Below are 57,254 nucleotides of genomic sequence, written 5' to 3' on the forward strand. Positions count from 1 at the left end.
CGATCTTCTCCAGGTTCTCCGACTCGTTGTACGTCGGGATGATCACCAGGACGCTGAGGTTCTTGTCTGTGGACGCAGATGTCACGTCGGCTTCGCTCTTTCTGGTCTGGTCGGGGACGGCGCCCGCGTCGGCGGCGGCGGCCGGCTCGGGACGGAGTCGGGCGGTCGCCACGGCGGTGACGACGGCCACCACCGACGCGAAGATGGAGAGGTTCAGGTGCTTGCTGGTGTCGATGCCGTCGAAGTACGCCCCAGCCCCGAACTGCAGGATCGCCACGGACGTCAGGAAGAGCGTGGTCCAGGCGAGCGCCTTGCGCTCGCCGGCGGCCCGTTCCCGGCGGCGGGCCAGCAGCCGGACCGCCACCGCCGCCGGCAGCAGCCAGAGCAGCAGCAGGGGGATCAGGCCGGTGTCGCGGAACAGGCCGAGCGTGCTGGTCACCGGAGTGAACCGCTTGTCGACCTGGTTGGGGTTGTTCTGGATCTTGCCGGCCTGGACGGCCTTCTGGTCGACCTGGGCGTAGTTGCCCAGCGGGATGGCTTGGTTGTCGTGCGTGACCCAGCAGGACCCGGTGTAGGTGGGGCGGACGTAGAAGAAGGCGTTGGCCGCGTCGTTGGCGACACGGATCGCCCGGTCCGGGTGCGTCAGCAGGAACTTGGACGTGTTCCCGGTCGACATCGCCTTCTCCAGCGCCGGCTCGGCCGCCTTGTCCCGGGCCACGTACTTGACGCTGTCCGGTTTCGAGTCGTACTGGCCGGTGCTCTGGACGCTGATGTAGAACGGCTGGCACCACGCGGTGCGTCCGACCTGCGCCTGGTAGTAGAACGGGACGCCGAGCGCCTTCATGTCCGCGGCCGGGTCCGGGCTCACGTACAGCAGCTCGTTGAACAGGAAGTCGGCCTTGGTCTGCAGCGTGAAGTGCGGGTCCTGCCTGGGCGTGAACGCGTAGGAGCCGGCCAGCAGCACCACCAGCGCTCCGACCGGGATCACCCGGGCCCCGATCCGGCCCCGCAGGAACGCCACCCGGATCGGGAAGGCGAGCATCAGCAGCGCCAGCGGTGCGATCAGCACCAGCATCTGGGCCTTGGACGTGGTCAGGAACAGGCCCGCGCCCAGGGCCAGTGCCAAGCCCGCCCAGCGGGACCGGCCCTCCCGGAACAGCAGCAGCAGGGCCGGCAGCAGGAACAGCAGGCCGATGACCGCCGAGATCTCGCTCAGCGGGGAGGCGGCGAAATCGATGAAGCTGGCGTCGGCCACCACCACGAGCAGCGCGCCGCACAGGAGGTAGCGGAACAGGCGGCGGGTGCGCAGCACCGCGAACAGCAGGCCGATCGCGATGCCGATGAGTACGCAGGCCACCGCGGCCATCACCCGGAGGTCGAGGGCGGTGTCGCCGAACTGGTTCTTCAGGCCCAGCCACCTGGTCAGCTGGTTCCCGACGTTCAGGAGCAGCAGCTGGCTGGAGGAGTACGCCGGGTGCGGCAGGTCCACCCCGAAATAGTTGTCGGTCGCGCAGTTGTAGCCCGACTTGTGGATGTACTGCCAGGTCACCCACATCCGCATGGAGTCGGTGTTGGCCACCGACTTCAGGCTCAGGTGGCACAGCAGCCGGCTGCCGTCGTAGTTGTCGGCCACGCCGACCGGGGCCGGGAACATCAGCCGCGCGAACAGCAGTACGGCCGCGCCGAACGCCACGGAAACCGGCTCCACGAAGCCCCGGGACAGCAGGGTTCGTATTCGACCTGTTCGACCGGACGGGCCGGCGGGCGCGACCGCGGTGGTCGCCGTGCCTGCCGTCTCCTGGCTCGCAGTGGACAAGGGAACCTCTTCGGGGCCTGCGCTGGTCAGCTTTCCGGGGCGAAAGGGGCGCGCCGTCATCGGCGGCGACGAGAGCGCGCCAGTAGACCATACCCGGTCGTCACCGTGGAGGATCCCACAGCCCAGATGGGCGGCGCGCCAGTCATGAGCACTCTGTCACCTACCGCTATACCCTGATCACGCATCGACAGCCCGAGTCTCCAGCAGTGTCGGGCCGGCGCCGGCGCCGGACGCCGTGGCTCCGGCGGTCGGGGCGGCGACGCCCCGCATGACGCCCAGACCCATCATCGCGGCCACCACCGCGGGTCCGGCCACCGATCCGGCGACGGCCGCCGACACCGCGCCCGCCGGCCACACCAGGACCACCGTCATCACGGCGGCCCCGGTGCCCCAGGCGAGCGGGACCAGGCGCTGCCGTCCCAGGCCGACCAGCGCCGGCTGCAACACGCTGACGGCCATGATGCCGCCGGTGCCCGCGCCCATCACGGCCAGTGACCACGCGGAGATGCCGTGCGCGTGGAAGAAGGTGGAAAGCACCCACGGTCCGAGCGCCGCCAGGCCGACCGCGGTGGCCAGGGACAGGCTCAGCATCGCCGCCACGCCGGCCAGCACCGTGGTGCGCACCTGGTGGGTGTCGCCCCGGGCGCCGGCCGAGGTCAGGCGGGGCAGCAGGAACGCGGTGACCGGGCCGGTCAGCAGCACCGGGATCCGGGTGAGGCTCGCGGCCTGCACGAACGCGGCGGCCGTGCCCGAGGCGTGGCTGAGCCGCGAGCTGGCGACCAGGGCCGGCAGGTTGGCCACGAGCTGCGTCAGCAGGCCCGCGCCGACCAGGAAGAGGAGGCTGGCCGAGACCCAGCGGGCGAGGCCGGCGGCGGGGGCGGCATCGGTGGAGTTTCCGCCTCCGGCACCGATACCGGCAGTGGCAGTGGCAGTGGCAGTGGCACCGGCAGAGCCTTCGGCACCGACGCGGCCGGACGCGACCGGAGCGCCACCGTCACCGAGCGCCTGCCGCAGGAACGGCCGCAGCCGCCAGAACCCGACCGAGGCGGCGAACAGCAGCCCCAGCGCGTAGACGTAGCTGTACGACAGCATCGAGCCCGCGCCGGCCGCGGCCAGCGCCAAGCACGGCAACAGCCGGGTCCCGCCCTCGGCGAGCAGCGTCAGCCCGTAGTTGCCGAACTGCTGGGTGCCGCCGAGCAGCCCCCGGGCGCAATACGACAGCGACGCCGTGCAGGTGCCCAGGAACACCGCGCCGATCAGCGGCCACTCGCCGTGCAGCGGACCGGCCACCAGCAGCGGCGAGAGCGCCGCGATCAGCAGCAGACAAGCCGCCAGCAGCAGCGCGGTCTGCCGGAACGCCCGGCGGACCACCGGCTGGAGCGGCGAGCCGGTGGCCGAGGCGTGGCTGACCGAGCGGCTCACCTCCTGCTCCAGGCCGATGAAGATGCCCTGGCCGACAGTGTTGACGACCACGTAGAAGGAGGCCGTGGCCGCTTTGTGGCGGTCCGGCAGCGTTCCGGCGAGCGACAGGAACTCGTAGCCGGCGACGGCGACCAGGACGAGCGAGCCGCTCATGGCCACGGTCGGGCTGGTCAGCAGCCGGCGTATCGCGGTGGGGTTCACGCGCCGGGCCGCCTCAGTCCGCCAGTCCGGCCTTGAGTGGCGCGCCCTCGGTGAAGTACGGCGTCAGCCGGTTGTCCACCAGGCTCAGCGCCGAGCCGATCGCCATGTGCATGTCCAGGTACTGGTACGTGCCCAGCCGGCCGCCGAACAGCACGTCGGCCTCCCGGTCCGCCAGCTCCCGGTAGGCCAGCAGCTTGCGCCGGTCCTCGGGGGTGTTGATCGGGTAGTACGGCTCGTCGCCGGGGCCGGCGAAGCGCGAGTACTCGCGGACGATCACCGTCTTGTCCGCCGGGCTCTCGCGCTCCGGGTGGAAGTGCTTGAACTCGTGGATCCGGGTGTAGGGCACGTCCTCGTCGGCGTAGTTCATCACCGAGGTGCCCTGGAAGTTGCCGACCGGCAGCACCTCCTGGACGAAGTCCAGGGTGCGCCAGCCCAGCTCGCCCTCGGAGTGGTCGAAGTACCGGTCCAGCGGCCCGGTGTAGACGATCGGGGTCCCGGCCGGGATCTGGTCGCGCACCTCGAAGAAGTCGGTGTCCAGCCGCACCTCGATGTTCGGGTGGTCGGCCATCTTCTCCAGCCACGCGGTGTAGCCGTCGACCGGCAGGCCCTCGTAGGTGTCGTTGAAGTACCGGTTGTCGAACGTGTACCGGACCGGCAACCGGGTGATCACCTCGGCCGGCAGCTCGGTCGGGTCGGTCTGCCACTGCTTCTTGGTGTAGCCGCGGATGAACGCCTCGTAGAGGGAGCGGCCGATCAGCGAGATCGCCTTCTCCTCCAGGTTCGCGGCGTGCGCCGAGTCGATCTCCTTGGCCTCGTCGGCGATCAGCTCGCGGGCCTCGTCCGGGGTCAGCGCGCGGCCGAAGTACTCGCTGATGGTGCCCAGGTTCACCGGCAGCGGGTAGACCCGGCCGGAGAAGATCGACCACACGGTGTGGCGGTAGCCGGTGAAGGCGGTGAACTGGTTCACGTAGTCCCACACCCGTTTGTTGGAGGTGTGGAACAGGTGCGCGCCGTAGCGGTGCACCTCGATGCCGGTCTGCGGCTCGCGCTCGGAGTAGGCGTTGCCGCCGAGGTGGTCGCGCCGGTCCAGCACCACGACCCGCCTGCCCAGCTGCGAGGCCACCCGCTCGGCCACGGTCAGGCCGAAGAACCCGGAGCCGACGACGACCAGGTCGGCTTCGAAGGCGGTGGTCACGAGTTCTCCTTGGAAGTCGAGGGCTTGGCCGGGCCGAAGGCGTGGCGGGCCAGGTTCTTGATGCCGGCGGTGTGCTTCTTCTTGATGGCGGCCGGCAGGAAGGTGGCGGCGTTCAGCCGCGAGGAGATGTGCCGGCGCCCGGCCTTGGCCGCCTTGTGCCAGCCCAGGGCCTCCATCTCGCCGGCCATCGTGAGGAAGTAGTCACGCTCCTCGACGAACCGGGTGCCCTCCAGGGCGCGCCAGGAGGAGTCGCTGGCGCTGTGCCGCCGGTACTCGAAGCACACCGTGGGGTCGACCACCATCGAGCCCCCGGACTTCACCAGGTCCAGCAGCAGCGCCAGGTCCTGCACCACGTTCAGGCCCTGGCGGAAGCCGATCTTCGTGACCCGCTCGCGGCTGAAGCACAGCGAGGGGAAGTAGGTCCAGTTGCTCGCCAGCAGGCTGGCGGCCAGCTCCTCGCCGGAGAGCCGGGTGGGCTCGGCCACCTTCGGCATGTAGATGCGCTGCTTGGCGGTGTCCACCAGCGGCCGCACCGGGGTGTTGTGCTCGTCGATGACCTGCACGCCGGGCTGTACCACGGCGGCGTCCGGGAAGGTCCGGTAGGCGGACAGGACCACGTCCACGTAGTTGGGCCGGTACAGGTCGTCGGCACCCATGATGGCGACCAGGTCGTACTCGGCCAGGCCCAGGCACTTGCGGAAGTTGCCGTTCGCCCCCAGGTTCTTCTCGTTGCGCTCGTAGCGCACCCGCTCGTCCTTCTCGGCGAGCTCGGCGAAGTACCCCGGAATCGTCTCGTCGGGGTATCCGTCGTCGACGACCGTGAGCCGCCAGTTCGGATTGTTCTGCTTCAACACACTCTGCACGGTCTGCTTCAGCAACCCGGGATCGCCGTAGAAGGGCACGAATATGTCGACTTCGTCTGCGGACATGGTGTCACTTTCGGTGGGGGGCTGCCGGTCTGTCCGGCCGGGCTGGAGGCGGGGGCCCGGAGCGGCGAACATATTACCCGTCAGGATCGGCGGCCCGGGGCGGATGCGTGTGCTTCTCCTCGCTCGGGAAGTGCCGAGCCGACGTGGATCCGGTTGCCGGTGATCGCGAGAGCTCACGCGGGGTGGCGGGAATCCGCCACCCCGGTGAAGGCTGGGTCGCTCCGGCGGTCTCAGCGGGTCCAGGAGGCCCAGGCCGACTCGACCATGTCCCGCACGTCCAGCCGCGCCGACCAGCCCAGCTCGGCCCGGATCAGGTCGGCGGCGGCCACCGAGCGTGCGGGGTCTCCGGGCCGCCGGGCCTCGACGACGCCGCGCAGTTCCGGGTCGCCGACCACCGCGCCGACGGTCGCGATGATCTCGCGGACCGACACGCCCACACCGCGCCCGGCGTTCACCACCAGCGCGGTGGCCGGGTCCGCCGCCAGGCGCCGGACCGCGGCCACGTGGGCCTCCGCGAGGTCGGAGACGTGGATGTAGTCGCGGATGCACGTGCCGTCGGGTGTCGGGTAGTCGTCACCGAACACGCGCGGGGGCAGGCCGGCGGCGATGCGCTCGAAGACCATCGGGATCAGGTTGGCCGCGCCGCGGTCGCCGAGCTCCGGCGTGGCGGCGCCCGCGACGTTGAAATAGCGGATGCTGACGTGCGCGAACCCGTGGGCGGCGGCGGCCGCGGCGATCATCTGTTCGCCGACCAGCTTGGTCAGGCCGTACGGGCTCAGCGGCACGCACGGTGTCCGCTCGGTCACCCGGTCCACGTCCGGCATGCCGTAGACGGCGGCGCTGGAGGAGAAGACCAGCGCACCGACGCCGTGGTCGGCGATCGCGGTCAGCAGGACCCGCAGCCCCTCGACGTTCTCGTGGAAGTAGCGCAGCGGCTCGGCGACCGACTCGTCGACCCGCTTCTTGCCGGCCAGGTGGACCACGCCGCGCACGCCGTGCTCGGCGATCGCGGCGTCCAGCACCGCGCGGTCCAGGACCGAGCCGACGACCAGCGGCACGCCGTCCGGGACCCGCTCCTTGAGGCCGGTGGACAGGTCGTCGAGCACGACGACGCTCCGGCCGTCGGCCCGCAGTGCCGCCACGACGTGGGCCCCGATGTAGCCCGCGCCGCCGGTGACGAGCCACGTCATCGGGGCAGACCCCCGGAGAGCACGGAGGGCTGCTCGGACGGGTCGGGCTTCCGGGGCTGCGGGGCGTGCCCGGCCGGCAGCGCCCGCTCGTCCGGAGTCTGCGCGTTGCTCAGCGCGATGCTCCGGGCCAGATCGGTGAACCGCCGCTCCAGGTTGCGGAAGCGCAGGAAGGTGTTGACGGAGAAGAACGCGAAGGCCACCACCAACAGATACAGCAACAAGTCCGCGCCACGGCCGACCCCGACCTTGTGCGCCAGCCATGTCGTGTCGTCCGGGCGCAGCACCGCGTCCAGGTTGACGAACAGGAAGACCACGAAGCCTATGCGCTTGAAGGCCTGCGTCCGCACCGAGTGCGAGCTGCGCACGAAGAAGGCGAACAGCACCAGCGCCGTGGCTATCAGGACGATCTGGATGACCATGTGTCTCACGCCCCCCGCTGCCGGATCGACAGGTCGAACAATATGTTGACGCCGTTGATCAGCGACTGGCCCTTGGACCGCGAGTACTCGGTGTACAGGATCGTCACCGGCACCTCCCTCACCTTCAGCCCGGAGCGGGCCAGGAAGCCCACGATCTCCGAGGCGTGCGCCATGCCGTTCATGGTGATCCGCAGCTTCGAGGCGGCCTCCCGGTTCAGCACCCGCAGGCCGTTGTGCGCGTCGCTGAGCTTCAGCTTGCGCGCGGTCGGACTCAGCGCCACCACGGTGCGCAGCACGACCCGCTTCAGCAGCGGTATCTGCTCGTTCTGCTGCAGGAACCGCGAACCGAGCACCACGTCGGCGCCCTCGGACCGGGCCACCGCGAGCATCGCCTCGGCGTCCTCCACCCGGTGCTGGCCGTCGGCGTCGAAGGTCACCAGGTACCGCATGCCCGGCTGGGCCAGCGCGTAGGAGATGCCGGTCTGCAGCGCCGCGCCCTGCCCCAGGTTCACCGGGTGCCGCACCAGGTGCGCCCCGGTCCCGGCGATGCGGGCGGCGGAGTCGTCGCGGCTGCCGTCGTCGACGCACACGATGTTCGGGAACGTCTCGCGCGTGCGCTCGACGACGTCGCCGATCACGGCTCCCTCGTTGTAGACCGGTATCACGATCCACACGTCGTCGTAGTCGGTCATCGCCGCGCACCTCCTTCAGGTTCTGGTCGGTTCGGTTCCCCGTGGCGTCGCCGTCCGGTACGGGGGCGACGGTCGACATGCTACTTAAGAGGACGGCCGCCCAACGGGCTCCGGTCGGCAGGCCTCCGGGTCGTCGCGGCGGCGACCGGGCGGTGTCCCCATCGCACGACGCGCCGCCCCCGGAGACCTGGCTCCGGGAGCGGCGCGCGGTGCGTCGCGGTGCGGACGGCTAGATCGTGCCGTTCTCCACCGCGGTCACGATCCACGGGATGACCTCGTCCAGCATGGTCTCCAGCGAGGTGGTGGCCTCGAAGCCGAGGATCTCCTTCGCCTTGTCGGTGGACGGCACGCGGCGCTGCACGTCGTACTCGAACGGGTCGTCGGAGACCAGGGTCATCGGGACGTCCGGGCCCTTGATCTTGGTCCAGATCGCCTGCGCCAGCTCGGCCACCGAGTGCCCGGCCGGGGTGGACAGGTTGAAGTCGTCGTTCAGCGCGTCCGGGTGCGACATCGCGGTCACGATGCCGCGCGCCAGGTCGCCGCCGTAGGTGTAGTGGCGGATCTGCTCGCCGGTGCCCAGGATGTGCAGCGGGTCCTGGCCCTTGACGATCTTCTGGACCAGGTCCGGCACCACGTGGCTCATCGCCAGCTTCACGTTGCCGGACAGGATCTCCTCGTCGCCCAGCGCGCGGGACTCGCCGATGCCGACGCAGTTGAACGGCCGCACGATGGTGTACGGCAGCTTGTACTGGTCCCACGCGGCCCGCGCGAAGTACTCCACGGCCAGCTTCTGGAAGCCGTAGGAGGACAGCGGCGGGGCCACCCGGCGCTCGGAGCCCTCCACCGAGGGCCACTCGGTCGCCGACTCGAACACCATCGAGGACGACATGTACGTGACCTTCTTCAGGCGGCCGGTGCCGCCGGCGTGCGCGGCGATGGCCGCGTCGCAGGAGGACGCCATGATCCGCTCGTTGGTCGCGAGCAGGTCGTACGCGTAGGTGTGGAAGTAGGAGATGCCGCCGATCAGCGCCGCGCCCGCGATGAAGTGGTCGCAGTCCGAGAGCAGCTCGGTCATCAGGGGCGTGTCGCGGACGTCACCCTCGTGGAAGGTGTAGTCCGGGTGGTCGTCGTACGACTTCACGATCTTGCCGTACTTCGAGTAGTTGTCGATGCCGACGACCTTGTAGCCGCGCGAGAGCAACTCCTCGACGACGTAGCCGCCGATGAAGCCGGCCGAGCCGGAGACGAGGACTTTCTCAGACATGGTTTCGCTTTCTGCAGGTCAGTGCTTGGTCTTGGAACGGAGCTGCTCGACGGTCAGCGGCTTGCCGAAGGCGAACCGGTACCAGCGCAGGTACTTCGGCAGCCACTTGCGCAGCTGGAAGTTGGAGTCGCCCTCGGTGCGGTCCAGCCAGATGGTCGGGATCTCGGCGACCGGGCGGCGCAGCCGGCGGGCCTTGGCGGCCAGCTCGATCCCGATCTCGAAGCCGTCCCGGGACTCGATGCCGACCTCCCGGACGAAGTCCGTGGAGTAGGCCTTGAAGGAGTTGGTCGCGTCCCGGGTGCCGACCCGGGCGAACCAGGCCAGCGAGCGGCCGGCGGTGCCGGACATCAGGCCCTTGAGCAGCGGGCCGCCCACCTGCTGGCCGCCGGCCATGTAGCGCGAGGCGGCCGCCACGGCGACCCCCCGCTCCACCAGCCGGGCCAGGTCGTCGATCTGCCGCGGGTCGTCGCAGCCGTCGGCCATGGTGACCACCGCCGCCGGGCTCTTGGCGTTGTCGATGCCGTACCGGATGGCGTTGGCCGGTCCCCGGCCGTAGGTGTTGACCAGGATCTTCAGCCGCGGCTCGGCCTCGGCGTAGCGCTCTATGACCGGCACCGTGAGGTCGTCGGCGCTGTCCACCACGACCAGGACTTCGCACGGCAGCGTGACCGCCTCGAAGAGCCGGTCCAGGACCGGCAGGATGTGCTCGCCTTCGTTGTAGGCGGGGATGACCACCGAGACCTTCGGGTTCGGTGCAGGTGTCATATCCGTACTCCGTTGCCGAGGATGTTCCAGATGTCGGCCACCGGAACCTCGGAGCGCAGGTCGCGGTACTCCGGGTGCGGGGCGCCGATGATCAGCAGGTCGGCCTTCTCGAGCACTTCCTCCAGGCTGACCAGCGAGGCGTCCGTGGTCACCAGCGGGTCGGTGCACAGCACCGCTCCGGCCTTGAACTTCAGGATCCGCTTGAGCTTGTAGGACAGCGAGGAGCGGATGTCGTCCGAGCCGCCCTTGAAGGCCATGCCGAGGATGCCCACGGTCATGTTCTTCAGGTCGTACTGCGAGTCCAGCCGGTCCACAACATACAGCGGCAGGCCCTCGTTCGTGGTCATCGCCGCGTAACCGAGCGTGAAGTTGTTGTTGTGGAACGCGGCCAGCTGCATCGCGTCCTTGAACAGGCACGGCCCGGCGGCGAACCCGGCACCGGGCATGTCGGCGGCCCGCGGGTAGTCCTGGGACAGGCCCTGCCGGATGCGCTCGAAGTCCAGGCCGCGGTCGTTGGCCATCATGTAGAACTGGTTCACCGCGGCGAACTTGATGTAGCGCCAGGTGTTGGTGAACAGCTTGGCCAGCTCGGCCTCTTCCGGGCTGAGCGGCACGATCTTGTCGGTCAGCGTGCCGAACAGCGTGGCGGCCCGCCGCTGCGAGCGCTCGGTGCGGCCGGAGACGATCTGCGGCAGCTCGAACAGCTCGGTCATGGCCTTGCCCTCGGCGATCCGCTCGGGGCAGAAGGCCACGTCCACGTCCACGCCCAGGCGGGCTATCATCCGCTCGACCAGCTCGGTGACCCCGGGGTACACGGTCGAGCGCAGGATCAGGATCTGGCCGTCGCGCAGGTACGGCGCGCAGGTCTCCAGCGCCCGCGGGATCGCGGTCTGGTCCGGGTTCAGGTGCTCGTCCACCGGCGTGCCGATGACGACGATCACATGTTCGGCGGCACCGACCGAGGCCGGGTCGGTGGAGGCGGTCAGCCGGCCGTCGGCGACCACGCGCTTGAGGACCGGCAGGGCGCCCGGCTCGTCGAACGGCAGACGGGCGTCGTTCACGGCGGCGACGGCGTCGGCGCTCACGTCGTAGACGTGCACCGCCGAACCGCGGTCCGCGAGGGCGATGGCCAGCGGGAGGCCGACGTGGCCACCCCCGCCGATGACGACGACGTCGCGCTCGAAAGCGCTCGAGGAAGTGGAATCAGGCATCGATGTCATTCCTGGAATGGCCAAGGGCAGGCTGGATGTTCGACTGCGGCACTCTACATGGCGCTAGACCGCAATGAGGCCACTGGTCGCGAAGCTGTGGCCCGGTGCCGTGCCGGTCGAAGGGCGGCATCGCTTTTTGTCCGGTTTCGTCCACTGCGAATGGCGTAGGAAGCCCTCGGCCTGGGCCGGAGCCGTGACGACTGCCTGATAGTCTGCCGCAGATCGCCGTACGGGCGGCCGGGGGGACTGCCGAAGCCCGTTTTCGTCAAGGAGTGTCATGGCGCCGCGTGTGGAAACCGCGACCAGCACCGCTATATCAGACCCGGTCGCCGGTGTCCGGCGGATACCGGGGGAGTCGTCCATGACGACCGTCGCCCGGCGCCTGGACTCGGTACGGATGGCGGTTTCCCGCCACACCACCGACCGAACGGTGCTGTGGGTGCCCTTCGCCGTGCTCGCGGCCGTGCTCATCGCGCGCAACGGCTGGGTGTTCTCGCGGTCTGTCCACGAATACGGCGACGAGGCCCTGAACTCGATCCTGGCCCGCCAGGGCAAGCACCTGTCGCTGCTGTTCGGCAACTACTCGCGGGTCGGCTTCCACCACCCGGGCCCGGCGTTCATATACCTGCTCACCGCCGGCGAACTGCTCTTCCGGGACCTGCTGCCGATCACGCCGCGGCCGTACAACGCGCAGTTCCTCGGCGCGTTGCTCTTCGAGTCCTTCATCCTGGCGCTGAGCGTCCGCGTGGTGTGGCGGCAGCTGCGCTCGCCGGCCGTGGCGCTGCTGGTGGCGGCCGTGCCCTTCGTGTTCCTGGCGTATCAGACGTCGGTCAGCGGCAACGACATGATCGCGTCGACCTGGATGCCGTACCTCTACATGCCGCCGACCATGCTGCTGCTGGTGTCCGGGGCGTCGGTGACCACCGGGAGCCTGCGCGAACTGCCGTACATGGTGTTCGCCGGGCTGCTGCTGGTGCACGGCCACGTGTCCTTCTTCGTCATCGTGGGCGGCATCGTGGCGACCACCCTGGCCGTGCCGCTGCTGCGCCGCTGGCGTACCCGGCGGCCGCAGTTCCGGGTCGAGCGGCGGCCGCTGGTCATCTCCGGAGCCTGGGCGGCGCTGTTCGCGGCGCCGATCCTGGCCGATCTGATCCTGCACTGGCCCGGCGAGTTCAAGAAGTACATCGACTACAGCACCTCGTCCAAGGCGGGCCACCACACGCTCAAGCAGGCGGTCGAGTACATGGACGCCTACTGGTGGCACGGCTCGCACCCGTTCTATGTCTTCGTCGCGGTGGTGCTGACCGCCGCGGTCTGCGCCTGGACCTTCCCGGACCCCGACGTGCGGCGCTATTTCGTCGGCGTCGTGATCCTCAGCTGCGCGGCGTCGGCCCTGATGGTCTACTACGCCCTGCGTGGTATCGACGACATCACGCAGACGTACATCGGCCTGTGGTCGAGCATGACGGTGCCGCTGCTGCTGATCGTCATCGGCGTGCGGCTGTGGGTGGCGTGCACGGCCACTCCGAGCGCGCTGCCCCGAGGCGCGATCGTGGCGGCGGTGCTGGCGGCCGGCGTCGCGGCGGCGACCGTCCCGCAGATCACCAGCAACTACAACCCCGACCCGGACGTCGCCCAGGTGCTGTCCGGCCTCGAGCAGCGGGCGGCCGGGCGGATGCTGACGATCGACGTCGGCCCGAACATCGGTCCGGACGTCCCGGGCGTGGTGTTGGAGGCGGCGCGGCGCGGCCAGCCGGTGTGCCTCACCGACCCGGCGCAGGCGCTGTTCGTCACGTCGAAGTACGTGTGCTCCGGTCAGCAGCGGCATGAGGGATACCTGGTGTACGCCCGGCAGCCGGCGAAGATGGGGCAGAACCCCACTGCCCTGTCGGTCCTGGGCCAGACGGAGTTCTCCGCCCGCATCTGACCCGGGCTACGATCCCTCAAATCTCCGACCGCACGCTCGTGCCCTGCCAAGCCCCCGAGAGGACACCATGAGCGAAATAGCCGTGAAACGGCTCGACCAGGATGCCGGCGACGCCCCCGACGGAGAGGCCGCGGCGACAGGCCCGACGCTCGTCCACCGGGCCATCACCCTGATCGCGGCCTCTGGCGTCTTCTGGGCCGTCTTCCAGATCTTCCCGTTCCAGTCCGCGGTTCCCGCCACCGGTGTGTACGTGGCCCTCGGCGCGGTCGCCGCGCTGGGCGTCGCGGTCACGTCGATGGCCGCGAAGGACGTGCGGACCCTGAACCGGGCGAACCACATCCTGGTGGCCACCGCCGCGTTCGGCATCATCTGCTACGCGGTCGGGATCATCGTCTCGGGCATCTCCTACGGCACGGACGAGGAGATCTTCGTCCAGTGGTCGGCGCACCTGCTGGGCCAGGGCAAGAACCCGTACGGGGCGGACCTGACTCCGGCGTTCCACCACTACGCGATGTCGAGCCAGTTCTACACGAAGCTGCTCGACGGCACCTACACCCACGGCCTGGACTACCCGGCCGTCCCGGTGCTGTTGAGCTGGGCCGGGAACAGCGTCCTGCACGACTACCACACCGTCGCCTTCGTCTGCTCCGGCGCGCTGGTGGCGGCGCTGCTCGTGGCCTACAAGCTGCTGCCGCGCGACTACCGTGGCGTGGCCACCATCATCTGCGTCGGCTACCCGATCCTGATGGACCACGCGCGCGGCGGCATCGTCGGCATCATCATGCTGCCGTTCCTGATGGTGGCGGTGGCCGGCTGGGAGCGCATCGGCCGCGGCGGCCGGCTGGACCGGCGGGCCTGGATCGCCGCCGTGTGCTTCGGGTTCGCGCTGTCGGTGCAGCAGCTGTCCTGGATGCTCGCGCCGTTCTTCGTGACCGCGATCTTCCTGGTGCGCTGGCCCGAGCTCGGGGCGAAGGCGGCGCTGCGGGTCACCGCGCTGTTCTCGGTGATCTCGGTCGCCACCATGCTGGTGATCAACTCGCCGTTCATCATCTGGAACCCGGGCTCCTGGCTGGCCGGCGTGACCGAGCCGCTGCGGCAGAAGGCGATCGCCGAGGGCGAGGGCCTGGTCGACATCCCGATCAGCCTGCACTTCGGCACCGGCGATCTGGGCATGTACTCGCTCGGGGGCGCCGCGGTCTACGCCGGGTTCTTCGTCATCTTCGTGCTCTACTTCGACAAGTTCCGCCCGGCGTGGGTGGTGGCTCCGGCCATGGCGCTGGTGTTCCAGGGCCGTCCGCTCATCGAGTACTTCGCGATCCCGGCGCTGGTGTGGGCGGTCGTGCTGCTGACCGCTGACAAGGACCAGGAGGACTCGCCGCGGCCCTGGCCGCTGCTGGCCGCCCGGCGCCGCCTGTGGATCAGCGGGGCGGCGCTGCTGCCCGCGACCGGTCTGTGGGTGCTGGGCCTGACGTCGCCGCAGCCGCTGAGCCTGAAGATCGTCAAGGTGGCCACCAACGGGCCCCTGAACCAGATCGACCAGATCACGGTGCAGGTGAAGAACAAGACCGGCGACGCGATCAACCCGCACTTCATGATGACCAACGGCTACTCCACCTCGTTCTGGAACGAGGTCTCCGGGCCGGAGAAGGTCCCGGCGCACGGCAGCGCCGAGTTCGTCATCTCCACTCCCGGCATGGGCTCCAGCCCCGGCGTCGGCGGCGACTTCACCCTGGCCGCCGTCTCCGACGTCCCGGCCTCGGTGAGCTACGCGCCCAAGACCGCGATCGCCCGGTACAGCACCAGCTTCCTGGACGACCTGGGCCGGAAGTACGCGGCGGGCGACACCGCGGTGGTGGACGTGCAGCTGCGCGACCGGCACAGCCGGCCGTCGAAGACCAAGGGCGTGCAGGTCATGCTCAACCAGGTGGACTTCAGCGCCAGCGGCATCACCGGCAGCAACCTGAGCATCAACGGCGGCCCCGCGGGCAACCCCGCGATCGCGCTGACCGACTCCGAGGGCGTCGCGCACTTCCTGGTGAAGAAGGGCAACGACAACCCGACGGGCCTGGTGCACCTGCAGGCCTGGATCCGCCAGTCGGGCTCGATCCCGACCTACGGTTACAGTGCGTTCCTGACGCAGCAGTGGCCGTGACCTGCTAGGACGGTGGCGGGGTGGTCACTCGGCAGGCCTGGTGACAACCCCGCCCCCCGCGAGGTACCGTCACTTCTACGGCCGAGCGCACTCCGCGCCCGACCACCTTTCCAACTCGGATCGTCCGGCACGTTCCTGCCGGTTGAAAAGGAGAGCACCATGGCTGGTGTCGTCTATCAGGACGCGTCCTGCGTCTACCCGGGCGCCGAGCGCCCCGCCGTCGACAAGCTGAACCTGGAGATCGCCGACGGCGAGTTCCTCGTTCTCGTCGGCCCCTCCGGTTGTGGCAAGTCCACGTCGCTGCGCATGCTCGCCGGTCTGGAGGAGGTCTCCAGCGGCGGCATCTTCATCGGTGACCGCGACGTCACCCACCTGCCGCCGAAGGACCGGGACATCGCGATGGTGTTCCAGAACTACGCGCTGTACCCGCACATGACCGTGGCCGAGAACATGGGCTTCGCCCTGAAGATCGCCAAGGTCGACAAGGCCACGATCGCCAAGCGCGTCGAGGAGGCGGCCAAGCTCCTGGAGCTGACCGAGTACCTCGGCCGCAAGCCGAAGGCGCTGTCCGGCGGTCAGCGTCAGCGGGTCGCGATGGGCCGCGCGATCGTGCGCGAGCCGAAGGTCTTCCTGATGGACGAGCCGCTGTCCAACCTGGACGCCAAGCTCCGGGTGCAGACCCGCACCCAGATCGCCTCGCTCCAGCGCCGCCTGGGCATCACCACCGTCTACGTCACCCACGACCAGGTCGAGGCCATGACCATGGGCGACCGCGTGGCGGTGCTGAAGGACGGTCTGCTGCAGCAGTGCGACACCCCGCGCGCGATGTACGAGAAGCCGGCGAACGTGTTCGTCGCGGGCTTCATCGGCTCCCCGGCGATGAACCTCATCGAGGTGCCGATCGTCGACGGCGGCGTGAAGTTCGACGGCCTGACCATCCCGGTCTCCCGTGACGCCCTGGGTGTGGCCTCCGGTGGCGGTGCCACCACGCTGACCGTCGGCGTGCGGCCGGAGTCCTTCGACTTCGTCGGCAGCGCGGACGGCGCCATCGCGGCCACCGTGAACCTGGTCGAGGAACTGGGCGCGGACGCCTTCGCCTACTGCTCGGCGCAGGTCGGCGACCACGACGTGGACCTGATCGTGCGCGTCGACGCCCGGGCCGTGCCGATGAAGGGCGACACGCTCTACGTCCGCCCGCGGGGCAGCGAGACGCACCTGTTCTCGGCGACCTCGGGCGAGCGCGTCGACGCCTGACGCCACGACTTCCGGGGCCACGTCCCCGGACCGCGCGGTGCGCGGATACCATGCCTTGCAACCGAGGCGGGGTATCCGCGCATCTGTTCATTGACGGCCTTCGGCCGGGCACCCGCCCCGCCGAACGCCGGCGGACCTACTGGAGTGGACTGGGATGAGTGCGGACACCGCCGTCGCCGAGGACAAGAAGACGGTGCCGCAGCGTCGGCGGCCGCCCTTGCCCCGGCTGCCCGACGTCGAAGGTCTCGTGGCCCGGCTGATGAGCCGGGAGGTGTTCGGCGTCCAGCTCGGCGTGCTGTTGGCGATCCTGCCGGTGTTCGTGCTGTCCATCGGGTTCGGGCTGGTCAGCCGCCAGGGCTGGAACCACCCGCCGGACAGCCGCTACTACCTGCCGATGATGGCCAAGGACATGGGGCACCCGTGGGCCGAGGCCGTGCGGATGAACCGGGAGATCTCGCCGAACCACGTGGCGCCCTGGTTCTTCGCGGAGAACGACCCGACCTGGCAGATGGTGCGCACCCGGCTGCTGTACCCGGTGCTGTCCATCCCGTTCATCTGGATGTGGGGCCTGTCCGGCGGCTCGATGGCGATCCCGGTCCTGGGAGACATCCTCTTCCTGTGGGCCACCGCCCGGGTCGTGCAGCGTCTTTACGGGCCGGCGATCACCATCATCGTGGTCGGCGCGTTCAGCACCGTGGGGCCGATCTTCGGTTTCGCCTGGGCCGGCACCGACACCCTCGGCATGGGCCTGGCCGCGGTGATCGTGGCGAATCTGCCGATCGAGCGCCGCATCGGCAAGGCGAACCTGGCCTGGCTCGGCATCGCCTCGGTGTTCATCGCCCTGACCCGCCAGGTCGGCGTGCTGGCCCCGGCGATGGCCGGCGCGGGCTGGCTGTGGGCCCTGGCGCGTGAGCGCACGTGGCGCAACCGCTGGCTGGGCTCGCTGGTCGTCACGTCGGCGGTCACGCTGTTCCTCCAAGTCCTGACGATGATGCTGGTGAAGACCGACACCGTCGGCGTCCTGGGCCGTGGCCAGACCACGTACTGGGGCATCTTCCGGCAGTTCGTGCACTACCTGAAGATCGTCACCCAGGAGGCGGTCAGCTACATGTGGAACGAGCAGCACGTGCTGCTCGGGCTGTTCGTGGCGGCCGGCGTCACGCTGGTGGTGCGGTTCAAGTCCGACGCCGCCGCGGTGTTCCTGGGGGCGGCGGCCTCCACCTACCTGATCACCGCCGGCCTGGGCTTCTCGACCCTGATGCGGTACGAGATGATCATGTTCCCGGCGACCGCGGTCGCGGCCGGCGGGCTGGTGCAGCTGATGCTCGGCCAGTACCTGCCGGGCGCGGTGCCGCGTCAGGCTGCTGAGAGCGCGGCGGTCGCCGCCCGTGCGGCGGGCATCGAAGCCGACGCCGACGGCGCGGACACGCCGCTGCCCCGGCGCGGCACCGGCCGGCTCGGCCTCGGCCTCGGCCTGGCGCGCAGCGCCCCGGGCCGCTTCCTGGGCCTGGACCAGCCCCGCGAGGAGCGCTGGAAGCCGCACCTGATCCTCGGCTCGATCGCGCTCGCGATCGTCGTCGGCATCTCCGTTCCGGGCTCCTGGCGGTCCACGCCGACGGCCCCGGCCCAGGACTCCTACGCCGCCGCCCAGGGCGGCACGCCGTTCGCGGTCACGCCGCTGGCCAAGCCGGACGCCATCACCAGCCTGGTCTGGGCCTTCAACCAGGCCACCGAGGTGGCGAACGGCCACGGCATGCTCGACGGCTCCTTCGACTGGGTGCACGACACGCGGTACCGGCCCACCGGGCCGAAGGACCCGGGCTGGGCCACCCGCGACAAGGACGGCACCACGATCATGCACATCAACGCCACCGGCATGGACCAGCCCGCTGAGATCGCCTTCGGCAACGCGGTCACCCTGAACCGGACGGTGAACAAGGACACGATCCACCTCCTCAGCCGCAAGACCAGCGAGTACGGCGAGGACGTGGTGTTCACGGTCGAGGACAAGTTCGGCAAGGTCCACCAGGGCCGCGCCACCACGCTGTACCCGATCTGGGAGAAGACCGCCCCCGGTCTGGTGACCGCGCTCATCTTCGACTCCTGATCCCCTCCGCCCCGCTCGCGAGGACCCGGTGTGCTTCGGCCGCCGGGTCCTTCGCTTGATCACGAATAGGTCTCGGTGGCAACGCGAACCCGCTCCCGCCGCCTTCTCTATATGGCAGGCGGTTCTCGGAGGTCTCGGAGACGGACGGGCGGGGAGCATGGCTGAGTCGGTCGGACGGCGGAGGGTGCTGGGATACGGGCTCACCACCGGCGGGTTGGCGCTCGTCGGGGCCGCGGCGGCGATGGAGCCGGGGACGGCGTCGGTCACCGCGGCCAGGCCGCCGAGCGAGGCCCTCGCCGGAGTGGTCTCCGAGACGGTTTCCGGGCGGGTGGGCCGGTCCCTCGCGCGGCCCCCGGAGCCGCCGGAGCCCGAGGCGTTCGACGTGACGCCGGCCCAGCGGGTGCTGGAGCGGCTGCTGCCCGAGCACGCCGGACAGATCCGGTTGCACGCCGCCGCGGCTGACGACGGCGTCGACCGTTACCGGATCTCCGCACCGGCGCAGCCGTCGGATCCGTACGCCGTCGTGGTCGAGGGCACGAGCACGTCCGCGCTGCTGGCCGGCGCCGGCTGGTACCTCAAGTACGTCGCCGGGGTGACGGTCTCGCTCCCCGGCGACAGCGTCGCGCTGCTGGCCGAGCGGCTGCCCTCGCCGTCGACCGTCCTCGCCGGCGCCGCCGCGGTGCCGCACCGGTTCGCGTTGAACGACACCGAGCACGGCTACGCCGGCCCCTACCGCTCCTGGGCCGACTGGGAGCGCACGCTGGACGTCCTGGCGCTGCACGGCTGCAACGAGGTGCTCGTCGCCGCCGGCCACGACGAGGTGTACCGCCGCGTCTTCGCGGAGTTCGGATACCGGCCCGAGGACGTGGACGGCTGGATCCCGGCCCCCGCCTACCAACCGTGGTGGCTGCTCGGGAACGTGCAGGCGCTGGGCGGCTCGGCCGATCCCGCGACCCGCCAGGCCGGGGTCGACGTCGTGCGGCGGATCGTGGACCGGCTGCGCGAGCTCGGCCTGACGCCGGTGCTGCCCGGGTACGCGGGCCTGGTGCCCGGCGGCTTCGCCTCCCGCAACCCCGGCGCCGCGGTGATACCGCAGGGCGACTGGGGCGGCTATCAGCGTCCTGACTGGCTCGACACCCGCGATCCGCTGTACGCGCGGATCGCGGAGTCGTTCTTCCGCCACCAGGCCGACCTGTACGGGCTCAGCACCGCGTACAAGATGGATCTGCTGCACGAGGGCGGCCGCGCCGCGGGCGTGCCGCTGGGCGCCGCCGCCGTCGCGGTCATGACCGCGCTTCAGACCGCGCGCCCCGGCGCCGCGTGGGTGATGCTCGGCTGGCAGGACAATCCGCGGCGCGAGGTGCTGGACGCGTTGCGCGGGTGTGCGTCCGCGGTGTGCGCCGGGCAGCGGGTGCTCGTCGTCGACGGCTGTTCCGACAAGTTCGAGACCTTCGACCGCGAGGACGATTGGGGCGGCACCTCCTACGCCTTCGGCACGATCACCGACTTCGGGGGCCGCTCACTGCTCGGCGCCAACGCCGCGGTGTGGACCGCCCGCTTCCCGAAGGCCTTGTCCCGCCCCGGATCGGCGCTGTCCGGGACCGCCTGGCTGCCCGAGGCGTCGGGCCACGATCCGGCCGCCTTCGAGTTGTTCACCGAGCTGGCGTGGCGCGCGGATCCCGTCGATCTCGCCGACTGGTTCGAGCGGTACGCCGCGCGGCGCTATGGCCGGCCGGATGCCGCCGCGGCGCAGGCGTGGCGCGTGTTCTCACAGACCGCTTACTCACTTCCGGCGGGCAAGTACACCCAGGCACAGGACAGCCTGTTCAGCGCCTGGCCGGACCTCTCGGCGACCACCGCGGCATCGGGCGGCCCGGCCATGCGTTACGACGGCGCGGCGTTCCAGGGCGCCGTTCTCCGGCTGCTGCAAGCGGATCCGGCCCTGCGCGCCGCCGACGCCTACCGGTATGACGTCGTCGACTTCACCCGGCAGGCGCTCGCCAACCACGCGCGGGTGCTGCTGCCGGAGATCAAGGACGCTTACGTCACCCGGAACCTCGACGGCTACCGCCGCCTGACCGGCCGCTGGCTGGACGCGATGCGGCTGCTGGACACGCTGCTCGCCACCGACGAGCGGTTCCTGCTCGGCACCTTCCTGCGGTCCGGCGGTTACGACGCACGTTCGCTGATCACCACGTGGGGCGACCGGGAGGCGTCCAAGGCGCTGCGCAACTACGGCGGACGCGAACTGGCCGGGCTGGTGGCCGACGTCTATCTGCCGCGCTGGCGCAAGCACTTCGCGGCGTACGAGACGGTGGTCACCGGAGCGGTGGAAGAGCTCGCGGCCACCGACTGGTTCGCGATGGACGACGCCTGGGCGCGCGCGGCCACCCGCTATCCGACGGCCGCGACCGGCGACCCGTTTGCGGCGGCGAACGCCGTCGCGGCGTTCCTGACCGCCTTCTGACCTGCGCCTCCCCGCCTTGAACTGCACCGTAGATGACTATTGACGGTCCATCAGATTCGGCATACCGTCCGTTCGGACCAGCGGACCGTGCGTTTGTACCGACAAACGAGCCGAACGTGGAGGCGCAAGGATGAAGCTCGACCTGCTGTACGAGATCGACGTGCCCAAGCCGTGGGCCAAGCCCCACCCGTACGGCCAGCGCGAGGCCGAGCAGCGTGCCTACCGCGAGGCCCTGGAGCAGATCAAGCTCGCCGACAAGCTCGGCTTCCACACCACCTGGCACGTCGAGCACCACTTCCGCGAGGGCCGCTCGCACTCCCCGGCGCCCGAGGTGATCATCGGCGCGCTGTCCCAGTGCACCGAGCAGATCCGGCTGGGCTTCGGCGTGACCCTGATGCCGCACGCCTTCACCCCGCCGATGCGCGTCGCGGAGAAGGTCGCCACCGCCGACATCCTGTCGCGCGGCCGCGTCGAGTGGGGCACCGGCCGCTCCACGCCGATGGAGCAGACCGCGTTCGGCGTGGACCGCGAGAACTCCCGCGAGCAGTGGGAGGAGGCGATCGAGGCGGTCGTCGGGATGTGGGAGAGCGAGTACTTCGAGTACCACGGCAAGTACCTGGACTTCCCGCGCCGCATGGTCACCCCGAAGCCGGTGCAGGACCCGCACCCGCCGTGCTGGATGGCCGCCACCTCCGAGGGCTCCTCCGCGGTGGCCGGCGAGAAGGGCCTGGGCCTGCTGTCGTTCTCGATCCTGCAGCCGATCCAGAAGATGGCGGAGCACATCCGCCTCTACCGCGCCGCGGCCGCCGACCCCAAGCCGATCACCCGTGTCACCACCAACCGCGTCGCCGCCTACACCCTCGTCCACTGCGAGGAGTCGATGGCCAAGTGCGAGGAGTCGGGCATCTGGGACTCGGTCTGGTGGTGGTACAAGAACATCGCCGAGTTCACCGCCGAGTGGGAGCTGCCGCACTTGTCGCAGGAGGAGCGGGACAAGGTGTTCCCGTACCTGATGCAGCAGGCCGACGGGAACTTCGACCCCAAGTCCTTCAACGACCACGACATGATCGTGGTCGGCGACCCGGAGCAGTGCTACACCAAGATGCTCAAGTACGCCGAGCTCGGCGTCGACCAGCTGATCTGCTACGTGCAGTTCGGTTACCTGCCGCACGAGTCGGTCATGAAGACCATCGAGCTGCTGGGCAAGGAGGTGCTGCCGGCCCTGGCGAAGGAAGGGGTCGACGCCACCCTCAAGCCCGCCTCCTGATTCGTCGCCGGAAACCGGACGAGAGGGCTGAACCCCGATGACCCGCACCGATGACACCGAGGTCCCCGACTACGCCGCGCGGCTGCGCCTGGACGCCAAGAACTTCGTCGTCCTGGGCGCCGGCCAGGGCATCGGCCGCCAGGCCTGCCACGCCCTGGCCGCCGTCGGTGCCCGTGTGTTCTGCGTCGACCTCGACACCGGACTCGCCGACGACATCGCCAAGGAGGTCGCCGGCATCGCGTGGGCCGGCGACGCCGTCGACCCGGCCTCCGCCGAGCGGCTGTATCAGGACGCGGAGACGCAGCTGGGCCGCATCGACGGCATCGTCGACATCATCGGCATGGCGAAGTACGCCGGGCTGCTCGACACCGACCAGGACAGCTGGGACTGGCACCACGGCATCGTGCTCCAGCACGCGATCAACGCGGTGCGGTTCGGCGCGCCGCGGATGATCGCGAGCGGCGGCGGGGTGATCACCGTGGTCGCCTCCGTCTCCGGCATGCAGTCCGCGCCTTCCCACGGCGCGTACGGCGCGTACAAGGCCGCCCTGATGTCGTTGGTGCGCACGACGGCGGTCGAGCTGGGACCGAAGGGCGTGCGCGTCAACGCCGTCGCTCCGGGCCTGGTCATGACCCCGCGCGTGTCCGGCTACCTCTCGGAGGCGGAGAAGGAGAGGGGCGCGCGCAACGCCCCGCTGCGCCGATCCGCCTTCCCGCCGGACATCGCCGACGCAATCTTGTTCTTGTGCGGAGGCCTTTCGTCGTATATCACTGGGCAAACGATCGTCGTTGACGGCGGAGTCTCGGCCAAGTTCGGGTACTCCTTGCCCGGAGAGGACTGATACTGAACCGATGACGGCTCACAACGGCGTGGGTGGCAACGCGCGAACCGAGGTATCGAACGCCGATCGGAGCCAGCGCGGGGGTGCCTCGCGGCCCGCGTCCGTGGAGCCCTACTTGGCCGGCTGCGCCTGGCCCTCCGGCCAGGGCGCGCCCTATCCGCGGGCCGATCCGAAGGACTTCTCCCGGCTGCCGATCGACACCTGGGGCACCGCGACCGTCCCGGTCGGGGTGCGGCTGGAGTTCGCCGGGTCCGCGCGGGCGGTGCAGATCGCGTACCGGACCCGGACCGCCGACCTCGGCTACCGCGGGGACGGCGCGGGCACGTTCTTCGCCGCCTACCAGGGCGAGAAGTTCATCACGCATGCCGACGCCATGTTCGGCGAGGGCATGGCGATGCTGGACCTGTCCGACGCCGACGAGTCGTCGCCGATCACGGTCTACCTGCCGGAGGGCATGAAGCCGGAGATCGTCTCGCTGCGGGCCACGCAGGGCGAGCTGCGCCCGGTGGCCAAGCAGCCGCGCTGGATCTGCTACGGCGACTCGATCGCCGAGGGCTGGACCGCGTCCGAGCCGGCGCTGGCCTGGCCGGCCGTCGCCGGCCGGCTGCACGGCCTGGACGTCGTGAACCTCGGCTACGCCGGGGCGGCCCGCGGAGAGATCGTCTCGGCCGAGCAGATCGCGGCGCTGGAGTCCCCGGCCGTCATCTCGGTGAACCACGGCACGAACTGCTGGACCAGGATCCCGCACAGCGCGACGATGATGATGGCCGGCATGGACGCGTTCCTGCGCGTCGTGCGCGAGGGACACCCGGACGTGCCGATCGTCGTGTGCTCCCCGGTGCTGCGCCCGGACGCCGAGGAGACGCCCAACAAGCTGGGCGCGACGCTGGGCGACCTGCGGGAGGCCATCGAGGACGTGGTCCACAGCCGCCGCGAGCGCGGGGACCGGAACCTGCACCTGGTCCGGGGCGGCGCGGTGCTGCGCCCGGAACACCTCGCCGACGGTATCCACCCCGGCGACGAAGGACACCGGATCATGGCGCGCGCGTTCGGGGACCGCATCGCCCAGCTCGCCCAGACAGCACAGCTCGCCCAGACAGCGCAGATCGCCGCGAAAACAAAGGGATAGAGGGGGACCATGGCGCGTCCGGCCCCGGCGGTGGACCGCACGGTGGCGGTGCTGAACCTGCTCGCCGCGCACCCCGACACCGCCTTCTCGCTGTCGGAGATGTGCCGGCGGCTCGACATCAACAAAGCCACCGCGCACGCGATGCTCACCGCACTCGCCGATTCCGGCTTCCTGCTGCGCAACCCGCGCGACAAGTCGTACACCCTCGGCCCGGCGCTGATCGCCCTGGGCTCCGCGGCCGCCGCCCGCCGCCTGGAACTGGTGGAGTTCGCCCGCGCCCCGATGCAGCACCTGGCCGCCGAGACCGGCCTGCAGTGCGTGGTGTCCTCGGCGATGGGCGAGGAGATCGTGTTCCTGGCGGTCGCCGGCGAGGTGGTGCCGTTCGGGCCGCACGTCCGCGTCGGCCAGCGCATCCCGCTGTCGCCGCCGATCGGCACGGTGTTCATGGCGTGGTCGCTGCCGGATGAGGTGGACACCTGGCTGGACCGTGCGGCCGGCAAGCCGCTCAGCGAACCGGAGCTGGAGCGCTTCCGGAACGGCGTGCGCGCGGTACGGCGGCGGGGGTACTCGGTGGGCCTGGAGCCCGACGTGCTCGGCGTGCGCCTGGGACAGTCGCTGGACGACCACGAGGCGGTGCCGCCGCTGCTCGCCGAGCTGTCGCACACGTCGTACCTGATGGACGACTTCGGCGCCGGCGCGCACCGGATCGGACACCTGGCGGCGCCGGTCTTCGGGCCGGACGAGCGGGTGGCGATGGTGGTGACGCTGTACGGGTTCCAGAAGCAGCTGAGCGGCGCGGACATCGACAAGCTGGCGTCCCGGCTGACGGCGACGACGCGGGAGATCACGTTCGCGGTGCGGGGACGGCATCCGGACCTGCGGGTCAGCGGGCTGCTGGACTGAGGGCTTCGAAGGAGACGGCTTCGAACGAAGCGGCTTCGAAGGAGACGTGAGGAGCGGCGTGCGGATGGGGATCCGCACGCCGTTCTCGTGTTCCCAGCTCTCAGTTCCCGGAGGTTGCGGGTGCCTTCGGGTCGGCGAGGACGGGGAACGGTGTCGGGGTGGCGAGCGCCTTGCTCAGGTCCGCCGCGAGCGCCGTGCCATCGCCGAGGGTATGCCGAGCGACTGACCCTCGCCGTGCAGCCCGGTGCCGGGCACTACCCGTGGGAGGACGACGCCGGACGGTTCACCGCCACCGTCGGGCGCTGGCGGCAGAGGTCTGATCTCAGCTCTCGTCCAGCATCGGCGGCGCGATCTCGTCGAACACGTCGCCCGGCCCCGGGTTCTCGGGGCTCGTCGCTCCGCCGAAGTGCCGCATCACGCCCCACACCGCGTTCAGCGCCGTGGTCACCGCGCCCTCGGCCCAGCCGGCCGTCCAGGAGATGTCGTCGCCGGCCAGGAACAGGCCGCGCTGGGCGGCGGGCAGGTCGTCCTGCATGAAGTGCGTGTAGAGGCGGCGCTGGTAGCGGTACTGGCCCGGCAGGTTCGCCTTGAACGCGCCCATGAAGTACGGCTCGGTCTCCCAGGACACGGTCAGCGGGGTGCCGATGATGTGGGAGCGGATGTCGACGTCCGGGTAGATCTCCGCCAGGGAGGACAGGATGATCTCCAGGCGCTCCTCGCGGGACAGCGGGACGAACTTCATCGAGTCGTCGACCCAGGTGTAGGACAGGCACATCACGCCCGGCTTGTCCGGGCCGTCGTCGAGCAGATAGACGCCGCGCGGCATGCGGTCGGTGAGGGTCATCGACATGGTGTCGCGGGCCGGGTCGGCGGGGGAGGGGTCGAGCCAGAACGGGCGGTCGACGACCACGAACAGCTTCGAGGCGCCCATGTAGTGCGTGCGCTCGACCGCGGTCCACACGTCGGGCGGCAGCAGGGTCTCGTCGACCTTGATCTTGGACAGCATCATCCAGCTCTGCGCGGTGAACACCGCAGCCGGGTAGGTGCGTATCTCGTCGCCCGCGTCGGCGATGGTGACGCCGCGCGCCGTGCGGTACATGCGGGTCACCGCCGGGCGCGGTACGCCGCCGTCGTGCAGCGACTGCACCGACGTGCCCGCCGGCCAGTGCGCGGCGTCCTCGGGGGCCTGCGACCACAGCGCCAGCGGCAGCTGCTGGCAGCCGCCGACCACGCGCCGGTGGTGGTCGTCGGCGCCGGTGTAGACGACCCGCAGGATCTCCAGCATCGAGTTCGGGAAGTCGGTGTCCCAGCCGCCGGTGCCGAAGCCGACCTGGCCGAACACCTCGCGGTGCCGGAAGGACTTGAACGCCGGGCTGGTGGCCAGGAAGCCGTAGAACGAGATGTCGTCCAGCCGGGGCACCGTCCGGCCCCAGATCTCGCGGATCGCCGCGACGTCCCGCTCCCGGATCGCCTGCTGCATCGCCGAGAACTCCGCGCCGTGCGCCGGATCGTCCAGTGCGTCCGCCCAGGCGTCGGCGACCTCGTGGTAGACCGCCGGCAGGTCCTCCAGGGTGGCGGCGTAGTGGCTGACCCCCTTCAGGTCGATCACCGTCGACGGAGTGGAGGCGTCCAGCGGGTTCGGGAACGGCTCGGTGCGCAGCCCGGCGCGGTCGAGGTAGGAGAACAGCGTCGTCGACGACGGCGGGAAGCGCATCGCGCCCATCTCCGCGATCGAGCCCGGCACGCCCGGGAACGGGGTCGAGCGCATCCGCCCGCCCAGCTCGTCGGCCTCGTACACGACCGGCTTCAAGCCCAGCTTCAGCAGCTCGTGCGCGGCCACCAGCCCGGACAGCCCGCCGCCGATCACCGCCACCTCGGTGCCGTGCGCGGCCTCCGGCACCGATCCCAGCCCGGCCGGGTGCGCCACGTAGTCGTCGTAGGCGAACGGGAAGTCGGGGCCGAACATGGTGATCGGCTTGTGCGAGTCGCAGTGCACGTGGTCGGTGACCTCGTGCACGGTCGCCGGGACAGCGGACGTCATGGGTGGTTTCCCCTGGATATCACAGCTTCGCTCCGTACAGGTCGGTTCGTCGGTCTTGCAGATAGGTGTTCAGCTCCCGGGACGCGGCCAGGTCCGCCAGGTCCACGTCGGCGATCAGCAGCTCCTCGTGGTCCGAGCCGACCGCCAGTTCGCGGCCGTCGGGGGAGACCACCCGCGACTCGCCGGCGTACACGAAGTCGCGCTCCACGCCGACCCGGTTCACGTAGGCCACGAACAGCTGCGACTCGATCGCCCGGGCCGGCACCATCTGCCGCGGCACGTACTCGTACGGGCGCATCAGCGCGGTCGGCACCAGCAGCAGCTGGGTCCCGGCGTCGGCGTGCGCCCGCACCGTCTCGGGGAACTCGACGTCGTAGCAGATCAGCAGTCCCACCCGGACCCCGGCCAGGTCGGCCTGCACCACCAGCTCGTCGCCCGGGGCGAACGCCGCCCGGTCCACGTCGCCGAACAGGTGCGTCTTGCGGTAGTTCGCCAGGGGGAGCCCCTCGGCGTCGACCAGCTGGACCGCGTTGCGGACGACGCCGTCGCCGTCCACCTCCGGGTAGCCGTAGAGGATGGCGATGCCGTGCTGCGCGGCGATCCGCGCGACGGCCTGCCCCGACTCCCCGAACCGGCTCTCGGCGAGCTCGGCCACCGTCTCCGCGCCGATGTTGTAGCCGGTCAGGTACATCTCGGGCGTGACCAGCAGCTGCGCCCCTTGAGCGGCCGCCTTCGCCGCCGCGGCGTCCAGCGCGGCCAGATTGGCGCGACGGTCGGCGGCCGGGTCCGGCGAGCCGTCCGGATGATCGGTCGCCGGGGCTTGGAGGCAGGCCAGCCGCAGTGTCATGTGTCCAAGCGTAGATCTGCGGCGTCGAGCCGCATCTCGCCGCGGTGGAGAGGGTGGTGCGGGCGGCTCGACATATGGTCGTGGCCGGTCAGTCCCGCACCCAGAAATCGAACAGGTCGGCACCCGGCTTGAAGCCCGCGGCACGCGCCACCTCGACCGCTTCCCGGAAGCCTTTCCCGACGTTCTCGGGCAGATGCGCGTCGGACGCGAACGACACGCCCTTCCCGCCTTCCTCCCGCCACCAGCCGACGACCCGCGGATCCAGCGGCAGCCGGGTGTTGAACTCCATGACCTTGTCGGCGCGCGCCAGCGTGCGCAGGACCAGCCGGATGTCGGTTTCGAACTCCGTGAGATCGAAGCCGACCCGGTCGTGGGGCCAGTACCGTACCGGGTAGTCGATGTGGGTGAGCACCTCGAACCCGTCGAACTCCTCGATCAGCCGCACCGCCTCGGCGAGGTAGCCGCGGTAGACGGCGGCCGGGTGGGAGCCCTTGAACCCCCAGGACACGTCCAGGTAATCCTCGTCCCGCAGCGATGCGGAGTGCAGCGAGGCGAGGATCCGCTGGAATCCGCCCCGCTTCACCAGATCCGCGGTCCGCTCCGGGAACCAGTGCGCCTCGCTCAGCTCCACGCCCGACAGGATGCGCAGTTGCGGGAACCGGTCCCGGCACCGCTCCAGCGTCTCCAGGTAGCCCGTGAGATCGATGTCCGGCGGTGTCAGCACCCTGCGGCCATCGTCGTGGTGGACGGTGTGCGGCTCCCACTGCTCCGGCAGGACGAAGTCCGCGGGCAGCGTCGAGACGCTGAAGTCCGCGTGCTCGGTGAACGCGATCGACGGCAGCCCGATCTCGACCGCGCGCTCGCAGGTCGCCTCCATCGAGCCCCGGAAGGCGTCCCACGAGTACTCGCTGTGGACGTGGTTGTCGGGCGGTAGCACAACGATGAACGTACAGGATGGCCCCGAACCTTCGGGGCGGTGGCTACCGCCCCTGCATCGCGAGCAGCGTCACGAGATCGTACGCGACATGCGAAGCGGCCACCGAAGTGATCTCGGCGTGGTCGTACGCCGGCGCGACCTCGACCACGTCGGCGCCGATCAGGTTCATCCCGTCCAGCCCGCGCAGGATCTCCAGCAACTCGCGGCTCGTCATGCCGCCGGCCTCCGGAGTGCCGGTGCCGGGGGCGTGCGCCGGGTCGAGCACGTCGATGTCGATCGACACGTACAGCGGCCGGGAGCCGACCCGCTCGCGCAGCGCCTGCACCACGGCGTCCACGCCCTGGCGCATCACGTCCGCCGACGTCACGATGCCGAAGCCCATGCGCTTGTCGTCCGTCAGGTCCTGCTTGCTGTACAGCGGGCCGCGGGTGCCGACGTGCGACACCGCCGACGAGTCGAGGATGCCCTCCTCGAAGGCCCGGCGGAACGGTGTGCCGTGGGTGTACGGCGCGCCGAAGTACGTGTCCCAGGTGTCCAGGTGCGCGTCGAAGTGCAGCAGCGCCACCGGCCCGTGCTCGCGCGCCATCGTGCGCAGCAGCGGCAGCGCGATGGTGTGGTCGCCGCCGATCGTCACCAGCTTGGAGCCGGCCCGCACCAGCTCCTCCGAGTGCGCCTCGATCTGGCCCATCGCCTCTTCCAGGTGGAAGGGGTTGATGGAGATGTCGCCGGCGTCGGCGACCTGCACCGCCTGGAACGGGGAGAAGTCCAGGCCGGGGTGGTACGGCCGCAGCAGCTTCGACGCCTCGCGCACCGCCGCCGGGGCGAAGCGGGCGCCGGGGCGATAGGAGACGCCGGAGTCGAACGGCGCGCCCAGGATCGCCACGTCCGCCTTCTCGCCGGCCGGGAGCTGGTCCAGGCGCGGCAGCCGCGCGAACGTCGCGAAGCCCGCGTAGCGCGGGGTCTTCGAGGAGTCGACCGGGCCTATGGGGGCGGGGCGGTCCGTGCTGCTGCTTTCGATGCTCGCCATCGAGCTGTCTCCTTGCGTGGTGGTGCGGTGGTGCGGTGGTGCGGGCGTGCCGCGGTTCAGGGGTCCCGGGTCAGCCGCGGGCCTCGGCGCGCCGCCGGTTGACCTCGTAGAGCGCGATCCCGGCCGCGACGCCGGCGTTCAGCGACTCCGTCGAGGACGCGATCGGGATGGACACGGTCACGTCGCAGAGCTCGGACACCAGCCGCGACATGCCCTTGCCCTCGGACCCGACGACCAGGCACAGCGGGTCGGTGGCGGCCTCCAGCTCGTGCAGCGCCACCGCGCCGTCGGCGGCCAGGCCGGCGATCACCACGCCCTGCTTCTGGTACGCCTCCAGCGCGCGCGTCAGGTTCCCGGCGCGCGCCACCGGCACCCGGGCCCCGGCGCCGGCCGCGGCCTTCCAGGCCCCGGCGGTCATCCCGGCCGCGCGCCGCTCCGGCACGATCACGCCGTGTCCGCCGAAGGCGGCCACCGAGCGCAGCACCGCGCCCAGGTTGCGCGGGTCGGTGACGCCGTCCAGGGCCGCGAACAGCGGGTTCTCGGCGGCGGCGAACACCTCCTCGAGCAGGTCGTCGGGGTGCGCGTACTCGTACGCCGGCACCACCAGCATCAGACCCTGGTGCAGGGCGCCGTTGGTCATCCGGTCCAGTTCGTGGCGCGGTGCCTCGAGCAGCGGCACGCCCTGCTCCTGAGCCAGCTTCATCGATTCGCGGACGCGGTCGTCGCTGTCGATGTGCTGCGCCACGTACAGCGCCTTGGCCGGGATGTTCGCCCGCAGCGCCTCGACCACCGAGTTCCGGCCGGCGACCTGCTCCGGGCCGTCCTTGCCGGGGGCGCGGCGCACGGTCTTGGGCACGGCGCCGCCGCGCTGGCCGCCGCACGTGCCGGCGCCGGCGCGCTTGGCCGCCGCGGCCGCCCGGCGCTTGGCCGGGTGCCCGGTGCGGTCCTCCGCCTTGGGAGTCGGGCCGCGGCCCTCCAGCCCCTGACGGCGCTGGCCGCCGGAGCCCTTCTGCGCGCCCTTGCGCGAGCTCGAAGCCCCCGGCTTGTTCGCCCGGCCGCCCAGGCCGCCGCCCTTGCTTGCCATGTCCTTCTACCTTCTTCGTTTCTCTACAGCTTGGAACGACCGTGCCCCTCCCCACGCTACCTGCGGCGTGGAGGGGGCACGGTCGGGGTGGGGCCGCCTAGGCGACTGTCCAGCGCGGTCCGTTCGGCGTGTCCTCGACCGTGACACCGGCCCGGGACAGCTGGTCGCGGATGGCGTCGGAGGCGGCGTAGTCCTTGCGCTCGCGCGCCGCCTGCCGCTGCTCCAGGGCCACCTTGACCAGGGTGTCTACGGCCGGCCGCAGGTCGGTGCCGGAGCCGGCGGTGCCGGGCGCCCCCGTCCACGGCTCGGCCAGCGGGTTCATCCCGAGGACGTCCAGCATCTTCAGCACCGACGCCAGGTGCGTCGCGACGCCTTCCTTGTCCCCGGCCGCGAGCGCGGTGTTGCCCTCGCGGATCGTGGTGTAGAGCACGGCGACCGCGCCCGGGACGCCGAAGTCGTCGTCCATCGAGTCCGCGAAGGCCGCCGGCACCTCGGGCGCCGCCGCGGTGGCGCCGACCGTCTCGGCGGCCCGGGTGAGGAAGCCCTCGATGCGGCCGAACGCGGCCTCGGCCTCGCGCAGCGAGTCCTCGGTGTACTCGATCATCGAGCGGTAGTGCGGGGTGCCGAGGTAGTACCGCAGCACGATCGGCCGGTACTGCTTGGCCAGCTCGGAGACCAGCACCGAGTTGCCCAGCGACTTGGACATCTTCTCGTTCTTGAGAGTGACCCAGCCGTTGTGCATCCAGTACTTGGTGAACTGGTCGCCGAAGGCGTGCGACTGGGCCTGCTCGTTCTCGTGGTGCGGGAAGATCAGGTCCACGCCGCCGCCGTGGATGTCGAAGGCCGTCCCCAGATAGCGGTGCGCCATCGCGGAGCACTCCAGGTGCCAGCCCGGGCGGCCCGGACCCCAGGGCGTCTCCCAGAACGGCTCGCCCGGCTTCGACGCCTTCCACAGCGTGAAGTCGTGCGGGTCCTCCTTGTGCGTGGTCGGCGCCACGTCGTCGAGCGGCTGCTCCTCGAGGTTGTCGACGCTGAAGTGGGCCAGCGCGCCGTACTCGGGGAAGGAGCGCACGCGGAAGTAGACGTCGCCGCCGGCGGCGTAGGCGTGGCCGTCGTCGATGAGCTTCCGCATCATCGCGACCATCTCGGGGATGTGACCCGTGGCACGCGGCTCCACGGACGGGTCGATGCAGCCCAGCAGCCGGTACGCGTTCTGGAAGGCGTACTCGTTGCGCTGGGCCACCCGCCAGGCTTCGACGCCCTCCTCGGCGGCGCGGCGGATGATCTTGTCGTCGATGTCGGTGACGTTCCGTACGAACGTGACCTCGTGGCCGCGGTACTCGAGCCAGCGCCGGACGATGTCGAACGAGAGCTGGGAGCGGACGTGGCCGATGTGCGGCGGCGCCTGGACGGTCGCGCCGCACAGGTAGATGGAGACCTTGCCTGGTGTGACGGGTACGAACTCGCGCGTCGCGCGCGCGGCGGTGTCATACAGGCGGAGAGTCATTCCCCCAGGATACCGGCGCGTGGTAGTGGAAATCTTCTTCTCGGTTGGCATGGCACCATGGGTCGGTGACGACTCCGAACCGGGCTCCCGTGAAGCTGCTCCTGATATTGGGGTCGCTTTCCATGTTCGGGCCCCTGTCGTTGGATATGTACCTTCCGGCATTGCCGGATCTGGCGCATTCGTTCCACACGCGCGAGTCGAACGTCCAGCTGACCCTGACCGCGTGCATGATCGGTCTCGCCGTCGGACAGCTCGTGGCCGGGCCGATGTCCGACGCCTGGGGACGGAAAAAGCCACTCGTCGTCGGACTGAGCGCTTACGCGGCCACCTCTGTGCTTTGTGCGGTCGCCCCGGAAGTCTTCTCCCTCACCGCGGTCCGCTTCCTCCAGGGATTCGCCGGAGCCGCGGGACTGGTGATCTCCCGCGCGATGGTCCGCGATCTTTATGAGGGCGACGCGCTCACCAAGTTCTTCTCCACCCTGATGCTGGTGAACGGCCTCGCGCCGATCCTCGCGCCGGTCCTCGGCGGCCAGCTGACCCGCTTCATGAGCTGGCGCGGCGTGTTCGTGGTGCTGGCCCTGATAGGCCTCGCGCTGCTGGCGGCCACACTCCTCGGTATCAAGGAGACCCTTCCCAAGGAGGCCCGCGGTACCGGCGGTGGCGGCCTGCCCGCGACCCTGCGCACCTTCCGTGTCCTGATCCGCGACCGCCGCTTCATGGGCTACATCCTCACCGGAGGCTTCGCCTTCGCGGCCATGTTCGCCTACATCTCCGGCTCGCCCTTCGTCCTGGAGAACATCCACGGCCTGTCGAAGCAGGAGTTCAGTTATGTCTTCGGCGCCAACGCCCTCGGCATCATGATCGTCGGCCAGCTCGGCGGCCGCCTGGTCGGCCGCCTCTCCCCGGCCCGCCTCCTCGGCGCCGGCCTGGCCATGTCCCTGGGCGGCAGCACCATCCTGCTGGCCGCCACCGCCCTGCTCGGCGGCGACCTGCCCGGCACCCTGCTCGGCCTGTTCCTGATGGTCTCCGCCATCGGCCTGATCATGCCCCAGGTCACGGCCCTGGCGCTGTCCGGCTACGCCCCGGCCGTCGCCGGCGCCGCCTCCGCGATGATCGGCACCGGCCAGTTCCTCTTCGGCGCCCTCTTCGCCCCGCTCGTCGGCCTGGGCAGCAAGACCAGCGGCATGCCGATGGCGGTGGTCGTCTTCACCCTGAGCGCCGCCGCGGTGCTGATGCGGGTGCTGCTGGTGCGGACGTCGCCGGCTCAGACCGCGGCCGTGCCGGAGCCCGGGCTCGCCGCGGCCTGAGCCGCACTCACCACGGTCGCGCTCGCGCCGCCCCGCTTCACCGGACTCAACTCCGGCGCCTTCCGGTGCAGCGCCCCGCGTCCGATCAGGTGGCTGACGAGCCCCACGGTCAAGGTCGACCCGCCCTGCAGGTGCCCGATCGAGCTGCCGGTGATCATCCAGACGTGCGCGGCCACCGTCATGATCAGCGCGGTGCGCGTCTTCGCGTCCTGCCACAGGTACTCGACGAGGTAGCGCCACAGGTCGCGGCCGGCCTTGCGCGCCGGGCCGACCAGGAACACGGCGAGCACCAGCAGGACGGCGAGCGGGATCAGGAACCTGATGTTGAAGCCCGGGATGGCGACGCCGCCGAAGGCCACCAGCCAGCCGGCCGCCGCGCTGAACTCCATGGCGCGCAGCACCAGGCCGCCGACGTGGGCCAGGCTCTCGTCGTCGGGGCCGGGGCGGGAGGCCAGGACCGCCTCCAGATCGGAGACCAGGCCGCCGGGGGCCTGCACCTCGTCCACCGCCTTGGTCACGGCCGCCTCGAACTGCTTCGCCTCCGGCGCGGACTCCGGGTCCAGCTGCTCGGCCAGCTGCGCCGCCTTGCGGGCCTCGGCGGCCGCCTGCGACAGGTCGCCGCTGGCCTCCAGGGCGGCGGCCAGGCTCGCGCGGCCCTGCCAGACCTCCGGGCCCAGCCTCACCGCCTGCTCGGCCGCCGACACCGCCTCGGCCGGCCGGTCCAGCAGCCGCAGCGCCGATGCGCGCAGCCGGTGGCCCCACTCGTCGCCGGGGGCGAAGGTCACGACCCAGTCGGCGGCGCGCAGCGCCTTCTCACCGTCGCCGGTCTCCAGGTACACCCCGGCCAGCGCACGCCAGACGCGCACGTCCTCGGCCCCGGCCACGATCAGCTCGTTGAGGACGTCCAGAGCCTGCTGCCGCCGTCCCAGCTCCGCCAGCGCCTCGGCGCGCGCGATGTGACGCGAGACCTGGTCAGGGCTCAGCGACGGCACCGCCGCCGGCGCGGGAGGTGTTTCCCCTGGTTGTGGTGTCCCCTCAGTGGGGATGACTTCCACCGCCATGGTTTCCTCGAGATCTTCGCCGACCGTCTCGCCGGCCTCCCGCACCGCCGCCGCGACCTCGGCCTCGATCTCCGCCGCGGGCCGCCAGACCCGCTGTTCGTGCGTCTCGTCCACGACCCCGCCCGCCCCTGCTGACCGTGCACTCCGCTCGATCGTCAAATGCCTGGTATACCTCACCGCTGCGTCGCACCGAAAGACGCAAGGAGTTAAGTACTGTGCGACGTGGGATGATCGGGGATAGAGAGGGAAGGACGCCCGACGTGACCGTGGCACTGCCTGAACGAGCCGAGCGCACGCCCCGCCCCGGAGCCTCGCGCCACGACGTCGTCGTGGTCGGCGGCGGCCACAACGCCCTGGTGGCCGCGGCCTACCTGGCACGGGCCGGACTCCACGTCACCGTGCTGGAACGCCGGGACGAGGTGGGCGGCGCCGCGGTGAGCGCCACCCCGTTCGCGGGCCTGGACGCCCGGCTGTCCCGCTACTCCTACCTGGTCTCGCTGCTGCCCTACACCATCGTCCGCAACCTGGAGCTGGTCGTCGAGCTGCGCAGCCGCCCGGTCTCCTCCTACACGCCGCTGCGCCGCGGCGGCCGCGACACCGGCCTGCTGGTGGAACGCAAGCTCGGCGCCGCCACCGAGGAGAGCTTCCGCCGGATCACCGGCGGCGACGCCGACTTCCAGGCCTGGCGGCGCTTCTACGAGCAGCTCGGCCGGCTGGCCCGGGCGCTCGCCCCCACCCTGCTGAACCCGCTGCTGGGCCGCGGGCAGCTGGAGGCCCTGGCCCGCGAGGAGGGCGCCGGGCAGGCCTGGGAGTGGGTCTTCGAGCAGCCCATCGGCGTCGCGGTCGAACAGCACTTCGGCGACGACGCGGTGCGCGGCGTGGTGCTCACCGACGCCCTGATCGGTACCGACTCCTGGGCCGGCGACGCCAGCCTGAAACAGAACCGGTGCTTCCTCTACCACGTCATGGGCAACGGCAACGGTGAGTGGCGGGTCCCGGTCGGCGGTATGGGCAGCGTCGCCGAGGCACTGCACCGCTCGGCCGAGAACGCCGGGGCGCGCATCCTCACCGGTGCTGAGGTTCTGCACATCGACCCCGACGCCGGCGGCGGACGCGCCGAGGTCACCTACCGCGACGCGGCCGGCACCGAACAGACGGTCCAGGCCGGCTACGTGCTGGCCGGCGTGGCGCCCGCGGTCCTGACCCGGCTGCTGGGCCGCGGCGGCGGCGCCCAGGGCCCGCACCCGCAGGGCACCCAGCTGAAGATCAACATGCTGCTGGACCGGCTGCCCCGGCTGAAGTCCGGGGCCGACCCGCACGTGGCCTTCGCCGGCACCTTCCACATCGACGAGGGCGCCGGGCAGCTGCGGGACGCCTACCAGCGCTCCCACGACGGCGCGCTGCCGGACCCGCTGCCGTCCGAGGTCTACTGCCACACCCTCACCGACCGCTCGATCCTCGGCAAGGACCTGCTCAAACGCCCGGACGTGCAGACCCTGACGCTGTTCTCGCTGCACACCCCGCCCGGCGCCGCGAGCAAGGACGAGATGGTGCGGCGGGCGCTGGCCGGGCTGGACGCGTACCTGGCCGAGCCGCTCGCGGACTGTCTGGCGGTGGACGCCGACGGCGCGCCGTGCCTGGAGGCCAAGACCACCGAGGACCTGCAGGCCGAACTGGCGATGCCCGGCGGGCACATCTTCCACCGGGACCTGTCCTGGCCCTACGCCGAACGCGCGGACCAGGTGGGCAAGTGGGGCGTGGAGACCGGGATCGACAACGTCCTCATCTGCGGCGCTGGCGCGCGCCGCGGAGGCGGTGTGTCCGGAATCCCCGGCCACAACGCTGCACGTGCAGTTCTCGACCGCGTCGCCGACGCGGGTCGTAGGCGCAGCAGCGGGATATGAGGTTCACGTTTCCATTCCTAGCACACGGGGTTTCGGCGTTGTGCCGGGTCCGCGAATTAAGCCCCACGTTCGTGGGATGATCTCCGGCTTGTCGTCGTCTTGATGTCAGCGCCCGGTCATGATCCGGTCACCGGGTGACCGGCCGTCATGATCCGGCCGGACGGGGGACCACGAGCGCGGTGGCGATCCCGGCGAGCCCTTCGCCGCGGCCGGTGAACCCGAGTCCGTCGGTGGTGGCGGCGGCGAGCCGCACCGGCGCCCCGGCGGCCTCGGTCAGCACCCGCTCGGCCTCGGCGCGCCGGGCGCCGATCCGGGGCCGGACCCCGACCAGCTGCACCGACACGTTCCCGATCTCGTAGCCGGCCTCGCGCACCCGCCGCGCCGCTTCGGCGAGCAGCTTCAGCCCCGCCGCGCCGGCCCATTCGGGGTCGCTGGTGCCGAACTGCGCGCCGAGGTCGCCGAGTCCGGCGGCGGAGAACAGGGCGTTGCAGGCGGCGTGCGCGACGACGTCGGCGTCGGAGTGCCCGGCGAGCCCGACCTCGCCGGGCCAGTGCAGTCCGCCGATCCAGAGCTCGCGCCCCGCCTCGAACGCGTGCACGTCCACGCCGATGCCCACCAGGGGGAGCGGGGGGAGCGGGGGGAGCGCGGTCATCGCCGCCTCCTGAGCACCGCTTCGGCGAGGACGAGGTCGAACGGAGTGGTGATCTTGAAGGCCTCGGCGTGTCCCGGCACCGTGCGCACCGGCACGCCCAGGGCCTCGACCAGGCCCGCGTCGTCCGTGGCCGGGGCGTCGGGGTCGGCGGCGGCGTGCGCCTTGGCGAGGAGGTCGCGGGCGAAGCCCTGCGGCGTCTGCACCGCCCGCAGCGAGGACCGGTCGACGGTCGCGGTCACCAGGTCGCCCTCGACGGCCTTGACGGTGTCGGCCACCGGCAGCACCGGGACCACCGCGCCGGCGCCGCCGCGCACCGCGGCGATCACCGCCTCGACGAGGTCCACCGGGGTCAGGGCCCGGGCGGCGTCGTGCACCAGGACCACCGCGCAGTCCTCCGGCAGCGCCGCCAGCGCCAGGGCCACCGACTCCTGCCGGGTCGCGCCGCCGGCCACCACGCGGGTGTCGCCGGGCAGGTCGGCCAGCAGCCGCTGCACCTCGGCGACGCCTCCGGGACCCGGCGGCGCGGCCACCACGACCACGTCCACCGACGGTGTCGCGACCAGCGTCCGCACCGCGTGCACCAGCAGCGGCGAGCCGCCCAGCTCGCGCAGCGCCTTCGGGGCGCCGGGACCCAGGCGCTCACCCCTGCCGGCGGCCGGGACGATCACGGCCACCCGTTCCTTGCTCATGCTCACGGCCTGGGACTGTAGTGCAGAACAAGGCGCCGGCCCCGACGGCGCGATGCCGCGGGGCCGGAAAGCCTGCTCATGCTGAAACGATCGACCTGCTGATGACGTTCAGAACAAGCGCTCGAGAACGCCGGTTCAGGAGGCGAGGACCTCGTCGAGGATGGCGTCCGCCTTGTCCTCGTTGGTGGCCTCGGCCAGCGCCAGCTCGCTCACCAGGATCTGCCGTGCCTTGGCCAGCATCCGCTTCTCGCCGGCCGACAGCCCGCGGTCGCGGTCCCGGCGCCACAGGTCCCGGACCACCTCGGCGACCTTGATCACGTCGCCGGACTGGATCTTCTCGATGTTCGCCTTGTAGCGGCGCGACCAGTTGGTCGGCTCCTCGGTGTGCGGCGCGCGCAGCACGTCGAAGACGCGCTCCAGCCCGCCCTGGTCGACCACGTCGCGCACGCCGACGTACTCGGCCTTCTCAGAGGGCACGCGTACTGTGAGATCACCTTGCGCCACCTTGAGCACGAGGTATTCCTTCGGCTCGCCCTTGATCACGCGGATCTCGATATCCTCGATGAGCGCGGCCCCGTGATGGGGATAGACCACGGTCTCGCCAACCTTGAACGTCATGTGATATGTGCCCCTTCCGTGGCTCTCCAGGATACCACGCTGTACGCCCGTTCTGAAGACCGTTTGCGCAGGTCAGCGTACCCGTGGGGGCTTGACAAACCTGCACGCGGCGTGCTCACACAGCTCAATCGCCTTCGGCGGGACATCTCCGATCACCGTTTTCCGGGGTGCTGGATCTTGATTCTCCGCCCGTTCGCGGGCCGGCCGGGAATTCGTGGAATCCCGCGGGATTGCCGACCCCTCCGCTCTGGGCACAAGCCTCTGCGAAGCGCACAATGGCGCTACGGCTCCCGACGACGACGCGTGGGGTGGGGTGCAGCAAGGGTGAACAGTCCAGGCCGCGACAACGGCGATCATTCCTTCGGTTCCTTCGGCGAACCGGACGGCGACGGCATCGACTCCGGCTTCCCGGAAGTGGTCGTCCCCGACGACATCTCCGCCCTCGACGCCGAGGTGCGCGCCTACCGCCGCGAGGTGGCCCGGGCCCAGGCCCGGGCGCGGCGGCGCCACGCGCTGACGGCGCCGGTCCGGGCGCTGGCGAGGTTCGGCCGGTGGCTCGGGCGGATGTGCAGGTACGTCCTGCCCTGGTAGGCCTGCCCCGGTAGTACGTGTTCCGGCAGGCGGTGGCGGTGGGTCCGCGCAGCGGTGGTTCACGCTGCGCTCCACGCTGCGTCCGCGGCGTCGGCGCGCCGTGTGCAGCGCGCAGTAGCGAAAATCACGTCGCGTGCCGAGCCCCCGGGCCCGGAGCGGATCTGAGGCCCTTTTACACTTGCGTCGTCGCCACTGTTGATCGGGTGGTCGGGAAGTCGCATTTAAGGAGCGGCGGCTCGCGCTGAGCCCGAACGGCGGCGGCCCGTGAGCCGTAGCACCGTCTAGGAGCCGTTCCGCCGTGAAGAGCAATCGCATCGCCCTCGTCATCGCCGCTGTCGCCGGCACCGCAGCGGTCGCGACCGGCTGCGCCGCCGGACCCGGCGCCGCCACGCTGCAGATCCAGCCGAACTTCGCCGCCGGGGCCGCCGGGGACGTCCAGGCGCAGAACATGGTCGTGGTCGTCGACCCCGCCACTGGTGCCGCGCAGGTGACCGGGACCGTCATCAACAACGGCGACCAGGCGGCGACGCTGACCGGCGTCAGCCTCAACGGCAAGGCCGTGTCGCTCGGCAGCGCGGCCGGGCTGACCGTCGCGCCGCACGCGTCGCTGAACCTGGCCGCACCGACCGGGCCGAAGGTCGTGCTGGCCGCCTCCGGTGCCAAGGCGGGCCACAACTCGCCGGTGTCGCTGACCTTCGCCGGAGGCGCGGCCATCTCGGTGGCGGCGCAGACCGAGCCGAACACCGGCATCTACCAGCAGTTCCAGCCGTCCGCCACGAGCTGACGCGTCACAGAGCACGAAACCGGCCGTCCGCGTCACCGACGCGGGCGGCCTCGTCCGTTCACCCGAGGACCACCGCCAGCACCGCCCCCAGCACGAGGAACGGCCCGTACGTGATCGCGGACCGCCGCGTCATCCGCCCGGTCCGCAGCATGAACAGCGCGAACACCGTCGCGGCCGTCGTCCCGGCGAGGATCCCCAGCACCAGGTCGTTCCACCCGAGCCAGCCCAGATACAGGCCCAGCACGCCGGCCAGTTTGGCGTCTCCGAGCCCCATGCCCTCGCCGTCCGGCCGGATCCACGCCAGCGCCAGGAAGAACCCGCCCGCCAGGGCCGCGCCTATCAGGCCCCGGAGCACCGGCGTCATGTCCCGGGCCAGGTAGCCCGCGGTACCCAGACCCACCACACCGACCGCGGCCAACGGCGCCGTCAGCTGGTCGGGCAGCCGCCGTACCGCGATGTCGACGAACGACAGCACGACGCATCCCAGCGCGAACACCGTGAACGCCAACAGCGCCGGATCGTTCCCGAGCCGGTGTCCGACCACGAATCCACCGATACCGGCCACGACGGCCACCAACCAGATGCGCGGGCCGAGCATCCCGCGGCAGTGGCCGCAGCGTCCCGACCACACGAGGAACCGCAAGCCGCCCGGTGGGAACCGCGTGTCGCAGTGCCGGCACACCGTGCGCGCCGGCGTCCCGGCGTCCACCGACAACTGATACACGGCCCGGGCCAGTGCCGGTCCGCACAACGCCGCGACCAGCGCTGTCGCCACGCCGACCATCATCGGTCCTCCTGCTGTAAGGAGTTCGGAACCGCCGCGCGGGCGGGCCTGCGGAACCTGCGATCGGGCCTGTGTTCCAAGCCTGTCAGGGCGGACCTTATCCCCTAGGGGGATGGACCGTAGACTTCCGAACCATGCGTATGACGTTGACGGTGGTGGATCCGGTCCAGGGTGCTTGGATGGACGCGCTGCTGGACGCGGACGGGGAGTCTACGATTCCGCAGGTCGCGGACCAGTTGGGCCAGATGTTGGGGACTACGGGGCCGAATCCGGGCTCGCCTCCCCTGTTGTTCGTGGACGGGAACCTGATAGACCAGCGGCACTCGCTGGCCTCCTCGCCCCTGCGGGAAGGCTCGGTGGTGTCGCTGCACAACCCCTCCGGCTGTCTCCCGGCGGAGCCCTACGGCACCGTCGAGATCCGGGTGGCGGGCGGTCCTGACGCCGGCGGGGTGCACCGGATCAACCCCGGCTACGCCGACATCGGGCGTTCGCGCCGGAACCGCGTGAAGATCGACGACCCGGGGATCTCGGACTTCGCGCTGCGCGTCAGCCTGGACGTGCACGGGATGATACGGGTGGCCCCCTATGAGGGCGTCACCGCGACCCTGGAGAAGCAGCCCCTCCTCGGCGAGGCCGAGTGGAAGCCGGGCATGCAGCTGGTGATCGGCACCTCGATCCTCGAGGTCGGGTACTACACGCCGCCGGACGCCGCGCTCACGCCGTCCGACGACGGCGCCTTCCTCGACTACAACCGGCCGCCCCGGATCCTGCCGCCGGAGCGCCAGACCCGGTTCCGGCTGCCCAACCCGGTGAGCGAGGAGCACAAGCGGCCGTTCCCGATCGTGATGCTGGTCGCCCCGCTGATGATGGCGATCGTCATGGCGCTGGTCATGAAGCGCCCGCAGTACCTGCTGATGGCCGCGATGTCGCCGATGATGATGCTCGGCAACTACGCGCAGGACAAGAAGTCCGGCAAGAAGACGCACAACCAGCAGATCGCCGAGTACGAACAGAAGAAGGCCCGGATCGAGCAGGACGCCCGGGACGCGCTGAACCTGGAGCGCAACCACCGGCGCACCGAGTGCCCGGACCCGGCGACCCTGCTGGACATCGGCATCGGCCCGCGCCAGCGGCTGTGGGAGCGCCGCCGCCGCGACGCCGACCATCTGCTGCTCCGGGTCGGCACCCTGGACCAGGAGTCCGAGGTCGTGCTGGACGACCCCGAGCAGGACGAGCACCGGCGCCAGGTGGCCTGGACCGTGCCCGAGGCCCCGGTGAAGATCCCGCTGAAGGAGCGCGGCGTCATCGGCCTGGCCGGCCCGGCCGGCACCCCGCGGGCCCTGGCCCGCTGGCTGGTGGCCCAGACCGCGGCCCTGTCCAGCCCGGACGACGTGCAGTTCGTGCTGCTCACCGACTCGCACGCGCAGCAGGACTGGGAGTGGATGCGCTGGCTGCCGCACATGCGGCCGACCAGCGGGCAGAACGCCTCGGTGCTGATCGGCACCGACGCCGAGACCGTGGCGCAGCGCATCGCCGAGCTGTCCCAGCAGCTGTCGCACCGCATGAAGGAGCACCAGCTGGCCGGCGGCAACGAGGTCAAGTTCAAGGACCCGGACGTCGTGGTGATCCTGGACGGCTCGCGCCGGCTGCGCTCCATGCCCGGCGTGATCCAGATCCTGCAGCAGGGCCCGATGCTCGGCATCCACGCCATCTGCCTGGACGCCGAGGACCGCTTCCTGCCCGGCGAGTGCCAGGCCATCGTGGTGGTCGAGCCGCAGGGCCTGCGGGTGCAGCAGGTCGGCTCGGACATGATGCGCGGCGTCCGTCCGGACGCGGTGTCCCCGGTCTGGTGCCAGCGCCTGGTGCGCGGCCTGGCCGCGGTGCGCGACGTCTCCGGCAACGAGGAGGCCTCCGGCATCCCGAACGCCGCCCGCCTGCTGGACGTGCTCGGCCTGGAGCCCCCGACGTCGCAGGCGATCGCCGCCCGGTGGGCGATGGGCGGTGAGACCACGATGGCGCTGCTGGGTGAGTCCTTCGACGGCCCGTTCGGCATCGACATCCGCCGCGACGGCCCGCACGGTCTGATCGCCGGTACCACCGGTGCCGGTAAGTCCGAGCTGCTGCAGACGATCGTGGCGTCGCTGGCCGTGGCGAACAAGCCGACGGCGATGACGTTCGTGCTCGTCGACTACAAGGGTGGCTCGGCGTTCAAGGACTGTGTCCAGCTGCCGCACACCGTGGGTATGGTCACCGACCTGGACAACCACCTGGTGGAGCGGGCCCTGGAGTCGCTCGGCGCGGAGTTGAAGCGCCGTGAGCACATCCTGGCCGAGGCCGGGGCGAAGGACATCGAGGACTACGGCGACATCCGCAAGAAGCAGACCCAGCTGGCGCCGATGCCGCGGCTGCTGATCGTCATCGACGAGTTCGCCTCGATGGTGCGCGAGCTGCCGGACTTCGTCACCGGTCTGGTGAACATCGCGCAGCGAGGCCGGTCGCTGGGCATCCACCTGCTGCTGGCCACCCAGCGGCCCTCCGGTGTGGTCTCGCCGGAGATCCGCGCCAACACCAACCTGCGCATCGCGCTGCGCGTGACCGACGGCAACGAGTCCACCGACGTCATCGACGACCCGTCGGCCGGTTTCATCTCCAAGTCCACGCCCGGCCGCGCCTACGTCCGGCTCGGCGCCAACTCCCTGGTGCCGTTCCAGGCCGGCCGCGTCGGCGGCCCCCGCCCCGGCGCCAACATCGTGACCCAGGCCTCGGTCTGGAGCACCCGGCTGGACTGGCCGGCGCTGGCCGCGCCCCCGCCGAAGAAGCCCGAGGGGCCCAAGGCCGAAGAGGACGCGGAGATCACCGACCTGAAGGTGCTGGTCGACGCCATCCGTGAGGCCAACGCCGCGATGCAGATCCCGCCGCAGCACTCGCCGTGGCTGCCGGCCCTGCAGGAGACCGTGCTGCTGTCGGACGTGCCGCCGGTGCGCCGGCACGGCGGGCACGACCTGGCGCCGGTGCCGTGGGGCATCGACGACCTGCCGGCCCTGCAGGCCCGGCGGGCGGCCGCGCTGGACTTCGGCTCGCTGGGCCACGTGCTGGTCGGCGGCGCGCCCCGCTCCGGGCGCTCGCAGATCCTGCGCACCATGGCCGGGGCGATCGCGCTCACCCAGACCACGGCCGACGTCCACATCTACGGCATCGACTGCGGCTCCGGCGCGCTGCTGCCGCTGACCGCGCTGCCGCACTGCGGCGCGGTGGTGCAGCGCCAGCAGACCGAGCGCGCGGTGCGGCTGATCAGCCGCCTGGTCCAGGAGATCGCCACCCGCCAGGAGCGGCTGGCCCAGCAGGGCTTCGCCGGCATCGTGGAGCAGCGGCTGTCGGTGGCGCCGGACGAGCGGCTGCCGCACATCGTGGTGTTCCTGGACCGCTGGGACGGCTTCCTCGGCTCGCTCGGCGAGGTCGACGGCGGCACCCTGGTGGACCAGATCCAGAAGATCATGCGCGAGGGCCAGGGGGCCGGCGTGCACCTGGTCATCACCGGCGACCGGCAGGTGTTCAGCGGCCGCATCGCGTCCCTGACCGAGGACAAGCTGTCCTTCCGCCTGCCGGACAAGCAGGACTTCGGCCTGATCGGACTGCACCCGCGCAAGATCCCGGACAAGATGGCCATCGGCCGCGCCTTCCGGGCCGAGTCCGGCCTGGAGACCCAGGTCGCGCTGCTCACCGCGGACCCGTCCGGCCAGGCCCAGGCCGCGGCCCTGACCGCGATCGCCGAGCAGGCCAAGGCCCGCGACGCGGCGATCCCGCGCAGCCGCCGGCCGTTCCGGGTGGACGTGCTGCCGAACCGCATCTCCCTGGCCGAGGCCTGGGAGCTGCGCGACGAGTCGTCGGCCGGCAAGCCGCTGTGGGCGCTGGCCGGCGTCGGCGGCGACGAACTGGTGGGCGCCGGCCCGGACCTGTCCGACGGCGTCCCGTCCTTCGTCATCGCCGGCCCGCCCAAGGCCGGCCGCAGCACCATGCTGCAGATGATGGCCCGCACCCTGGTGGTGCAGGGCGCGTCGGTGGTCCTGGTGGCCCCGCGCCCCTCGCCGCTGCGCAAGATGGCCTCCGAGCAGGGCGTGCTCGCCGTGCTGGAGAACGGCGGCGACCTGAGCGAGGAGGCGCTGCGCGGCGCGATCGAGCAGGCCGCCGGCCGCCCGGTCGCGGTCCTGGTGGACGACGCCGAACTGCTGAAGGACGCCCCGGCCGGCGCGGTGCTGAAGGAGATCATCACCTACGGCGCCGAGCGCGGCCAGGCACTGGTGATCGCCGGTTCGCCCGAGGACCTGAACGCCGGGTTCAGCGGCTGGCACGTCGACGCCCGCAAGGGCCGCCGCGGCGCCCTGCTGTCGCCGCAGTCGCCGATGGACGGCGACCTGATCGGCACGCGCATCCCGCGCAGCGCCGTCGGCGGCCAGGTCCAGCCCGGGCGCGCGCTGCTGCACCTCGGCGACGGCGAGGTGCGGACGATCCAGGTGCCGACGGAGTGAGGTGATGAAGCGGCGGGGCCGGGGGCGAACCCCCGGCCCCGCCGCTTTTCCCGGGGGTCAGCCGCAGCCCGGGTGTCCCCAACGACCGCTGGAATGCTTCGCGATCTTCTCCCCGGCGGCGTAGGGACGTCCGCAGGAACAGGTGCCCGCGAACTTCGCCTTGATGGTGACGGGCTTCTTGGCGGACGAGCTACCTTGAGCCGGACGGTCCGGCGTCCCGGGCACCTCGGCCGCGCTCTTCCCAGCCAGCCCCTGCTGGCTGACCGCCACGGCGCTGGCCGCCCGGTCCGCGAGATCGTTGAACTCGTCCCCGTTCGCCTGGTGCGCGGCGACATGCACGAACCGTACGGTCCGGGCCGCCAGCAGCGCATCGATCTCGCGGATCAGCTCGGCGTTGGCCACCGGCTTCTTCGCCGCGGTCATCCAGCCGTTCTTCTTCCAGGCGGGCAGCCACTTGGTCACCGCGTTGATCGTGTACTGCGAGTCGAGCCGGGCCTCCAACTCCACGTCCGGCCCCACCTCCAGCAGCAACTCCCGCAGCGCCGTGAGCTCGGCGATGTTGTTGGTCGCGTCTCCGAGCGGCCCCGCCTTCCACCGCAACACCGCCCCGTCACCGTCGGCGAGCACCCAGGCCCACGCCGACGGTCCCGGATTACCTTTAGTGGCCCCATCGCTGGCCCCGATGAGCCGTTGTTTCCCGCTGGACATCCGTCCATGGTGGCAGACACCGACAACTGACTGGGGCAACACCCTCCACGTTCGATACCATGGCGACGGATCCGCTCGGCCACGGCCGACACCGGGTTCCGGCCGCTGTGGCGCAATTGGCAGCGCACCTGTCTTGTAAACAGGTGGTTAGGGGTTCGAGTCCCCTCAGCGGCTCTCTTCTCTCACTGCGCGTCCGGCCACACCGTGGCCTCCACCCGCACATACGCGAACCCCGACGCGTCCCGCCCCTGTGCCAGCACTGTCACCACCGCGTACTGGTTTCCCGGGTCGACCGGGCTGTGGCCGACGCGGATGCAGTACGAGTCGCCGTCGGCCGCCGTCACGTGCTCGTCTCCCTCGGCGAGGATCAGCGTGGCGCAGGCAGCCGGGGTCGGAGCCGCGGCACTCGTCCACTTTGCCGCGCCCCAGCCGGCCGCGAAGGTTCCGTTCCACGTGTCCGAGCTGATGTCGGGGGTGCCGGAGCGGTCATGGCTCGGGGGAATGGTGGCCAGGGAGATGCCGATGGGGTCGACCTGGAGCGTGCCCTGCCATTGCGGGTCCACGGCGGCCGGCGGCCGGCTCGGTCGGGACGGGGGAGTGGTCGGTACCAGAACGCTGGACGTAGGCCGCCGCGAAGGCGTCGGGCCGGGTGAGGAGACGGACATCGGTCCGGTACCGGCGCTCGGCGACGGGCTCGACGTGGGCCGCGTTCCCGAAACCGTCGTCCCCGGCGGTCCCCCGCTGCTCGGCCCGCCGTCCGGAGCCTTCGGAGCCCCTGTCGTCCCGGGCGCCGCCATGACCGTCGTCGTCACCGCCGTCGACGGGCTCGCGCCCGGACCCGAACGCAGCAGCGTGATCGTGCCCGCGACGGCCGCGAGCAACGCCGCGCTCCCGGTCAGGACCGCAGCCGGCGGCTTGGCGTGCTCCGCGAAGCGGCCGCGGTGCCGGCCGCTCCCGCCGCCGCGACCGCCTGGCGCGCCCGTCACGTCAACCCCTGCGAGAGAGAGCCTTGATTGCCTGTCAGGCCGGCCGCCGTGCGGCCGATCAACGAGATGGTCAGCGCCGCGGCGGGCTCGGCTGCACCGGGCGGCCCGGCGGGGGCGGCAGCGGCCCGGGCGGCGGGTCCTTCGGTGGGCGGTGCGGATTGGTCACCGAGTCGAGCCCGGCCGACGCCGCCGATCCGGCCAGCCCGGCCAGCCCGGCCCGCGCCCATCCGGCGCCCACCGCCGCCGCGACCGCCACCACCGCCGCGGGCTCCGCCAGCGGCATGAAGTCCCACGCCGGCGCGTCGAAGCCGGTGCGGATGGTCAGGAACACCTCGAAGCCGGCCGGCCCCGCCGACCGGTCCCCGTCGCGCAGCGGCGGCGGGTCGTCCCACGCCCCGTCCCCGAAGCGGGCCGGCATGTGGCCGAAGTACTTGCGGGCCCGTGAGCAGTCGGTACCGAGGATCGACCGGCCGAGGCACCCGGCGCAGAGCATGAGCCCGGTTTCCGGATCCCGCCCGGCCGCGTTCCCCTCGCAGCCGCAGAAGTGCTGACAACGTCGCATCGTCCCTCCCTCCCAGGGATCAGCGCGTAGAGCGTAAGCCCTTAAGGGGGACATGATCAGCGGTTTGGCGGCCTGGATCACTCCAACGGGTGGCTTTCGCCCCGGCTTGGCCCGATCACGGCACCCGGTCGCCGGAAAGCCCTCCCCCGTGGCCGTCCGCGGGCGTTCGCGCAGTTCACGTGCCCCGGCCCAGTGCGCGGCCCGACTTGAGTCGCATCCGGAGCCCCACCGCAAGTCGTACCCCGCGGGCCCCGAGCACCGCCTGGCGGCTACGCCATCACCACTCCGTCGGCCGACGCCCCGCACCCCCGCCGGAACCTACCTTTCTGCTGGGGCCGGATCCGCCCCGCAGCCACCCGCACATCCCGGCTCACCGCACGCTTCATCGGAGGGGTTCCATCATGTCCGCACTGCCCGCGCCCACGCCCGGCGGCCCGGCCGTCCTGGCCCGCGACCTCGTCAAGACCTACGGCTCCGGCGCCACCGCCGTGCGGGCCCTCGACGGCGTCACCGTCGGCTTCGGCCAGGGCGAGTTCACGGCGATCATGGGGCCGTCCGGGTCCGGCAAGTCCACGCTCATGCACTGCCTGGCCGGCCTGGACACCGCCACCTCCGGCTCGGTGCGGATCGGCGGGGTGGAGCTGACCAAGCTCAACGACAAGGCGCTGACCCTGCTGCGCCGGCGGCGCATCGGCTTCATCTTCCAGAGCTTCAACCTGCTGCCCACCCTCACCGCCGAGCAGAACATCCTGCTCCCGCTGGACCTGGCCGGGCTCAAGCCGCCGAAGCAGTGGTGGGACCAGGTGATCGGGGTGCTGGACCTGGGCGGCCGGCTCAAGCACCGGCCCGGCGAGCTCTCCGGCGGACAGCAGCAGCGCGTGGCCTGCGCCCGGGCTCTGATGAGCCGCCCCGAGGTGGTGTTCGCCGACGAGCCGACCGGGAACCTGGACTCCCGGGTCGGGGCCGAGGTGCTGTCGTTCCTCCGGATGAGCGTGCGCGAGCTGGGCCAGACCGTCGTCATGGTCACCCACGACACCACCGCGGCCTGCGCCGCCGACCGCGTGGTGTTCCTGGCCGACGGCCGGATGCAGGGGGACCTGCTCGCGCCCACCCCCGACTCCGTCACCGCGCAGCTCCGGATGATCCGCCCCGACCGCGTCGCCGTGGGGGAGTGACCGGCCGTGTTCAAGACCGCTCTGGCCAATCTGCGGGCGCACAAGGCCCGCATGCTGTTGTCCTCGATCACCGTGCTGCTCGGCGTCGGCTTCGTCGCCGGAACCCTGATCTTCACCGACTCCATCCGCGAGTCGTTCTTCTCCAGCTTCGCCCGCCAAGCCAGGAACGTCGACGCCGCCGTGGTGCCCGCCAAGGGCCTGCAGGTCGCCGACGACCGCCGCGACCAGGACACGTTCGTCGGCCCCGCGGCCCTGGACGCCATCCGCCGCCTGCCCGACGTGGCCTCGGCCGAGGGCCGCGTCGTCGGACCGGCCCCGGTCCTGGATCAGACCGGCAAACTGCTCAAGAAGTCCGGCCGCACCGGTGTCGGCATCGCCTTTCCGGCCGACCGTTCCCTGTCCTCCTTCGACTTCACGGCCGGCCGCGCCCCCGCCGCCGCCACCGAGGTCGCCCTCGACAAGATCACCGCTGAGGACGAGCACTACGCCGTCGGCGACCACCTCACGGTCGTCGACCACGCCGACCAGCGCCGCGTCTTCACCGTCGTCGGCCTCTTCGACAGCAGCGTCGACCAGACCTACCAGGGCGAGTCCGTCGCCGGCTTCGACACCGCCACCGCGCTGGACGTCACCGGCCGCGGCGGCTACGACCAGATCGTCGTCCGCGCCAAGGCCGGCGTCGGCGAGGACAAGCTGGTCGCCGAGCTCACCGACCTGCCCGCCCTGGACGGCAGCGGCGACAAGCTCTACACCGGCACCCAGCTGGAGACCGAGCTCGCGCACAAGGCCACCGGCTACACCGACAGCTTCGGCCGAGTGCTGCTGGTGTTCGCCGTGATCGCCGCCCTGGTCTCGGCCCTCGTCATCCAGAACACCTTCCAGATCCTGATCGCCCAGCGGGCCCGCGAACTCGCCCTCCTGCGCTGCGTGGGCGCCACCCGGCGCCAGGTCTTCGGCAGCACCCTGATCGAAGCCTTCGTGTTCGGCACTCTGGCCTCGGTGGCCGGCTTCTTCGTCGGCATCGGCTTGTCCAAGGGACTGGGTCTGCTGCTGCACGCCGTCGGCCTCACCATCCCCACCGACAACCTGGTCGTGAAGCCCCAGTCGGCGCTCTACGCCATCGCCCTGGGCATGATCCTCACCGTCGGCTCGGCCCTGTTCCCGGCGCGCGCGGCCACCCGCGTCGCCCCGGTCCAGGCGCTGTCGGCGCAGCAGGGCGAGACCCGCGTGACCCGCAAGGCCGGCCGGGTCCGCATCGGCCTGGGCCTGGCCCTCGCGGCCGTCGGCCTGGGCATCGGCTACCTCGGCATGCAGAACAAGGACCCGGACAGCGGCTTCTTCACGCTCACCGGCGGCGCCTGCGTGGTCTTCGTCGGCGTCCTGGCCCTCGGCCCGGTGATCACCGCCCCGGTGATCCGCGTCCTGGGCTGGCTCCCCGGCAAGGTCCTGGGCCCCACCGCCCGCCTGGCCACCGCCAACGCCGGCCGCAACCCCCGCCGCGTCGCCGCCACCACCGCCGCCCTCACCATCGGCATCACGCTGGTGACGATGTTCACCGTGGTCACCGCCTCGATCAAGGCCTCCGCCACGGACTCGATCAAGAAGCACTTCCCCTTCGACTACCAGGTGGTGGCCGAGCCGGACCGCGCCGTACCGCCGGGCATGGTCGCCAAGCTCAAGGGTCTGCCCGAGCTCTCCACCGTCGCCGCCGTCTACAGCGGCAAGACGACCCTGAACGGCCGGGGTGAGCAGACCGCCGCCATCGATCCGGTGGGCTACCACACCCTGATCGACCCGATCATGAAGCAGGGCTCGATCAGCGACGTGGTCCCGGGCACCATCGCCCTCCAGGACAACCAGCTCGGCGACCTGAAGACCCAGGTGGGTCAGATGGTCACCGTCACGGGCAAGAACAACACCACCGCCACCCTGAAGGTCGTGGCGACCTACGGCGACTCCGGCATCGGCATGCCCGAATCGGTGATGGCCGTCCCCGACTTCCAGAAGCTGGTGTCCTCCCCGGGCCCCGACACCGTCACGATGCTGGCCAAGCCCGGCGTCACCCCGGCTGCCTCCCGCCACGCCGTCGAGCAGGCGATCACCGACGACAGCTTGCTGACCATCTACAGCGTGGCCGACTACAAGAAGGAACTCTCCAGCGGCCTGGACCAGATCCTCGGCCTCTTCACCGGCATGCTCGGCCTGGCCATCCTGATCGCCCTGATCGGCATCGCGAACACCCTGTCCCTCTCGGTCCTGGAGCGAACCCGCGAATCCGCCCTCCTGCGGGCCCTGGGCCTGACCAAGCCCCAACTCCGCCGCATGCTCCTCGCCGAGGCCATGCTGATGGCGGTCCTGGGCGTCACCCTCGGCATCGCCATGGGCGGCGGCTTCGGCTGGGCCCTCGTCCACATGTTCACCAAGGCCACCGGCAGCGGCACGCTGACCATCCCCTGGGCCCAGCTGCTTCTCTACGTCCTGGCAGGCGCCCTGGCCGGCACCCTCGCGGCCGTCGTCCCCGCTCGCCGCGCGGCCCGCCAAACGGTGGCGGCGGCCATCACCGAAGCCTGAGAACCCCCTCGCATGACGAAGGGCCCGGCGTATACGCCGGGCCCTCACGCGTTTTCTACTGCAGGTATCCCTCGACTTCCGGTACGGACCGCGCCTTGGCGTCCCCCGGATTCCCGCCGGTCTCCGTCTTCGCCCGCCGCTGCCGCAGCAGATCCCAGCACTGGTCGAGTTCGTTCTCAGCGGCCCGCAGCGCGGCGAGGTCCTCGTCGGTGGGGTTCGGATGCGCCCGCAACCGATGCTCCTCCGCCACGAGCTCCTTGATGCGCGCCCCGATCCCGGCGTCATTGGTGTCAGCCATGGGTCAACGGTATGCCGACAGCGCCCGCGGCGCAGGATTTGGACGTCCGAGCAGGGAAGATCTAGAGCCCGATGATCCGCCGCAGCCGCCGGAAAGGCGCCCGCAGCCACAACCCGCGCTCGGTCCGCTTGGTCCGGGCGTTGCCCGTCCGCGGCAGGACCGCGATCATCGTCTCCAGGGCCTCGGTGGCGTTGTCGTCGCCGCGCGCGGCGGGCGCGTCCACGATCGCCGCGAAGTGCCGGTCCAGCCGGTCGGCGACAGCCTGTCCGCCCAAGTTCAGCGGCGGCACACCGACCCGCCGCGGCGGGGTCATCTGACCCACCGCCGTCGGACCGCTTGCCTGAGACATCGCCACCCTTAGAAGGTATCGCATCGTGCCCCACGCGGCACAGAGGTTCGGTGTTCCGTTATCCCGCCGTGCCGCGTGGAGAATGTCACATCGGATCAGGGCCCTGTCTGATCAGCGTGCTGACCGGCGATCCGTCCTGATCGGCGGTCGTGACGTCGCAGAAGCCTGTGTCGCGCGTCGGCCCTCGGGCTACAGCCCGCCCGGGAACGAGAAGGAGGACGGCACGTCCGGCGTGGCGTCCTTGGCCCCCACCCACACCACGACCTCGTCATGCGACTTCAGCACGTACGCCGCCGGGTCCCCGGCGACCTCCTTGCCGTTCACGATCAGCTTGAGCGCCTTGTCCGCCCCGACGGTGACCGGTCCGACCTGCGTGCTCGTCAGCGGCTGCCCCCACTCCGTGAACACCTGGCCGAGCTTGAACGGGATGTCCTCGCCCGACTCGATGTGCAGGATCCCGGTGGCGTCGTGGGTGTGCAGCGCGGTGATGGTCTGCGCGTTCTCGTCGATCCCGATGTACTGCGGCACCGTGACCTTCTGGCCGTCCACGATCACGTCCAGGTGCGCGTGGTAGTGCACCTGAAGCATCTCGTTGCCCAGCATCTGCAGGCCGGCCTTCTTGGCCGTGGACGACTGGTCCGGGTTCCGCGCCCAGGAGCCGGAGGTCCCACCGGAAGCCGGAGAATCCGGGGAACTCGACGAGGCGGCGGAAGTGGACCCGCCGGAAGCCCCGGCGGAACCGCTCGAACCGCTCGAACCACTCGACCCGGACGACGAGCAGGCGGTCATCACGAGGGCCGTGGCCGCGGCCGCAACGGCGACCGCAGCGCGCTTGGGGATACTCATGGCGCCTAAAGTACTTCAATCACGGGAGTGGCCCGTTCGAATTCGAATGATTTCCCCCGTGACAGTCCTCACCTCAGGCGAATCGCCGTAACCCGGGTCCAACGCGTACCAACTCTCGCCCTATTCGCCGTCCAGTCTTTCAATCTCCCCGTCACCACCGCTTTCCCCGTCCTCCACAATCGCCCCCACCAGCACCGGCAGCGCGCCCACCACATCCGCCGCCACCGGCACCTGCAGCCGCACCACCGGGCCGCCCCCGACACGTGCGAAGCCGCGTCCCGGCGGCAGCACCGACGGGCCGCCGATCTCCAACGTTCCTCCGAACAGCGCCGTGGAGGCGGCAGGGGGCAGCTGCCCCAGCCCCACCCGCGCATGCGCCTGGTTCCGCACCGTCGCCCGCAGCTCGCCCACGCGCTCCGCGCGGCACGACAGCACCACCGTGATCCCCGTCGTCCGCCCCGCCCGCATCAGGTCCGCCAGCAGATCCTGCGGATCCGCCAGCCCCGCGCGCGCGGCCGCCTCGCCCAGCGACGGCAGTTCGTCCACGAACACCCACAGCGGCTTCGCCAGCTCCGCGATCAGCGTGTCGTCCGTCTCCCCGAGATCCCGCAGCCGTTCGGCCCGGCGTCCCGACTCCGCCGCGACCCAGTCCAGCAGGTCCAGCGCCCCGGCGGCGCCCGATTCGATGCGGACGACCCCGTCCCGGCCCGTGAACTCGTCGAAGTGCCCCGTGTGCTCGGCGTCCACCGCCGTCACCAGGTGCCCGTGTCCCAGCGCCTGGGCCGCCAGCGACCGCAGCAGGTTCGACTTCCCGCTGCCCAGCACGCCGGCCACCAGCAGGTGCGGCTCGGCCGCGAACCGCCCGTGCCGCCACACCACCGGCGCCAGCTCCACGACCGGCAGGTCGCCGCCCGCCTCGGCGCCGAGCTGCACGGGGATCAGCCGCGCGGTGGACGTCGGGTCGGTGAACCCGAGCACGTACTCGATCTCGGCCACCTTCCACGGCTGGGCCGGGATCCCGGTCGGCAGCGGCGGGAGGATCCGGACGGCCAGCTTGTTGCCCTCCTCGTCCCAGTCGTACAGGTACTCGTTGGCCTGGCCGATCTTGCCCTCCAGCGCGCGCTCGACCTTGGCGCGGGCGTCGGCCTCGCCGTCCTTGAAGAACGGCGAGTACTCGATCTTCAGTGCCACCAGGCGGTCGGCCTCGTCGAACTCCCATTCGGTGAACCCGGAGCGGTAGCCGCCGCCGGGTTTGAACCGCTCGTCCGGGTCGTGGGTGTCCATCAGGTACGGCACCAGCCCGTTGTACGCGGACTGCAGGCGGGCGATGTGCGCGTCGGTCTCCGGGTCCTTCCCGGGGTCCGGGCGGTCCCGGCCCAGGTAGGTGGCCGCCGCGGCCCAGATCGCGATCAGCAGCAGCACGCCGTACGGCTGGAAGCCGACGGCCACCGCGCACACGGCGAAGACGAAGACCACCAGGTCCCGCCACTCCTTGTGCTTCTCGTGCCCGCCGGCCTCGGTCCAGTACGTCTTGGCGTCCCCGGCCATCCGCTTGGTGCCGCGGACCAGCACCACCAGGGGGTGCCCGACGTCCAGGACCCGCGCCTTGGCGCGCTTGCCGACGTGCCACGTCGTCGCGGTGCAACGGCCGGCGGCCTCCGTGAGCGGGTGCTCACGGAAGCCGCGGACCAGGCGCTGGATGGGGTTCTCCGAACCCACCGATCCCGCCATGTGTGTTCGACCCCTTAGCTTTCGGCGCTCAACTGCGTGCCCGGCCGCCCGCTAGAAGTGCAGGTTGCTGATGAAGCTCGCGATGGAGGCGCCGCTCTGCTTGATGTTCGGGGCGATCGAGGTGGAGGCCAGGTAGAAGCCGAGCAGCGCGCACACGATCATGTGCGAGACCTTGAGTCCGTCCTTGCGGAACAGGATGAAGGTGATGATGCCCAGCAGCAGCACACCAGATACCGAGAAGACCATGACAGCGCTCCTTCGCCTGCGAGGTGCCCGGCGTCTTTCGGTCGCCGTGCGTGAATCTCTGCCTAGTGATGTGGGCGGCTATGGAGAGTGGCCGTCGCCCGGGTCGGCGAAGCCATTCGTTCCCGAAGGGAGATGAAAACCAGATTCAGATGAAGCTCACTTTTGGATTCTCGCCCAGCGGATTCGAGTTTTATAGCTGGGAAGCGGTCCATACCGGGGCAGATTCACCCGGGCGGCGCATCTGCCTCGGCTCCGGGCCCGATACGCCCCCGCTGGAATTCGAACTGGTGTGCCCTGTGGGGGCGGCGGGGTTGATGGGGCACCGCCCCGCCGCCGGTTCCTCAAATCCGGATCAAGGAACTGGTCGGAATCGGTCGATCCGCGTCCCCGGGGGAGGCGGGTTGCGTTAGTCCTTGAGTCGTGACGCTTGCAGACCGTGCGCGCAGCCGCCGGGTCGACCCGGCCCGGGACATCGGGATCGGCCTGGCGTTCGTGGGGGTGGTGTGCCTGACCGCGGCGGCGGTGGTGGCCCGGGGCGGGACCCGGCCGGCGGCGGCACCGCGCCCACCAGCGTCCCGACCTCGACGAGCTCGTCGAAGGGCTCTGCGGACCTGGCCCAGAAGCGGCCGACGTTCCCCGGTCCCGTGGCTGTTCCGGCGAGTACCGCCGTCAGCACCCCGGGCTCTTATGTGGACTTCCACTTCGGGATGCCGTGCCTAAAACGGATCGACTTCTCGCTCCAGTCACCGATGCTCGGGCCAGGGGAGGTATATGCCCTGATATGCGCAGATAAGCATTAATGCGCGCTGATATCCCTCCGATGACTGGATCAGGCGACGTCCGGCGCCGCCGACCACTCCCCGCGCTTCATCACCCCGCGGACCAGGAGCTCGTCGTCGAGCACCACCAGGTCCGCGTACTTCCCCACCTCGATCGAGCCGATCTCGTGGTCCAGCCCGATGGCCCGCGCCGGGGTCAGGGCGGCCGACACCGCCGCGTCCTCGATCGGCAGCCCCAGCTCGCGGACGGCGCGGCGGAGCGCCACATCCATCGTCAGGGTGCTGCCGGCGATGGAGCCGCCGCCGGCCAGCCGGGCGACGCCGCCCTCGACCTCGACCTCCAGCGCACCCAGCCGGTACATGCCGTCCGGCTGCCCGGCGGCGGCCATGGCGTCGGTGATCAGGGCGACGCGGTGCGGACCGACGGCGTTGTAGACCATGCCGATGACCGCCGGGTGGACGTGGATGCCGTCGTTGACGAGTTCGACGATGACGTTCTCGTCCTCTATCGCGGCCACCACCGGGCCCGGTTCGCGGTGGTGCACGCCGGGCATCGCGTTGAACAGGTGCGTCGCGACCCTGGCGCCGCGGGTGAAGGCCTCGTTGGTGATTCCGTAGCCGCCGTCGGTGTGCCCGACCGCGGCGATCACGCCGGAGTTCGCCAGCAGGGCCGTGGCCTCGATCCCGAAGTCCAGCTCCGGTGCCAGGGTCACCATCTTCACCGTGCCCCGGCCGGCGGCCAGCAGCGGCCGCAGGAGCGCCGGGTCCGGGCTCTTCAGCAGAGCCGGGTCGTGCGCGCCGCACCGGGCCTTGGAGATGAACGGGCCCTCCATGTGCAGGCCGGCCAGCAGCCCGTCCTCGACCAGGCCGGCGAGGTCGGACAGGTAGCGCTCCAGGACGTCCAGCTCGGTGGACACCGTGGAGGCCATGATCGTCGTGGTGCCGTGCCTCCGGTGGAACGCGGCGGCCCGCACCGCCTGCTCGACGTCGCCGGAGCTGAACGCCGCGCCGCCGCCCCCGTGGGTGTGCATGTCGACGAAGCCCGGCAGCAGGTAGTGCCCCGCGAGGTCCACGGAGGCCTCGTGCGGATGGGCGGTGGACGGCTCCGGGGTGGAGCCCGCCGGGCCCACCTCGGCGATGCGCTGGCCCTCGAGACGGAGCCAGCCGGCGGTGCGTACGCCGTCGGGGAGGACGATCCGGGCGTTCGTCAGCAGTGTCATCGCAAACCTGTCGGGACGGTGGGCAGAGCCTGGTACATACAGGGCTTGATTGGTATAGACCTGTAACCGATCGGACCCACGGTACGCCATCCGGGGGGAGGGGGTGCGGCGTGGGTGCCCCGCCTTACCCTGTACCCATGGAACCGAGCGAGCCCGGGGGCGGATTGACAGACCGGGACCGCGCGATCCTGGCGTTCGAGAAGCAATGGTGGCGCCACGCGGGCAGCAAGGAACAGGCGATCCGCGAACGTTTCGCCGTCTCCGCGACCCGCT

Annotated in this window: 47 protein-coding genes and 1 tRNA gene (1 of these 48 running past the window's edge); 18 read left to right on the top strand and 30 right to left on the bottom strand. The window is 71.0% G+C overall.

Annotated features, from left to right (window positions below):
* The 10 genes from wsfD to ABD466_RS22425 all read right to left on the bottom strand — a co-directional run.
* On the bottom strand, positions 1-1,816 hold a 1,816-nt coding region (gene wsfD, locus ABD466_RS22380), incomplete at its 3' end, for a glycan biosynthesis hexose transferase WsfD (RefSeq protein WP_344659087.1).
* A gap of 177 nt (positions 1,817-1,993) precedes the next feature.
* The gene (locus ABD466_RS22385; protein WP_344659088.1) at positions 1,994-3,439 is read right to left on the bottom strand and encodes a lipopolysaccharide biosynthesis protein; all 1,446 of its coding nucleotides are present in this window, start codon (positions 3,437-3,439) and stop codon (positions 1,994-1,996) included.
* Positions 3,440-3,452: 13 nt separating this feature from the next.
* Positions 3,453-4,634 (bottom strand): UDP-galactopyranose mutase, encoded by a 1,182-nt coding sequence (gene glf / locus ABD466_RS22390; protein ID WP_344659089.1) that lies wholly within the window; start codon positions 4,632-4,634, stop codon positions 3,453-3,455.
* Positions 4,631-5,563 carry a glycosyltransferase family 2 protein gene (locus tag ABD466_RS22395; RefSeq protein WP_344659090.1) on the bottom strand — a complete coding sequence of 311 codons (933 nt, stop codon included), beginning with the start codon at positions 5,561-5,563 and terminating at the stop codon, positions 4,631-4,633. Before ABD466_RS22395 ends, glf begins: the two co-directional genes overlap by 4 nt.
* Positions 5,564-5,793: 230 nt before the next feature.
* Complete coding sequence (gene galE / locus ABD466_RS22400; protein ID WP_344659091.1) at positions 5,794-6,753, bottom strand: UDP-glucose 4-epimerase GalE; 960 nt, start codon at positions 6,751-6,753, stop codon at positions 5,794-5,796.
* A complete protein-coding gene (locus ABD466_RS22405; protein ID WP_344659092.1) occupies positions 6,750-7,172 on the bottom strand; it encodes a DUF2304 domain-containing protein in 423 nt (140 codons plus the stop codon). Before ABD466_RS22405 ends, galE begins: the two co-directional genes overlap by 4 nt.
* Before the next feature lie 5 nt (positions 7,173-7,177).
* Entirely contained in the window at positions 7,178-7,864 is a 687-nt protein-coding gene (locus ABD466_RS22410) for a glycosyltransferase family 2 protein (protein ID WP_344659093.1), read from the bottom strand.
* Positions 7,865-8,093: 229 nt separating this feature from the next.
* A complete protein-coding gene (locus ABD466_RS22415; protein ID WP_344659094.1) occupies positions 8,094-9,128 on the bottom strand; it encodes an NAD-dependent epimerase/dehydratase family protein in 1,035 nt (344 codons plus the stop codon).
* 18 nt (positions 9,129-9,146) lie between these two features.
* Positions 9,147-9,893, bottom strand: a complete 747-nt coding sequence (locus tag ABD466_RS22420) for a glycosyltransferase family 2 protein (RefSeq protein ID WP_344659095.1) — start codon at positions 9,891-9,893, stop codon at positions 9,147-9,149.
* Positions 9,890-11,104 (bottom strand): nucleotide sugar dehydrogenase, encoded by a 1,215-nt coding sequence (locus tag ABD466_RS22425; RefSeq protein ID WP_344659096.1) that lies wholly within the window; start codon positions 11,102-11,104, stop codon positions 9,890-9,892. Before ABD466_RS22425 ends, ABD466_RS22420 begins: the two co-directional genes overlap by 4 nt.
* A gap of 361 nt (positions 11,105-11,465) precedes the next feature.
* On the opposite strand from ABD466_RS22425, the gene ABD466_RS22430 reads away from it, so the two are divergent.
* The 9 genes from ABD466_RS22430 (at position 11,466) to ABD466_RS22470 (ending at position 25,151) form a co-directional block, all read left to right on the top strand.
* A complete protein-coding gene (locus tag ABD466_RS22430; RefSeq protein ID WP_344659097.1) occupies positions 11,466-13,031 on the top strand; it encodes a hypothetical protein in 1,566 nt (521 codons plus the stop codon).
* Between the two features lie 67 nt (positions 13,032-13,098).
* A complete protein-coding gene (locus tag ABD466_RS22435) occupies positions 13,099-15,183 on the top strand; it encodes a hypothetical protein (RefSeq protein ID WP_344659098.1) in 2,085 nt (694 codons plus the stop codon).
* Between the two features lie 159 nt (positions 15,184-15,342).
* Entirely contained in the window at positions 15,343-16,437 is a 1,095-nt protein-coding gene (locus ABD466_RS22440) for an ABC transporter ATP-binding protein (protein WP_344659099.1), read from the top strand.
* A 154-nt stretch (positions 16,438-16,591) separates the two neighbouring features.
* Entirely contained in the window at positions 16,592-18,544 is a 1,953-nt protein-coding gene (locus ABD466_RS22445) for a hypothetical protein (RefSeq protein ID WP_344659100.1), read from the top strand.
* 157 nt (positions 18,545-18,701) lie between these two features.
* Complete coding sequence (locus ABD466_RS22450; RefSeq protein ID WP_344659101.1) at positions 18,702-21,011, top strand: alpha-N-acetylglucosaminidase; 2,310 nt, start codon at positions 18,702-18,704, stop codon at positions 21,009-21,011.
* A gap of 130 nt (positions 21,012-21,141) precedes the next feature.
* A complete protein-coding gene (locus ABD466_RS22455; RefSeq protein ID WP_344659102.1) occupies positions 21,142-22,278 on the top strand; it encodes an LLM class flavin-dependent oxidoreductase in 1,137 nt (378 codons plus the stop codon).
* 37 nt (positions 22,279-22,315) lie between these two features.
* Positions 22,316-23,119 (top strand): SDR family NAD(P)-dependent oxidoreductase, encoded by an 804-nt coding sequence (locus tag ABD466_RS22460; protein WP_344659103.1) that lies wholly within the window; start codon positions 22,316-22,318, stop codon positions 23,117-23,119.
* 10 nt (positions 23,120-23,129) lie between these two features.
* The gene (locus tag ABD466_RS22465) at positions 23,130-24,248 is read left to right on the top strand and encodes a GDSL-type esterase/lipase family protein (protein WP_344659104.1); all 1,119 of its coding nucleotides are present in this window, start codon (positions 23,130-23,132) and stop codon (positions 24,246-24,248) included.
* Between the two features lie 9 nt (positions 24,249-24,257).
* Positions 24,258-25,151, top strand: a complete 894-nt coding sequence (locus tag ABD466_RS22470; protein WP_344659105.1) for an IclR family transcriptional regulator — start codon at positions 24,258-24,260, stop codon at positions 25,149-25,151.
* Positions 25,152-25,473: 322 nt separating this feature from the next.
* Here the strand turns inward: ABD466_RS22470 and ABD466_RS22475 are convergent, their stop codons facing one another.
* The 6 genes from ABD466_RS22475 to cysS form a co-directional block, all read right to left on the bottom strand.
* Complete coding sequence (locus ABD466_RS22475; protein WP_344659106.1) at positions 25,474-27,192, bottom strand: flavin monoamine oxidase family protein; 1,719 nt, start codon at positions 27,190-27,192, stop codon at positions 25,474-25,476.
* 19 nt (positions 27,193-27,211) lie between these two features.
* Positions 27,212-28,039, bottom strand: a complete 828-nt coding sequence (locus tag ABD466_RS22480) for a carbon-nitrogen hydrolase family protein (protein ID WP_344659107.1) — start codon at positions 28,037-28,039, stop codon at positions 27,212-27,214.
* An 88-nt stretch (positions 28,040-28,127) separates the two neighbouring features.
* A complete protein-coding gene (locus ABD466_RS22485; protein WP_344659108.1) occupies positions 28,128-28,976 on the bottom strand; it encodes a PHP domain-containing protein in 849 nt (282 codons plus the stop codon).
* A 43-nt stretch (positions 28,977-29,019) separates the two neighbouring features.
* The gene (gene speB, locus ABD466_RS22490; protein ID WP_344659109.1) at positions 29,020-30,003 is read right to left on the bottom strand and encodes an agmatinase; all 984 of its coding nucleotides are present in this window, start codon (positions 30,001-30,003) and stop codon (positions 29,020-29,022) included.
* 70 nt (positions 30,004-30,073) lie between these two features.
* A complete protein-coding gene (gene rlmB, locus ABD466_RS22495) occupies positions 30,074-31,087 on the bottom strand; it encodes a 23S rRNA (guanosine(2251)-2'-O)-methyltransferase RlmB (protein WP_344659110.1) in 1,014 nt (337 codons plus the stop codon).
* A 97-nt stretch (positions 31,088-31,184) separates the two neighbouring features.
* A complete protein-coding gene (gene cysS / locus ABD466_RS22500) occupies positions 31,185-32,594 on the bottom strand; it encodes a cysteine--tRNA ligase (RefSeq protein WP_344659111.1) in 1,410 nt (469 codons plus the stop codon).
* 122 nt (positions 32,595-32,716) lie between these two features.
* On the opposite strand from cysS, the gene ABD466_RS22505 reads away from it, so the two are divergent.
* Positions 32,717-33,901, top strand: a complete 1,185-nt coding sequence (locus ABD466_RS22505; RefSeq protein ID WP_425558708.1) for a multidrug effflux MFS transporter — start codon at positions 32,717-32,719, stop codon at positions 33,899-33,901.
* Here the strand turns inward: ABD466_RS22505 and ABD466_RS22510 are convergent.
* Entirely contained in the window at positions 33,859-35,076 is a 1,218-nt protein-coding gene (locus tag ABD466_RS22510) for a tetratricopeptide repeat protein (RefSeq protein ID WP_344659112.1), read from the bottom strand. The genes ABD466_RS22505 and ABD466_RS22510 overlap by 43 nt on opposite strands.
* Before the next feature lie 113 nt (positions 35,077-35,189).
* Between ABD466_RS22510 and ABD466_RS22515 the strand changes: the two genes are divergently transcribed.
* A complete protein-coding gene (locus ABD466_RS22515; RefSeq protein ID WP_344659113.1) occupies positions 35,190-36,866 on the top strand; it encodes a phytoene desaturase family protein in 1,677 nt (558 codons plus the stop codon).
* A 145-nt stretch (positions 36,867-37,011) separates the two neighbouring features.
* On the opposite strand, the gene ispF is transcribed toward ABD466_RS22515, so the two are convergent.
* The 3 genes from ispF to ABD466_RS22530 all read right to left on the bottom strand — a co-directional run bounded on the left by ispF (position 37,012) and on the right by ABD466_RS22530 (position 38,825).
* Positions 37,012-37,518 carry a 2-C-methyl-D-erythritol 2,4-cyclodiphosphate synthase gene (gene ispF / locus ABD466_RS22520; protein ID WP_344659114.1) on the bottom strand — a complete coding sequence of 169 codons (507 nt, stop codon included), beginning with the start codon at positions 37,516-37,518 and terminating at the stop codon, positions 37,012-37,014.
* The gene (gene ispD, locus ABD466_RS22525) at positions 37,515-38,207 is read right to left on the bottom strand and encodes a 2-C-methyl-D-erythritol 4-phosphate cytidylyltransferase (protein WP_344659196.1); all 693 of its coding nucleotides are present in this window, start codon (positions 38,205-38,207) and stop codon (positions 37,515-37,517) included. The genes ispF and ispD overlap by 4 nt, the downstream gene beginning before the upstream one ends.
* 135 nt (positions 38,208-38,342) lie before the next feature.
* Positions 38,343-38,825 carry a CarD family transcriptional regulator gene (locus tag ABD466_RS22530; RefSeq protein ID WP_015796693.1) on the bottom strand — a complete coding sequence of 161 codons (483 nt, stop codon included), beginning with the start codon at positions 38,823-38,825 and terminating at the stop codon, positions 38,343-38,345.
* A gap of 324 nt (positions 38,826-39,149) precedes the next feature.
* On the opposite strand from ABD466_RS22530, the gene ABD466_RS22535 reads away from it, so the two are divergent.
* Complete coding sequence (locus tag ABD466_RS22535) at positions 39,150-39,416, top strand: hypothetical protein (RefSeq protein WP_344659115.1); 267 nt, start codon at positions 39,150-39,152, stop codon at positions 39,414-39,416.
* 298 nt (positions 39,417-39,714) lie between these two features.
* Positions 39,715-40,200: a copper chaperone PCu(A)C gene (locus ABD466_RS22540; protein ID WP_344659116.1), complete on the top strand. Its 486-nt coding sequence runs from the start codon at positions 39,715-39,717 to the stop codon at positions 40,198-40,200.
* A 58-nt stretch (positions 40,201-40,258) separates the two neighbouring features.
* Here the strand turns inward: ABD466_RS22540 and ABD466_RS22545 are convergent, their stop codons facing one another.
* On the bottom strand, positions 40,259-40,987 hold the full coding sequence (locus ABD466_RS22545) for a prepilin peptidase (protein ID WP_344659117.1): 729 nt from the start codon (positions 40,985-40,987) through the stop codon (positions 40,259-40,261).
* A gap of 131 nt (positions 40,988-41,118) precedes the next feature.
* Here ABD466_RS22545 and ABD466_RS22550 point away from each other — a divergent pair, with 131 nt between their 5' ends.
* The gene (locus ABD466_RS22550; protein WP_344659118.1) at positions 41,119-45,510 is read left to right on the top strand and encodes a type VII secretion EssC family protein; all 4,392 of its coding nucleotides are present in this window, start codon (positions 41,119-41,121) and stop codon (positions 45,508-45,510) included.
* 57 nt (positions 45,511-45,567) lie between these two features.
* Here ABD466_RS22550 and ABD466_RS22555 read toward each other — a convergent pair whose 3' ends face one another.
* Positions 45,568-46,218, bottom strand: coding sequence for a ribonuclease H family protein (locus ABD466_RS22555; RefSeq protein WP_344659119.1), 651 nt, complete (start codon positions 46,216-46,218; stop codon positions 45,568-45,570).
* 101 nt (positions 46,219-46,319) lie between these two features.
* Here ABD466_RS22555 and ABD466_RS22560 point away from each other — a divergent pair.
* Positions 46,320-46,392, top strand: a tRNA-Thr gene (locus ABD466_RS22560).
* 8 nt (positions 46,393-46,400) lie between these two features.
* On the opposite strand, the gene ABD466_RS22565 is transcribed toward ABD466_RS22560, so the two are convergent.
* A complete protein-coding gene (locus tag ABD466_RS22565; RefSeq protein ID WP_344659120.1) occupies positions 46,401-47,204 on the bottom strand; it encodes a hypothetical protein in 804 nt (267 codons plus the stop codon).
* A 70-nt stretch (positions 47,205-47,274) separates the two neighbouring features.
* Complete coding sequence (locus ABD466_RS22570; protein WP_344659121.1) at positions 47,275-47,766, bottom strand: hypothetical protein; 492 nt, start codon at positions 47,764-47,766, stop codon at positions 47,275-47,277.
* 401 nt (positions 47,767-48,167) lie between these two features.
* Here ABD466_RS22570 and ABD466_RS22575 point away from each other — a divergent pair, with 401 nt between their 5' ends.
* Both ABD466_RS22575 and ABD466_RS22580 read left to right on the top strand, forming a co-directional pair.
* Positions 48,168-48,941, top strand: a complete 774-nt coding sequence (locus ABD466_RS22575) for an ABC transporter ATP-binding protein (protein WP_344659122.1) — start codon at positions 48,168-48,170, stop codon at positions 48,939-48,941.
* A 6-nt stretch (positions 48,942-48,947) separates the two neighbouring features.
* Entirely contained in the window at positions 48,948-51,512 is a 2,565-nt protein-coding gene (locus ABD466_RS22580; RefSeq protein ID WP_344659123.1) for an ABC transporter permease, read from the top strand.
* 55 nt (positions 51,513-51,567) lie between these two features.
* Here ABD466_RS22580 and ABD466_RS22585 read toward each other — a convergent pair whose 3' ends face one another.
* From ABD466_RS22585 to nagA, 6 genes are all read right to left on the bottom strand, one after another.
* Entirely contained in the window at positions 51,568-51,810 is a 243-nt protein-coding gene (locus ABD466_RS22585) for a DUF2630 family protein (RefSeq protein ID WP_344659124.1), read from the bottom strand.
* Positions 51,811-51,871: 61 nt separating this feature from the next.
* Positions 51,872-52,123 (bottom strand): hypothetical protein, encoded by a 252-nt coding sequence (locus ABD466_RS22590; RefSeq protein WP_344659125.1) that lies wholly within the window; start codon positions 52,121-52,123, stop codon positions 51,872-51,874.
* A 225-nt stretch (positions 52,124-52,348) separates the two neighbouring features.
* Positions 52,349-53,005 (bottom strand): hypothetical protein, encoded by a 657-nt coding sequence (locus ABD466_RS22595; protein WP_344659126.1) that lies wholly within the window; start codon positions 53,003-53,005, stop codon positions 52,349-52,351.
* 120 nt (positions 53,006-53,125) lie between these two features.
* On the bottom strand, positions 53,126-54,736 hold the full coding sequence (locus ABD466_RS22600; RefSeq protein ID WP_344659127.1) for a hypothetical protein: 1,611 nt from the start codon (positions 54,734-54,736) through the stop codon (positions 53,126-53,128).
* Between the two features lie 51 nt (positions 54,737-54,787).
* Positions 54,788-54,982: a hypothetical protein gene (locus ABD466_RS22605; protein WP_015796679.1), complete on the bottom strand. Its 195-nt coding sequence runs from the start codon at positions 54,980-54,982 to the stop codon at positions 54,788-54,790.
* Between the two features lie 829 nt (positions 54,983-55,811).
* Positions 55,812-56,981 carry an N-acetylglucosamine-6-phosphate deacetylase gene (gene nagA, locus ABD466_RS22610; RefSeq protein ID WP_344659128.1) on the bottom strand — a complete coding sequence of 390 codons (1,170 nt, stop codon included), beginning with the start codon at positions 56,979-56,981 and terminating at the stop codon, positions 55,812-55,814.
* Between the two features lie 137 nt (positions 56,982-57,118).
* Here nagA and ABD466_RS22615 point away from each other — a divergent pair, with 137 nt between their 5' ends.
* On the top strand, positions 57,119-57,254 hold the start of the coding sequence (locus tag ABD466_RS22615) for a DUF3263 domain-containing protein (RefSeq protein ID WP_344659129.1). 206 nt of this gene lie beyond the right edge of the window; only the first 136 of its 342 coding nucleotides appear in the window; it begins with the start codon at positions 57,119-57,121; its stop codon lies off the right edge, out of view.

This window comes from Catenulispora subtropica (genome assembly GCF_039531675.1).
Taxonomy (GTDB): domain Bacteria; phylum Actinomycetota; class Actinomycetes; order Streptomycetales; family Catenulisporaceae; genus Catenulispora; species Catenulispora subtropica.

Excerpts from the sequence above, each read along its gene's own strand:
- ABD466_RS22395 (WP_344659090.1), bottom strand. The coding sequence starts at position 5,563 with ATGTCCGCAGACGAAGTCGACATATTCGTGCCCTTCTACGGCGATCCC.
- galE (WP_344659091.1), bottom strand. The coding sequence starts at position 6,753 with ATGACGTGGCTCGTCACCGGCGGCGCGGGCTACATCGGGGCCCACGTC.
- ABD466_RS22405 (WP_344659092.1), bottom strand. The coding sequence starts at position 7,172 with ATGGTCATCCAGATCGTCCTGATAGCCACGGCGCTGGTGCTGTTCGCC.
- ABD466_RS22410 (WP_344659093.1), bottom strand. The coding sequence starts at position 7,864 with ATGACCGACTACGACGACGTGTGGATCGTGATACCGGTCTACAACGAG.
- ABD466_RS22415 (WP_344659094.1), bottom strand. The coding sequence starts at position 9,128 with ATGTCTGAGAAAGTCCTCGTCTCCGGCTCGGCCGGCTTCATCGGCGGC.
- ABD466_RS22420 (WP_344659095.1), bottom strand. The coding sequence starts at position 9,893 with ATGACACCTGCACCGAACCCGAAGGTCTCGGTGGTCATCCCCGCCTAC.
- ABD466_RS22425 (WP_344659096.1), bottom strand. The coding sequence starts at position 11,104 with ATGCCTGATTCCACTTCCTCGAGCGCTTTCGAGCGCGACGTCGTCGTC.
- ABD466_RS22430 (WP_344659097.1), top strand. The coding sequence starts at position 11,466 with ATGACGACCGTCGCCCGGCGCCTGGACTCGGTACGGATGGCGGTTTCC.
- ABD466_RS22435 (WP_344659098.1), top strand. The coding sequence starts at position 13,099 with ATGAGCGAAATAGCCGTGAAACGGCTCGACCAGGATGCCGGCGACGCC.
- ABD466_RS22440 (WP_344659099.1), top strand. The coding sequence starts at position 15,343 with ATGGCTGGTGTCGTCTATCAGGACGCGTCCTGCGTCTACCCGGGCGCC.
- ABD466_RS22445 (WP_344659100.1), top strand. The coding sequence starts at position 16,592 with ATGAGTGCGGACACCGCCGTCGCCGAGGACAAGAAGACGGTGCCGCAG.
- ABD466_RS22450 (WP_344659101.1), top strand. The coding sequence starts at position 18,702 with ATGGCTGAGTCGGTCGGACGGCGGAGGGTGCTGGGATACGGGCTCACC.
- ABD466_RS22455 (WP_344659102.1), top strand. The coding sequence starts at position 21,142 with ATGAAGCTCGACCTGCTGTACGAGATCGACGTGCCCAAGCCGTGGGCC.
- ABD466_RS22460 (WP_344659103.1), top strand. The coding sequence starts at position 22,316 with ATGACCCGCACCGATGACACCGAGGTCCCCGACTACGCCGCGCGGCTG.
- ABD466_RS22465 (WP_344659104.1), top strand. The coding sequence starts at position 23,130 with ATGACGGCTCACAACGGCGTGGGTGGCAACGCGCGAACCGAGGTATCG.
- ABD466_RS22470 (WP_344659105.1), top strand. The coding sequence starts at position 24,258 with ATGGCGCGTCCGGCCCCGGCGGTGGACCGCACGGTGGCGGTGCTGAAC.
- ABD466_RS22475 (WP_344659106.1), bottom strand. The coding sequence starts at position 27,192 with ATGACGTCCGCTGTCCCGGCGACCGTGCACGAGGTCACCGACCACGTG.
- ABD466_RS22480 (WP_344659107.1), bottom strand. The coding sequence starts at position 28,039 with ATGACACTGCGGCTGGCCTGCCTCCAAGCCCCGGCGACCGATCATCCG.
- speB (WP_344659109.1), bottom strand. The coding sequence starts at position 30,003 with ATGGCGAGCATCGAAAGCAGCAGCACGGACCGCCCCGCCCCCATAGGC.
- rlmB (WP_344659110.1), bottom strand. The coding sequence starts at position 31,087 with ATGGCAAGCAAGGGCGGCGGCCTGGGCGGCCGGGCGAACAAGCCGGGG.
- cysS (WP_344659111.1), bottom strand. The coding sequence starts at position 32,594 with ATGACTCTCCGCCTGTATGACACCGCCGCGCGCGCGACGCGCGAGTTC.
- ABD466_RS22505 (WP_425558708.1), top strand. The coding sequence starts at position 32,717 with ATGTTCGGGCCCCTGTCGTTGGATATGTACCTTCCGGCATTGCCGGAT.
- ABD466_RS22515 (WP_344659113.1), top strand. The coding sequence starts at position 35,190 with ATGATCGGGGATAGAGAGGGAAGGACGCCCGACGTGACCGTGGCACTG.
- ispF (WP_344659114.1), bottom strand. The coding sequence starts at position 37,518 with ATGACCGCGCTCCCCCCGCTCCCCCCGCTCCCCCTGGTGGGCATCGGC.
- ispD (WP_344659196.1), bottom strand. The coding sequence starts at position 38,207 with ATGAGCAAGGAACGGGTGGCCGTGATCGTCCCGGCCGCCGGCAGGGGT.
- ABD466_RS22530 (WP_015796693.1), bottom strand. The coding sequence starts at position 38,825 with ATGACGTTCAAGGTTGGCGAGACCGTGGTCTATCCCCATCACGGGGCC.
- ABD466_RS22545 (WP_344659117.1), bottom strand. The coding sequence starts at position 40,987 with ATGATGGTCGGCGTGGCGACAGCGCTGGTCGCGGCGTTGTGCGGACCG.
- ABD466_RS22550 (WP_344659118.1), top strand. The coding sequence starts at position 41,119 with ATGCGTATGACGTTGACGGTGGTGGATCCGGTCCAGGGTGCTTGGATG.
- ABD466_RS22555 (WP_344659119.1), bottom strand. The coding sequence starts at position 46,218 with ATGTCCAGCGGGAAACAACGGCTCATCGGGGCCAGCGATGGGGCCACT.
- ABD466_RS22570 (WP_344659121.1), bottom strand. The coding sequence starts at position 47,766 with ATGCGACGTTGTCAGCACTTCTGCGGCTGCGAGGGGAACGCGGCCGGG.
- ABD466_RS22575 (WP_344659122.1), top strand. The coding sequence starts at position 48,168 with ATGTCCGCACTGCCCGCGCCCACGCCCGGCGGCCCGGCCGTCCTGGCC.
- ABD466_RS22585 (WP_344659124.1), bottom strand. The coding sequence starts at position 51,810 with ATGGCTGACACCAATGACGCCGGGATCGGGGCGCGCATCAAGGAGCTC.
- ABD466_RS22590 (WP_344659125.1), bottom strand. The coding sequence starts at position 52,123 with ATGACCCCGCCGCGGCGGGTCGGTGTGCCGCCGCTGAACTTGGGCGGA.
- ABD466_RS22595 (WP_344659126.1), bottom strand. The coding sequence starts at position 53,005 with ATGAGTATCCCCAAGCGCGCTGCGGTCGCCGTTGCGGCCGCGGCCACG.
- ABD466_RS22600 (WP_344659127.1), bottom strand. The coding sequence starts at position 54,736 with ATGGCGGGATCGGTGGGTTCGGAGAACCCCATCCAGCGCCTGGTCCGC.
- ABD466_RS22605 (WP_015796679.1), bottom strand. The coding sequence starts at position 54,982 with ATGGTCTTCTCGGTATCTGGTGTGCTGCTGCTGGGCATCATCACCTTC.
- nagA (WP_344659128.1), bottom strand. The coding sequence starts at position 56,981 with ATGACACTGCTGACGAACGCCCGGATCGTCCTCCCCGACGGCGTACGC.